Annotated in this window: 53 protein-coding genes, 5 tRNA genes and 1 pseudogene (2 of these 59 only partly in view); 30 read left to right on the forward strand and 29 right to left on the reverse strand. The window is 73.4% G+C overall.

Annotated elements, in window-relative coordinates:
* Positions 1-210, reverse strand: the 5' portion of a protein-coding gene (locus ACIQI7_RS08490) for an SseB family protein (protein WP_387758990.1). Its footprint begins 294 nt before the window's first position; only the first 210 of its 504 coding nucleotides appear in the window; the start codon lies at positions 208-210; the stop codon falls past the left edge of the window.
* Positions 211-423: 213 nt separating this feature from the next.
* Between ACIQI7_RS08490 and ACIQI7_RS08495 the strand changes: the two genes are divergently transcribed.
* Complete coding sequence (locus ACIQI7_RS08495) at positions 424-2,253, forward strand: acyl-CoA dehydrogenase (protein WP_387758992.1); 1,830 nt, start codon at positions 424-426, stop codon at positions 2,251-2,253.
* A 248-nt stretch (positions 2,254-2,501) separates the two neighbouring features.
* Positions 2,502-3,809, forward strand: a complete 1,308-nt coding sequence (locus tag ACIQI7_RS08500; RefSeq protein WP_401106392.1) for a M18 family aminopeptidase — start codon at positions 2,502-2,504, stop codon at positions 3,807-3,809.
* A gap of 66 nt (positions 3,810-3,875) precedes the next feature.
* Here ACIQI7_RS08500 and ACIQI7_RS08505 read toward each other — a convergent pair whose 3' ends face one another.
* Positions 3,876-5,705 (reverse strand): NHL domain-containing thioredoxin family protein, encoded by a 1,830-nt coding sequence (locus tag ACIQI7_RS08505; protein WP_401106395.1) that lies wholly within the window; start codon positions 5,703-5,705, stop codon positions 3,876-3,878.
* A gap of 48 nt (positions 5,706-5,753) precedes the next feature.
* Positions 5,754-6,512 (reverse strand): GNAT family N-acetyltransferase, encoded by a 759-nt coding sequence (locus ACIQI7_RS08510; RefSeq protein WP_401106398.1) that lies wholly within the window; start codon positions 6,510-6,512, stop codon positions 5,754-5,756.
* A gap of 173 nt (positions 6,513-6,685) precedes the next feature.
* Between ACIQI7_RS08510 and ACIQI7_RS08515 the strand changes: the two genes are divergently transcribed.
* On the forward strand, positions 6,686-7,108 hold the full coding sequence (locus ACIQI7_RS08515; RefSeq protein WP_401106399.1) for a DUF350 domain-containing protein: 423 nt from the start codon (positions 6,686-6,688) through the stop codon (positions 7,106-7,108).
* Positions 7,109-7,160: 52 nt separating this feature from the next.
* Here the strand turns inward: ACIQI7_RS08515 and ACIQI7_RS08520 are convergent, their stop codons facing one another.
* Positions 7,161-7,508, reverse strand: coding sequence for a winged helix-turn-helix transcriptional regulator (locus tag ACIQI7_RS08520; RefSeq protein ID WP_387758999.1), 348 nt, complete (start codon positions 7,506-7,508; stop codon positions 7,161-7,163).
* A 105-nt stretch (positions 7,509-7,613) separates the two neighbouring features.
* Between ACIQI7_RS08520 and ACIQI7_RS08525 the strand changes: the two genes are divergently transcribed.
* The 5 genes from ACIQI7_RS08525 to ACIQI7_RS08545 all read left to right on the forward strand — a co-directional run bounded on the left by ACIQI7_RS08525 (position 7,614) and on the right by ACIQI7_RS08545 (position 12,266).
* The gene (locus tag ACIQI7_RS08525) at positions 7,614-8,504 is read left to right on the forward strand and encodes an NAD(P)-dependent oxidoreductase (RefSeq protein WP_401106401.1); all 891 of its coding nucleotides are present in this window, start codon (positions 7,614-7,616) and stop codon (positions 8,502-8,504) included.
* A gap of 23 nt (positions 8,505-8,527) precedes the next feature.
* On the forward strand, positions 8,528-9,097 hold the full coding sequence (locus tag ACIQI7_RS08530; RefSeq protein ID WP_401106404.1) for a GNAT family N-acetyltransferase: 570 nt from the start codon (positions 8,528-8,530) through the stop codon (positions 9,095-9,097).
* 127 nt (positions 9,098-9,224) lie between these two features.
* Positions 9,225-10,196 carry a hypothetical protein gene (locus tag ACIQI7_RS08535; protein ID WP_401106407.1) on the forward strand — a complete coding sequence of 324 codons (972 nt, stop codon included), beginning with the start codon at positions 9,225-9,227 and terminating at the stop codon, positions 10,194-10,196.
* Between the two features lie 101 nt (positions 10,197-10,297).
* Complete coding sequence (locus ACIQI7_RS08540; protein ID WP_401106410.1) at positions 10,298-11,311, forward strand: NAD(P)/FAD-dependent oxidoreductase; 1,014 nt, start codon at positions 10,298-10,300, stop codon at positions 11,309-11,311.
* A gap of 49 nt (positions 11,312-11,360) precedes the next feature.
* Positions 11,361-12,266, forward strand: coding sequence for a class I SAM-dependent methyltransferase (locus ACIQI7_RS08545; RefSeq protein ID WP_401106412.1), 906 nt, complete (start codon positions 11,361-11,363; stop codon positions 12,264-12,266).
* Between the two features lie 472 nt (positions 12,267-12,738).
* On the opposite strand, the pseudogene ACIQI7_RS08550 reads toward ACIQI7_RS08545, so the two are convergent.
* The 3 genes and pseudogenes from ACIQI7_RS08550 to ACIQI7_RS08560 all read right to left on the reverse strand — a co-directional run.
* Positions 12,739-13,154, reverse strand: a pseudogene (locus ACIQI7_RS08550) (alpha/beta fold hydrolase); the annotation flags it as partial.
* A 73-nt stretch (positions 13,155-13,227) separates the two neighbouring features.
* A complete protein-coding gene (locus tag ACIQI7_RS08555) occupies positions 13,228-13,539 on the reverse strand; it encodes an ArsR/SmtB family transcription factor (protein WP_387759012.1) in 312 nt (103 codons plus the stop codon).
* Positions 13,540-13,561: 22 nt separating this feature from the next.
* Positions 13,562-14,443: a TIGR03620 family F420-dependent LLM class oxidoreductase gene (locus tag ACIQI7_RS08560; RefSeq protein WP_401106415.1), complete on the reverse strand. Its 882-nt coding sequence runs from the start codon at positions 14,441-14,443 to the stop codon at positions 13,562-13,564.
* A gap of 197 nt (positions 14,444-14,640) precedes the next feature.
* Here ACIQI7_RS08560 and cutA point away from each other — a divergent pair, with 197 nt between their 5' ends.
* Entirely contained in the window at positions 14,641-14,988 is a 348-nt protein-coding gene (gene cutA, locus ACIQI7_RS08565; protein WP_401106418.1) for a divalent-cation tolerance protein CutA, read from the forward strand.
* Positions 14,989-15,109: 121 nt separating this feature from the next.
* Here the strand turns inward: cutA and metG are convergent, their stop codons facing one another.
* The 3 genes from metG to ACIQI7_RS08580 all read right to left on the reverse strand — a co-directional run bounded on the left by metG (position 15,110) and on the right by ACIQI7_RS08580 (position 18,004).
* Positions 15,110-16,843 (reverse strand): methionine--tRNA ligase, encoded by a 1,734-nt coding sequence (gene metG, locus ACIQI7_RS08570; RefSeq protein WP_401106420.1) that lies wholly within the window; start codon positions 16,841-16,843, stop codon positions 15,110-15,112.
* A 115-nt stretch (positions 16,844-16,958) separates the two neighbouring features.
* Positions 16,959-17,159, reverse strand: a complete 201-nt coding sequence (locus ACIQI7_RS08575; protein WP_387759019.1) for a DUF397 domain-containing protein — start codon at positions 17,157-17,159, stop codon at positions 16,959-16,961.
* Entirely contained in the window at positions 17,156-18,004 is an 849-nt protein-coding gene (locus tag ACIQI7_RS08580; protein ID WP_401106423.1) for a helix-turn-helix domain-containing protein, read from the reverse strand. Before ACIQI7_RS08580 ends, ACIQI7_RS08575 begins: the two co-directional genes overlap by 4 nt.
* 336 nt (positions 18,005-18,340) lie before the next feature.
* Between ACIQI7_RS08580 and ACIQI7_RS08585 the strand changes: the two genes are divergently transcribed.
* Positions 18,341-18,496, forward strand: a complete 156-nt coding sequence (locus tag ACIQI7_RS08585) for a hypothetical protein (protein WP_401106426.1) — start codon at positions 18,341-18,343, stop codon at positions 18,494-18,496.
* Positions 18,497-18,542: 46 nt separating this feature from the next.
* Here ACIQI7_RS08585 and ACIQI7_RS08590 read toward each other — a convergent pair whose 3' ends face one another.
* Together ACIQI7_RS08590 and ACIQI7_RS08595 are read right to left on the reverse strand one after the other, a co-directional pair.
* Positions 18,543-19,145: a GNAT family N-acetyltransferase gene (locus ACIQI7_RS08590; protein WP_401106428.1), complete on the reverse strand. Its 603-nt coding sequence runs from the start codon at positions 19,143-19,145 to the stop codon at positions 18,543-18,545.
* Positions 19,146-19,298: 153 nt separating this feature from the next.
* Positions 19,299-20,582 carry an adenylosuccinate synthase gene (locus tag ACIQI7_RS08595; protein ID WP_401106431.1) on the reverse strand — a complete coding sequence of 428 codons (1,284 nt, stop codon included), beginning with the start codon at positions 20,580-20,582 and terminating at the stop codon, positions 19,299-19,301.
* 126 nt (positions 20,583-20,708) lie between these two features.
* On the opposite strand from ACIQI7_RS08595, the gene ACIQI7_RS08600 reads away from it, so the two are divergent.
* From ACIQI7_RS08600 to purM, 3 genes are all read left to right on the forward strand, one after another.
* Entirely contained in the window at positions 20,709-21,554 is an 846-nt protein-coding gene (locus ACIQI7_RS08600) for a diacylglycerol kinase (protein WP_401106434.1), read from the forward strand.
* A gap of 361 nt (positions 21,555-21,915) precedes the next feature.
* Positions 21,916-23,499 (forward strand): amidophosphoribosyltransferase, encoded by a 1,584-nt coding sequence (gene purF, locus ACIQI7_RS08605; protein WP_401106437.1) that lies wholly within the window; start codon positions 21,916-21,918, stop codon positions 23,497-23,499.
* 79 nt (positions 23,500-23,578) lie between these two features.
* Positions 23,579-24,712 carry a phosphoribosylformylglycinamidine cyclo-ligase gene (gene purM, locus ACIQI7_RS08610; protein ID WP_387759030.1) on the forward strand — a complete coding sequence of 378 codons (1,134 nt, stop codon included), beginning with the start codon at positions 23,579-23,581 and terminating at the stop codon, positions 24,710-24,712.
* 204 nt (positions 24,713-24,916) lie between these two features.
* Here purM and ACIQI7_RS08615 read toward each other — a convergent pair whose 3' ends face one another.
* Both ACIQI7_RS08615 and ACIQI7_RS08620 read right to left on the reverse strand, forming a co-directional pair.
* Positions 24,917-25,177 carry a DUF3073 domain-containing protein gene (locus tag ACIQI7_RS08615; protein WP_387759032.1) on the reverse strand — a complete coding sequence of 87 codons (261 nt, stop codon included), beginning with the start codon at positions 25,175-25,177 and terminating at the stop codon, positions 24,917-24,919.
* A gap of 383 nt (positions 25,178-25,560) precedes the next feature.
* Positions 25,561-26,718 carry a Glu/Leu/Phe/Val dehydrogenase dimerization domain-containing protein gene (locus ACIQI7_RS08620; RefSeq protein ID WP_387759033.1) on the reverse strand — a complete coding sequence of 386 codons (1,158 nt, stop codon included), beginning with the start codon at positions 26,716-26,718 and terminating at the stop codon, positions 25,561-25,563.
* A 199-nt stretch (positions 26,719-26,917) separates the two neighbouring features.
* On the opposite strand from ACIQI7_RS08620, the gene ACIQI7_RS08625 reads away from it, so the two are divergent.
* Both ACIQI7_RS08625 and bldC read left to right on the forward strand, forming a co-directional pair.
* Positions 26,918-27,874, forward strand: a complete 957-nt coding sequence (locus ACIQI7_RS08625) for a hypothetical protein (protein ID WP_401106440.1) — start codon at positions 26,918-26,920, stop codon at positions 27,872-27,874.
* Between the two features lie 487 nt (positions 27,875-28,361).
* On the forward strand, positions 28,362-28,568 hold the full coding sequence (gene bldC, locus ACIQI7_RS08630; RefSeq protein WP_014137253.1) for a developmental transcriptional regulator BldC: 207 nt from the start codon (positions 28,362-28,364) through the stop codon (positions 28,566-28,568).
* 357 nt (positions 28,569-28,925) lie between these two features.
* Here the strand turns inward: bldC and ACIQI7_RS08635 are convergent.
* Together ACIQI7_RS08635 and hrpA are read right to left on the reverse strand one after the other, a co-directional pair.
* Positions 28,926-28,999: transfer RNA gene (locus ACIQI7_RS08635), tRNA-Asp, on the reverse strand.
* Between the two features lie 144 nt (positions 29,000-29,143).
* Positions 29,144-33,124, reverse strand: coding sequence for an ATP-dependent RNA helicase HrpA (gene hrpA / locus ACIQI7_RS08640; protein ID WP_401106443.1), 3,981 nt, complete (start codon positions 33,122-33,124; stop codon positions 29,144-29,146).
* Between the two features lie 141 nt (positions 33,125-33,265).
* Here hrpA and ACIQI7_RS08645 point away from each other — a divergent pair, with 141 nt between their 5' ends.
* Both ACIQI7_RS08645 and ACIQI7_RS08650 read left to right on the forward strand, forming a co-directional pair.
* Complete coding sequence (locus tag ACIQI7_RS08645) at positions 33,266-33,784, forward strand: SigE family RNA polymerase sigma factor (RefSeq protein ID WP_401106446.1); 519 nt, start codon at positions 33,266-33,268, stop codon at positions 33,782-33,784.
* The gene (locus ACIQI7_RS08650; protein ID WP_401106449.1) at positions 33,781-34,662 is read left to right on the forward strand and encodes a hypothetical protein; all 882 of its coding nucleotides are present in this window, start codon (positions 33,781-33,783) and stop codon (positions 34,660-34,662) included. Before ACIQI7_RS08645 ends, ACIQI7_RS08650 begins: the two co-directional genes overlap by 4 nt.
* A gap of 54 nt (positions 34,663-34,716) precedes the next feature.
* On the opposite strand, the gene ACIQI7_RS08655 is transcribed toward ACIQI7_RS08650, so the two are convergent.
* Positions 34,717-35,673, reverse strand: a complete 957-nt coding sequence (locus ACIQI7_RS08655) for a LysR family transcriptional regulator (protein ID WP_401106452.1) — start codon at positions 35,671-35,673, stop codon at positions 34,717-34,719.
* 494 nt (positions 35,674-36,167) lie between these two features.
* Here ACIQI7_RS08655 and ACIQI7_RS08660 point away from each other — a divergent pair, with 494 nt between their 5' ends.
* A complete protein-coding gene (locus ACIQI7_RS08660; RefSeq protein WP_401106455.1) occupies positions 36,168-37,088 on the forward strand; it encodes a zinc-binding dehydrogenase in 921 nt (306 codons plus the stop codon).
* A 51-nt stretch (positions 37,089-37,139) separates the two neighbouring features.
* Positions 37,140-38,198 (forward strand): alpha/beta hydrolase family protein, encoded by a 1,059-nt coding sequence (locus ACIQI7_RS08665; RefSeq protein WP_401106457.1) that lies wholly within the window; start codon positions 37,140-37,142, stop codon positions 38,196-38,198.
* Positions 38,199-38,243: 45 nt separating this feature from the next.
* Here the strand turns inward: ACIQI7_RS08665 and ACIQI7_RS08670 are convergent, their stop codons facing one another.
* From ACIQI7_RS08670 to ACIQI7_RS08695, 6 genes are all read right to left on the reverse strand, one after another.
* Complete coding sequence (locus ACIQI7_RS08670) at positions 38,244-38,729, reverse strand: DUF3995 domain-containing protein (protein WP_401106460.1); 486 nt, start codon at positions 38,727-38,729, stop codon at positions 38,244-38,246.
* A gap of 91 nt (positions 38,730-38,820) precedes the next feature.
* Positions 38,821-39,186 (reverse strand): Uma2 family endonuclease, encoded by a 366-nt coding sequence (locus tag ACIQI7_RS08675; protein ID WP_401106463.1) that lies wholly within the window; start codon positions 39,184-39,186, stop codon positions 38,821-38,823.
* A 125-nt stretch (positions 39,187-39,311) separates the two neighbouring features.
* Positions 39,312-39,385, reverse strand: a tRNA-Phe gene (locus ACIQI7_RS08680).
* A gap of 27 nt (positions 39,386-39,412) precedes the next feature.
* Positions 39,413-39,486, reverse strand: a tRNA-Asp gene (locus ACIQI7_RS08685).
* A gap of 63 nt (positions 39,487-39,549) precedes the next feature.
* A tRNA-Glu gene (locus ACIQI7_RS08690) sits at positions 39,550-39,622 on the reverse strand.
* A gap of 124 nt (positions 39,623-39,746) precedes the next feature.
* Positions 39,747-40,088 (reverse strand): metallopeptidase family protein, encoded by a 342-nt coding sequence (locus tag ACIQI7_RS08695; RefSeq protein ID WP_401106905.1) that lies wholly within the window; start codon positions 40,086-40,088, stop codon positions 39,747-39,749.
* Positions 40,089-40,158: 70 nt separating this feature from the next.
* On the opposite strand from ACIQI7_RS08695, the gene crcB (ACIQI7_RS08700) reads away from it, so the two are divergent.
* The 5 genes from crcB (ACIQI7_RS08700) to ACIQI7_RS08720 all read left to right on the forward strand — a co-directional run bounded on the left by crcB (ACIQI7_RS08700) (position 40,159) and on the right by ACIQI7_RS08720 (position 45,787).
* A complete protein-coding gene (crcB, locus tag ACIQI7_RS08700; RefSeq protein ID WP_401106464.1) occupies positions 40,159-40,674 on the forward strand; it encodes a fluoride efflux transporter CrcB in 516 nt (171 codons plus the stop codon).
* The gene (locus ACIQI7_RS08705; protein ID WP_401106466.1) at positions 40,671-41,063 is read left to right on the forward strand and encodes a DUF190 domain-containing protein; all 393 of its coding nucleotides are present in this window, start codon (positions 40,671-40,673) and stop codon (positions 41,061-41,063) included. Before crcB (ACIQI7_RS08700) ends, ACIQI7_RS08705 begins: the two co-directional genes overlap by 4 nt.
* Complete coding sequence (gene crcB, locus ACIQI7_RS08710; RefSeq protein WP_401106467.1) at positions 41,060-41,434, forward strand: fluoride efflux transporter CrcB; 375 nt, start codon at positions 41,060-41,062, stop codon at positions 41,432-41,434. The genes ACIQI7_RS08705 and crcB (ACIQI7_RS08710) overlap by 4 nt, the downstream gene beginning before the upstream one ends.
* Before the next feature lie 1,088 nt (positions 41,435-42,522).
* Positions 42,523-44,784 carry a DEAD/DEAH box helicase gene (locus ACIQI7_RS08715; RefSeq protein WP_401106470.1) on the forward strand — a complete coding sequence of 754 codons (2,262 nt, stop codon included), beginning with the start codon at positions 42,523-42,525 and terminating at the stop codon, positions 44,782-44,784.
* Between the two features lie 175 nt (positions 44,785-44,959).
* Entirely contained in the window at positions 44,960-45,787 is an 828-nt protein-coding gene (locus tag ACIQI7_RS08720; protein ID WP_401106473.1) for a TIGR02452 family protein, read from the forward strand.
* A 35-nt stretch (positions 45,788-45,822) separates the two neighbouring features.
* Here the strand turns inward: ACIQI7_RS08720 and ACIQI7_RS08725 are convergent, their stop codons facing one another.
* Positions 45,823-46,158: a hypothetical protein gene (locus ACIQI7_RS08725; protein ID WP_387759059.1), complete on the reverse strand. Its 336-nt coding sequence runs from the start codon at positions 46,156-46,158 to the stop codon at positions 45,823-45,825.
* 124 nt (positions 46,159-46,282) lie between these two features.
* Complete coding sequence (locus ACIQI7_RS08730) at positions 46,283-47,377, reverse strand: hypothetical protein (RefSeq protein WP_401106476.1); 1,095 nt, start codon at positions 47,375-47,377, stop codon at positions 46,283-46,285.
* Here ACIQI7_RS08730 and ACIQI7_RS08735 point away from each other — a divergent pair.
* The gene (locus ACIQI7_RS08735; RefSeq protein WP_401106908.1) at positions 47,351-47,935 is read left to right on the forward strand and encodes an RICIN domain-containing protein; all 585 of its coding nucleotides are present in this window, start codon (positions 47,351-47,353) and stop codon (positions 47,933-47,935) included. The genes ACIQI7_RS08730 and ACIQI7_RS08735 overlap by 27 nt on opposite strands.
* 34 nt (positions 47,936-47,969) lie before the next feature.
* Here ACIQI7_RS08735 and ACIQI7_RS08740 read toward each other — a convergent pair whose 3' ends face one another.
* From ACIQI7_RS08740 to ACIQI7_RS08750, 3 genes are all read right to left on the reverse strand, one after another.
* On the reverse strand, positions 47,970-48,665 hold the full coding sequence (locus ACIQI7_RS08740; protein WP_401106479.1) for a tyrosine-protein phosphatase: 696 nt from the start codon (positions 48,663-48,665) through the stop codon (positions 47,970-47,972).
* Between the two features lie 110 nt (positions 48,666-48,775).
* A complete protein-coding gene (locus ACIQI7_RS08745) occupies positions 48,776-49,537 on the reverse strand; it encodes an SDR family oxidoreductase (protein ID WP_401106480.1) in 762 nt (253 codons plus the stop codon).
* A 10-nt stretch (positions 49,538-49,547) separates the two neighbouring features.
* Positions 49,548-50,783, reverse strand: a complete 1,236-nt coding sequence (locus tag ACIQI7_RS08750; protein ID WP_401106482.1) for a DNA glycosylase AlkZ-like family protein — start codon at positions 50,781-50,783, stop codon at positions 49,548-49,550.
* Between the two features lie 125 nt (positions 50,784-50,908).
* On the opposite strand from ACIQI7_RS08750, the gene ACIQI7_RS08755 reads away from it, so the two are divergent.
* Both ACIQI7_RS08755 and ACIQI7_RS08760 read left to right on the forward strand, forming a co-directional pair.
* Positions 50,909-51,688, forward strand: a complete 780-nt coding sequence (locus ACIQI7_RS08755; RefSeq protein ID WP_401106485.1) for a DNA polymerase beta superfamily protein — start codon at positions 50,909-50,911, stop codon at positions 51,686-51,688.
* 47 nt (positions 51,689-51,735) lie between these two features.
* A tRNA-Lys gene (locus ACIQI7_RS08760) sits at positions 51,736-51,811 on the forward strand.
* A gap of 214 nt (positions 51,812-52,025) precedes the next feature.
* Here the strand turns inward: ACIQI7_RS08760 and ACIQI7_RS08765 are convergent.
* On the reverse strand, positions 52,026-52,619 hold the full coding sequence (locus ACIQI7_RS08765; RefSeq protein WP_401106486.1) for a hypothetical protein: 594 nt from the start codon (positions 52,617-52,619) through the stop codon (positions 52,026-52,028).
* A gap of 231 nt (positions 52,620-52,850) precedes the next feature.
* Here ACIQI7_RS08765 and ACIQI7_RS08770 point away from each other — a divergent pair, with 231 nt between their 5' ends.
* The 3 genes from ACIQI7_RS08770 to ACIQI7_RS08780 form a co-directional block, all read left to right on the forward strand.
* Positions 52,851-53,738 carry a restriction endonuclease gene (locus ACIQI7_RS08770; RefSeq protein WP_401106489.1) on the forward strand — a complete coding sequence of 296 codons (888 nt, stop codon included), beginning with the start codon at positions 52,851-52,853 and terminating at the stop codon, positions 53,736-53,738.
* Between the two features lie 121 nt (positions 53,739-53,859).
* A complete protein-coding gene (locus ACIQI7_RS08775; protein ID WP_401106491.1) occupies positions 53,860-54,060 on the forward strand; it encodes a hypothetical protein in 201 nt (66 codons plus the stop codon).
* A gap of 191 nt (positions 54,061-54,251) precedes the next feature.
* Positions 54,252-54,456, forward strand: the 5' portion of a protein-coding gene (locus ACIQI7_RS08780) for a hypothetical protein (protein WP_401106493.1). It continues 20 nt past the right edge of the window; the window shows 205 of its 225 coding nt (coding positions 1-205); the start codon lies at positions 54,252-54,254; the stop codon falls past the right edge of the window.

Below are 54,456 nucleotides of genomic sequence, written 5' to 3' on the forward strand. Positions count from 1 at the left end.
GAAGTCCTCGACCGCCATCGAGCCGGTGGTGAAGGCCCGCACCGCGTCCGCGAGTGAGGGCGGCGACGGTTCGGGGTACAGGGACTGCTGCGGGGGCTGCGCCTGCCCGCCGTAGGCGTCGGGTCCGGGCATGCCGTTCATGCCCTGCTGCGGTCCCGCCTGCTGCTGGTAGGGGTCGCCCGGGTATGTGTTCTGGTCATATCCGTACACACGGACAGGCTAGCGGCAGCGCACCCCGCTCCGCTGGCACCGATCCTGACAAGGAGTGGCCGCTCGGGCTGTGGGACGTGACCACGTTCATAGCCGATTCACGGGCGGGGGCTTGCCCAAGTTACCGCTGGGTAGCATCATGATGCCTACTGGTGGGTACGGGACGCCGGAACGCGGCGGTCTCCCGGAAGCGACGAACCGGAGATAACGGCCATGGGTCACTACAAGTCCAACCTGCGTGACGTGGAGTTCAACCTCTTCGAGGTGTTCGGCCGCGAGCAGGTGTACGGCACCGGACCGTTCGCGGACATGGACGTCGAGACCGCGAAGAACATCCTGAGCGAGATCTCGCGCCTCGCCGAGAACGACCTCGCGGCGTCCTTCACCGACACCGACCGCAACCCGCCGGTCTTCGACCCGGAGACCAACACCGCGCCGATCCCGGCCGCCTTCAAGAAGAGCTACCAGACCTTCATGGACGCCGAGTGGTGGCGCCTGGGCATCCCGGAGTCGATCGGCGGCCAGGTCACCCCGAACTCGCTGATCTGGGCCTTCGCCGAGCAGATCCTGGGCTCCAACCCGGCCATCTGGATGTACTCCTCCGGCCCGGCCTTCGCCGGCGTCATCGCCGAGGAGGGCACCGAGGAGCAGCTCGAGATCGCCAAGCGGATGACCGACCGCCTGTGGGGCTCCACCATGGTCCTCACCGAGCCCGACGCGGGCTCCGACGTGGGCGCCGGCCGCACCAAGGCGATCCAGCAGGAGGACGGCTCCTGGCACATCGAGGGCGTGAAGCGCTTCATCACCTCGGGCGAGCACGACATGTCCGAGAACATCATCCACATGGTGCTGGCCCGCCCCGAGGGCGGTAAGCCGGGCACCAAGGGCCTGGGCCTGTTCATCGTCCCCAAGTTCGACTTCGACTGGGAGACCGGCGAGCTGGGCGAGCGCAACGGCGTCTACGCCACCAACGTCGAGCACAAGATGGGCCTCAAGGCCTCGAACACCTGCGAGATGACCTTCGGCGCCAAGCACCCGGCCAAGGGCTGGCTGCTCGGCGAGAAGGTCGACGGCATCCGCCAGATGTTCAAGATCATCGAGTTCGCCCGCATGATGGTCGGCACGAAGGCCATCGCCACCCTCTCCACCGGCTACCTGAATGCCCTGGAGTACGCCAAGGAGCGCGTGCAGGGCGCCGACATCTCGCAGTTCATGGACAAGACCGCCCCGCGCGTCACCATCACCCACCACCCGGACGTGCGCCGCTCGCTGCTCACCCAGAAGGCCTACGCCGAGGGCATGCGCGCGCTGGTGCTGTTCACCGCGTCCACCCAGGACGACATGATGGCCGCCAAGCTGCGCGGCGAGCGCGACGAGGCCGCCGAGCGCCTGAACGACCTGCTGCTGCCGATCGTCAAGGGCTACGGCTCGGAGAAGTCCTACGAGCAGCTCGCCCAGTCGCTGCAGACCTTCGGCGGCTCCGGGTACCTCCAGGAGTACCCGATCGAGCAGTACATCCGTGACGCCAAGATCGACACCCTCTACGAGGGCACCACGGCGATCCAGGGCCAGGACTTCTTCTTCCGCAAGATCGTCAAGGACGGCGGCCAGGCGCTCACCGCGCTGTCCGAGCAGATCCAGAAGTTCCTCGGCTCCGCCGCCGGCGGCGACGCCCTGGCCGCCGAGCGCGAGCTGCTCGCCAAGGCCGCGGGCGACCTGGAGGCCATCGTCGGCAAGCTGCTGGCCGACCTCACCTCGGTCGAGCAGGACGTCAAGAACATGTACAAGGTGGGCCTGAACACCACCCGCCTGCTGATGGTCTCCGGCGACGTCGTGGTCGGCTGGCTGCTGCTGCGCCAGGCCGCGGTGGCTCTGGCCAAGCTGGAGGCCGGCGCCTCGGAGAAGGACGTCCCCTTCTACCAGGGCAAGGTCGCGGCGGCCCGCTTCTTCGCCAAGAACGTCCTGCCGACCGTCGCCCCGCAGCGCCTGATCGCCGAGGGCATCGACAACGAGATCATGGAGCTGGCGGAGGAGGCCTTCTAGGCCTCGGCACCTCCCGAACCGCCTGACACACCCTCACACCGAAGGGCCCGGCTGCCACCGGGCCCTTCGGTGTGTCCGGGACGTGGTCCGGGGAGGCGAAACCTCAGGTCGCACGGGGTGGTTCACTGTTGTGTCCGAGGTTGCGCACCGGACCGGTGTTCCGAATGCCCTGTCCGTGTACGGGCATATGCTCAGGTGCGAAGCCGCCTCCCCATCCGGCTTCGGCCCTCACTCGACCCAGGAGCAGCATGTCGACCGCCGCCCGCCAGGCATTCTTCGACCGGACGCACACCGACGACCTGATCGCGTTCCTCGGTACCTCCCCGTCCCCGTACCATGCGGTGGCGAGCGCCGCGGAGCGCTTGGAGAAGGCGGGTTTCCGGCAGGTCGCCGAGACGGACGCCTGGGACCACGCGGCCGGCGGGCGCTACCTGATCCGCGGCGGCGCGCTGATCGCCTGGTACCTGCCGGAAGGGGCGGGCCCCGAGACCCCGTTCCGCATCGTCGGCACCCACACCGACTCGCCCAACCTGCGGGTCAAGCCGGTGCCGGACACCGGCTCGGAGGGCTGGCGGCAGGTCGCCGTGGAGATCTACGGCGGCGTCCCGCTGAACACCTGGCTGGACCGCGACCTCGGCCTCTCCGGCCGGCTCGCGCTCAAGGACGGCACCGTCCGGCTGGTCCAGCTGGACGAGCCGCTGCTGCGGGTGCCCCAGCTCGCCATCCACCTGGACCGCCAGGTCAACGAGGGCATGAAGCTCGACAAGCAGCGCCACCTCACCCCGATCTGGGGCCTCGGCCCGGTCGACGAGGGCTCGCTGATCTCCTACGTCGCCCAGCGGGCCGGCCTGGCCGCCGCCGACGTGGTCGGCTGGGACCTCATGACCCACGACGTCCAGCCCGCCTCCTACCTGGGCCGTGACCGCGAGCTGCTGGCCGCCCCGCGCCTGGACAACCTGCTCTCGGTGCACGCGGCCACCGCCGCGCTCGCCGCGGTCGCCACCGCCGACGGCGCCGCCGACCTGCCGTACATCCCGGTGCTGGCCGCCTTCGACCACGAGGAGACCGGCAGCGAGTCCGACACCGGCGCGCAGAGCCCGCTGCTCGGCAACGTGCTGGACCGGACGATCCACGCGCGCGGCGGCACCACCGAGGACCGGGCCCGGGCGCTGGCCGGCACCGTCTGCCTCTCCTCGGACATGGGCCACGCCGTCCACCCGAACTACAGCGAGCGGCACGAGCCGGGCCACCACCCGATGCCGAACGGCGGGCCGATCCTCAAGGTCAACGTCAACAACCGCTACGCGACCGACGGCGTCGGCCGGGCGGTGTTCGCGGCCGCCTGCGAGAAGGCGGGCGTGCCGTGGCAGAGCTTCGTCTCCAACAACGCCATGCCCTGCGGTACGACGATCGGCCCGATCACGGCGGCGCGGCTGGGCATCAGGACGGTGGACTGCGGCATCGCGGCGCTCTCCATGCACTCGGCGCGCGAGCTGTGCGGCGCGGAGGACCCGTACCTGCTGGCGAGCGCGCTCAAGGCCTTCCTGGAGGGCTGACGGCGGTGGCGGAAGGGGCCCGGCGTCGGTTCGCCGGGCCCCTTCGCGCTGTTCCGCGTCCTTTGGCTATTCCATCCCGGCCAGCACCAGCGGCAGGCGGCGGGCGCCGTCGGCGACCAGCTTCACCGGCACGCCCCAGTCCTGCTGGTGCACGTGGCAGGCCGGGTACTCGATCTCCGGGTCGTCGTCGCAGGACGCGGCCATCGCCGAGACGTGCAGCACGCCCTCGGCGACCTCGGCGGAGAGGACCAGCTCGCGGGAGAGGTCGCTGTCCGCCCCCGCGCCGGAGACCAGCAGCTCGGGCGGGGTCGCGCTGACCAGCAGCCGGGTGGACGGGCCGTAGCGCTCGTCCAGCTTCTGGCCGCTCGGCGCCTCGAATACCACGTCCAGCCGGAACGCGCCCGGGGCGACCTCGGTGGCCGCCCGCTGGGTGCGGTGCGCCACCGACTCGACCCGCACCGCCTCCTCGGGCAGCCGCAGCCTGGTCAGCCGGTGCCGGGCGGACTCGACCACCACGATGTCGCCGTCCACCAGCACCGCCCCGGAGGGCTCGCGCAGATCGGTGGCCAGCGTGCTGACCTCGCCGCTCGCCGGGTCGTAGCGGCGCAGCGCGTGGTTGTAGGTGTCGGCGACGGCCACCGAGCCGTCCGGCAGCACGGTGACGCCCAGCGGGTGCTGGAACAGGGCCTGCCCGGCGGCGCCGTCGCGGTGGCCGAAGTCGAACAGGCCGGTGCCGACGGCGGTTTCGACCGTCTTGGTTTCACGTGAAACCGAGCGCAGCGCGGAGGTCTCGGAGTCGGCGACCCAGAGCCGCTCGCCGTCCGCCGAGACCGCGAGGCCGGAGGGCTGGGCGAACCAGGCCTCGGCGGCGGGCCCGTCCACCAGGCCCTCGTTGGTGGTGCCGGCCGCGACCGCGACGGTGTCGGCGGCCGGGTCGTACGACCACAGCTGGTGCACGCCGGCCATCGCGATCCACACCCGGCCGTCGAACCAGGCGACGTCCCACGGCGAGGAGAGGTCCACCTCGCGGGCCGGGCCGTCGGTGGCCGAGCCCTGCCACCACTGCCGGCCGGTGCCGGCCAGGGTGGTCACCCGGCCGTCGGCGAGGCGGACGCCGCGCAGCGCGTGGTTGACGGTGTCGGCGACGACCACGTCGTACTCCGAGCCCTCCGGCAGCAGCGCGAGGCCCTGCGGCTCGCTGAACCGCGGGCCGACGCCGTCCGCGCCGTCGCCGTCCACCAGGCCGCGCCGCCCGTCGCCGATCCGGCGCACCACCGTCTCGCCGTCCTCGGCCAGCTCGACCAGCGAGTGGTGGCCGGAGTCGGCGACCAGGAAGTGGCCGTTCGGCAGCCGGACCGCCTTGCCGGGGAACTTGAGGTCCCCGGCGGTCGGCTCCGGCGCCACGTACGGGCCGTCGCCGCGGCGCAGCGTGCCCTTCGCGGCGTGCTCGGCCTCCAGCTCCTCGACCAACCGGGCCAGCGCGTGGGCGTGGCCCTCGCCGGCGTGCTGGGCGACCACGTAGCCCTCCGGGTCGATCACCACCAGCGTCGGCCAGGCCCGTACGGCGTACTGCTTCCAGGTGGCCAGCGCCGGGTCGTCCAGCACCGGGTGGTGCACCTCGTAGCGGGCCACGGCGTCGACGACGGCTTGGTGGTCGGCCTCGTGCACGAACTTCGGCGAGTGCACCCCGACGATCACCACGGTGTCGCGGTGCTTCTCCTCCAACTCCCGCAGTTCGTCCAGGACGTGCAGGCAGTTGATGCAGCAGAAGGTCCAGAAGTCCAGGATGGTGATCTTGCCCCGGAAGTCGGCGAGGGTGAGCTCCTTGCCGCCGGTGTTCAGCCAACCGCCTGCCCCGACCAGCTCGGGGGCGCGTACACGTGCACGAGATGCCATGCCCCAATGAAACCGCACGCCGGGTGCCCGCATTCCGGCGGACCGGGCTCACCGGTCCGGCGTGCGGGCGGCGCTCAGCTCGACGATCTTCCGGGCGGTGTGGAGGGAGGTCCCGGTCCAGCCGAGCAGGGCCCTGGTGGCCGTGATCGCGGGGATCACGCCCACCCCGCGTTCGGCCAGCAGCGACTGGACGGCTTCCATGCCGTCGGCGGCGAGCACCGGGCGGCACTCCTCGACCAGCGCGGTCAGGCGGGCGGCGCGCTCCGCCGTCAGGCCGAGGAGGTCCGGGAAGAGGTCGGGCCGGGCGAGGTCGGCCTCCCAGCGGGTCTCGCCGTCCTGGGTGCGCATGGTGGGGTAGAGGCCGAGGGCGCGGGCGAGCCGGGCGGAGGCGCGGTGGTCGGGGTGGATGTGGGCGACGGCGGTGGTGATGCCGGCCGTGACGAGGTGGGTGAGCAGGGTGCGGGCCGCCTCGTGGGCCAGGCCGCGGCGCTGCCACGGGGTGCCGACCACCCAGGCGAGTTCGGCCCCGTCGGCGCGGACCGTGGTCTGCACGTAGCCGGTGAGGGCGCCGTCGGCGCGCAGCCGTAGCACCCAGTTGCCCCAGGCCTCGGCCGGGTCGGGCGAGCCGGCGGCGAGCCGGGCGCAGCGGACGCGCAGCTCCTCGACGGTGGCCGGGCGGCCGCCGGTGAAGGCGTGCAGCGCCGGGTCGGCGAGCGCGGCCGCCAGCTCCTCGGCGTGCCCGGGGGCGATCGGCAGCAGGTCGAGGCGCTCGCTGCGCAGCTCGGCGGTGGTGAGGTCGGGGTGCATGGCAGGTATTGAAGGGGATCGGGGGGTTGCCGTGCGACGGGGTTTCGGCCCGCCGACAGGCTCCGCCGCTCACTCGGGTGGGGTATCTTTTGCCAACCCTTGACCAGGTGGGTCGGGGGCCCTGGCCGGCCGGTCAGGGGGACGGCGTGAGCGGACCGGGGGCTGGAACCACGATGAATGACATCCTGCACGGGCTCGGTGCGGCGGCGGCCTACGGCGCCCTCGGCGTGGTGCTGCTGCTCCTCGGCATCGGCCTGGTCGACCTGCTGACGCCCGGCCGGCTCGGCCACCAGATCTGGGTCGAGCGCAACCGCAACGCCGCCCTGCTGCTCAGCTCGGCGCTGCTCGGCATCGGCGGCATCGTCTTCACCGCGATCATGTACACCTACGCCGACTTCGGCAAGGGCCTGGTCTCGACGGCCTGTTACGGCCTGCTCGGTCTGGTGCTGATGGCCGTCGCGTTCTGGCTGGTGGACCTGCTGACGCCGGGCAAGCTCGGCGCGATCCTGGTCGATCCGGAGCCGCACCCGGCGGTGTGGGTGTCCGCCGCCTGCAACATCGCGGTGGCGGCGGTGGTGTCGGCCGCGATCGCCTAGGCACGCGGGACGCGGGACGCGGGCCACCGGCCGCTGGGCACCGCCCGGCGCGCTACGCCGGGTACGGCGCCTTGCCCAGGACGTGCTCCCGCCCCCAGTCCCCCAGCGGCCCCAGCGCCGTGTTGAGGCGGTGCCCCGCCTCGGTCAGCGCGTACTCGACCCGCGGCGGCACCTCGTCGTACGCCTCCCGGTGCACGATGCCGTGCGCCTCCATCTCGCGCAGGTGCGCGGCCAGCACCTTCTCGGTGATCCCCGGCAGCAGCCGGCGCAGCTCGCCGAAGCGGCAGTGCGGGCGCTCACCCAGGGCCCAGAGGATCGACACCTTCCACTTGCCGCCGATCACGTCCATCGCGGCGTCCGTCCCACAGATGTACGCCCCCGGCCTCGGCACGATCGCCATGCCCACCCCTTCCGGCCCCTCCGAGCTCGATGCTCACCCCAGGGTAACCACCCACTTCGAAGTGCGTACTTGATCGTCTACGGAGCCGCGCCGAGGCTGGACGCCATGGCAACCAACCCCGTTGAGAACGTGACCAAGACTCCGCTCACCCTGCTCGGCCTCGGTGCGATGGGCACCGCGCTGGCCGAGGCCTGGCTCGCCGCCGGGCACCCGCTGACCGTCTGGAACCGCACCGCCGCCCGCGCCGACGGGCTCGCCGCCCGTGGAGCCGCCGTCGCCGCCACCGTCGCGGAGGCCGTCGCGGCGAACCGGCTGGTCGTCGTCTGCCTGCTCGACGACGACTCCGTCCTCGAAGCGCTGGACGGCGTCGACCTGACCGGCAAGGACCTGGTCAACCTGGTCACCAGCACCCCCGGGCAGGCCCGCGTCCGCGCCGCCTGGGCCGAGCGGCGCGGCGCCCGCTACCTGGACGGCGGGATCATGGCCGTCCCGCCGATGATCGGCGTCCCGGCGGCCGGGGCGTACGTGTTCTACAGCGGCTCCGCCGAGCTGTTCGCCGAGCACGGCGACACCCTCGCCGCCCCCGCCGGCACCCGGTACGTGGGCGCGGACGCCGGGTTCGCGGCGCTGCACGACGTGGCGCTGCTCAGCGGGATGTACGGGATGTTCGCCGGGATCGCGCACGCCTTCGCGCTGATCCGGGGCGAGGCCGTGGCGCCGAGCGAGCTGGCGCCGCTGCTGGGCGGGTGGCTCGGCGCGATGTCCGGCTCGGTGGCCAAGACCGCGGAGCAGCTGGAGGCCGGAGACTACAAGCTGGACGTGGTGTCGAACCTGGCCATGCAGGTGGCCGGCAAGGGGACGCTGCTGCGCACCGCGGAGGAGCAGCGGGTGAGCGCCGAACTGCTGGAACCGTACTTCCGGTTGATGGAGCGCCGCCTGGAGGTCGGCGACGGTGAGGAGGACCTGACCGGGGTCGTCGACCTGCTGCGACGGTGAGTCCCGGCCGGTAACGTACCGGCATGGCAGACCTCGAAGAACGCGCCACCGTCGTCGCGTCCGACCCACGACCGGCCGGGGCGGGGGTGGTGGTCCGACCGCGCCGCGCCGCCGACCTCGCCGACTGCGTCCGGGTGCTGGGCGACGTCCACGCCGCCGACGGCTACCCCGCCGACTGGCCCGACCGCCCCGCCGCCTGGCTGACCCCGGACGGCCTGCTCGCCGCCTGGATCGCCGAGTCGGACGGCCGGCTCGCCGGGCACGTCGGCCTCGCCCGCAGCACCCCGGGCGACCTCGCGCCGGTGCTGTGGAGCCACCGCACCGGCGGCCCCCCGGAGCTCGCCACGGTGATCGGCCGGCTGTACGTCGCCCCCACGGCGCGCGGCCACTTCATCGGCGCCCGGCTGCTGGACTGCGCCGTGGCGCACGCGCGGGCGCTCGGCCTGCACCCGGTGCTCGACGTCCTCGCCACCGACGCGGCCGCCCTGGCCCTCTACCGCCGCCTCGGCTGGACCCACCTCGGCAGCGGCGACCAGCGCTGGGCCTCCGGACGCACCGTCACCGTCCACTGCTTCGCCGCCCCGAGGGGCTGAACGACCGCACGCCCCGCCCGGGCGCCGCGTCCTGGCGCCGTGCCCGGACGGGGCTCCCTCGGGCGGGGGAGCCGGATCACCGCGGCGGGGGAGGAGCGGTGGGGGTGGGGCGGGCGAGCCTGGGGGCATGAGGAAGAACGGGTGGGCGGTGACCGGCTGGGGCCTCGGGTTCGCCGGGTTCGGACTGGGGTGCGCCCTGAGCGGGACGGAGCTGTTCGGCGCGGACCGGGCGGGATGGGCGGTCGCCGGCGCGGGGGCGGTCGCGGCCGCGGCCGGTGCGGCGGTGGTGCGCCGGAGGCCGGTGCGCCCGCTGCTGTGGCTGCTGTGCGGGGCGGCCGCGGTGGGGGCCTGGGGCCTGCTGATGGACCTGGTCATGCTGCTGTTCGGCCAGCGGGTGGACAGCGTCCCCGACACGGTGGAGCGCGTTCTGGCGGCGGTGGGGGCGGTGCTGCTCGCGAGGACCGCCCTGGGCCTGCGGCCCGCTGCCCGCGGCGGCACCGGCGGCCCGGGCGGCCGGACGGAGCGGCCCGCACCGGTTCCCGCGGCGGCGCCGCCGCTCGTCCAACTCGCCGCCTGCGCCGGCAGCCTGGCGTTCGTCCCGTACGTGCTGATGAAGCTGGTCTGGGCGGTGGGCGGCAGCTTCGCCGGGATCAGCGGCGACCGGATGTACGCGAGCTACGTGCACAACGGCTCCTCCGGGCTCTGGCTGGCCCTGGAGCGCTGGGGGCTCGACGGCACCATGCTGCTGGCGCTGCTCGGGGTGTTCCTGCTCTGGGGGCTGGTCCGCCCGTGGGGGCAGGTCTTCCCGCGCTGGACCGCGCCGCTGCGCGGCCGCCGGGTGCCGCGCTGGCTGCCGCTGACCCCGGCCCTGCTGGGCGCGGCCACGCTGGCGCCGTACGGGGTGGTCGGGATCGGCTACCTGACGCTGTGCACCGTCGGGGTGACGCGGATCCGGCTGGGCGAGTTCGCCAGTGAGCAGAGCGCGTTGGAGATCGCCTGGGTCGGGATGTGCGGGTTCGCCGGGTACGGGGTCGCGCTGGTGGTGGCCGCCTGGTCGTACTGGCGGCGGACGGGGGCGCGGACCGCGGGGGCCCGCTGAGGCCGGGACGGACGTCCGCCGGGTCGGCTGTTTGCTGAGGCGGCAACAAAGCTTGCCGATCCGGTGAGGCCGGCCGCAGCCTGGCGGTGGAGGTGAGCGCCATGGGCGAGACGACCGGAACTGCCGGGACAACTGGAACGACCGGGACGGCCGGGACGAGGCGGAGCGAGCGCTACGACGCGGTGGTGGTCGGCGCCGGAGCGGCGGGACTGAACGCCGCACTGGTGCTGGGCCGGGCCCGGCGCCGGGTCGCGGTGGTGGACGCCGGTGAGCCGCGCAACGCGCCCGCCGCCCACCTGCACGGCTACCTGAGCCGGGACGGGATGCCCCCGGCCGCGCTGCTGGCGGTCGGGCGGGAGGAGGTCGCCCGGTACGGGGTGGACCTGGTCGACGCCCGGGTAGAGCACATCGAGTCGGACGGCTCCGACCGGCCCGGCTTCGTGGTCCACCTGGCCGGCGGTCCGGTGCTGCACGCGCGCCGGGTGGTCGTCGCCACCGGTCTGCGGGACGGTCTGCCGGAGCTGCCGGGCCTGACCGAGCGGTGGGGCCGCGACGTGCTGCACTGCCCGTACTGCCACGGCTGGGAGGTCCGCGACCGCCCGCTCGGGGTGCTCGGCACCGGCCCGGGAGCGGTCGGCCAGGCGCTGCTGCTGCGGCAGTGGTCGGCGGACGTGGTGCTGCTCGCGCACACCGTGGTGCCGACCGACGCCGAGCGGGAACGGCTCGCCGCCCGGGGCGTCCGGGTGGTCGAGGGCCGGATCGTCCGCCTGGTGTCCGACGGCGGGCGGCTGCGCGGCGTCGAACTCGCGGACGGACAGGTGGTTCCGCGCGAGGCGGTGTTCGTCTTCCCGCGGCCGGTCCCCCGGGACGCGCTGCTCTTCGGCCTCGACTGCGCCCGGGACGACGACGGCTGGGTCACCACCGACCGGACCGGCCGCACCAGCCTGCCCGGCGTCTGGGCGGTCGGCAACGTCGCCGACCCGCGCGCCCAGGTGGTCACCGCCGCCGGGGCGGGCGCGGCGGCCGCCTTCGCGCTCGACCACGACCTCGCGGCGGAGGAGCTCGACCGGGCGGTCGAGCGGTACCGCGCGTCCGGCACCGCCCTGCCCGTCTGAGGCCGGCCCAGCGGGGAAGCTTTCGTCAATCCACGATCGGAGAATCCGGATGTCAGCGCACCAGCACCAGCACCACGCCCACGGGCATTCCCACGGCCACGGCCACTCCCACGGGCACGTCCCCGCCGCCGACTTCGACTGGGACGCGCTCGCCGCGCACCTGGAGGTGGAGGCCGACCTGCGGGCCGGCGCCGTCACCGAGGCCGGGCGGTGGCTGCTCGGCCTGCGCGGTGACGGCGCGGTCCGGCGGGTCCTCGACGTCGGCAGCGGACCCGGGGTGATCGCCGGGCTGCTGGCGGAGGTCTTCCCGGCGGCCGAGGTGGTGGCCGTCGACCAGTCGACCGCGCTGCTGGAGCGGGCCCGGACCCGCTCCGGCGGCCGGCTCGGCACCCAACAGGCCGACCTGCCCGCCGAGTTCGACAAGCTCGGCGAGGCCGACCTGATCTGGTCCGGCAACGCCGTCCACCACCTGGGCGACCAGCAGGCCGCGCTCACCTCGCTCGCCGGGGCGCTGCGGCCCGGCGGTCTGCTGGCCGTCGCCGAGAGCGGTCTGCCGGCGCGCTACCTGCCGCGCGACTTCGGCCTGGGCCGGCCCGGCTTCCAGGCCCGGATGGACGCCGCCCAGGAGGACGGCTTCAGCACCATGCGGGCCGAACTGCCCGGCAGCACCGCGGAGATCGAGGACTGGCCGGCCATGCTCGGGCGGGCCGGGCTGACCCCGACCGGCACCCGTACCTTCCTGGTCGACCACCCCGCCCCGCTCGCCGCCCCCGTCCGCGGCTACCTGCACGCCCAGCTGACCCGGCGGCGCGACCAGCTCGCCGAGCAGCTCGACGCCGAGGACCGGGCCACCCTGGACGCCCTGCTCGCCGAGGACGCCCCCACCGGCATCCTGCGCCGCCCGGACGCCTTCTACCTCTCCGCGATGACCGTCCACACGGCCCGCCGGGACTGACCGCCCGCCGGGCCCCCAGCGGCCGCGGGTCGGGGTCGTACTCCCCCGCCGGCAGGAGGACAGGGGAGGCGAGTTCGGCGACGGCCGCGCGGACCTCGGCGGGCCGGAAGCCGCCGCCGTGGTACGCCGCAGTGGCCTCCGGGTGGCTCTGGGCGGCGCAGTCGGCCTCGTGGGCGCGGGCGGTGGCGTCCCGGCGGCCGTGGAAGAGCGGCGCCACGGCATCGGGGTCGGCGGTGCCGCCGGCGAAGGTGGCGCGGACGGCGGCTAGGGCGTGTCTGACAATTCCCGCCGGGTTCGCGACGCCGGGGCACGCACCTCGCCGCGTTGTCGTCGGTCGCCAATGCTCCGCAGTGGCTCCCTCCTCCGCCTTGCGATGCACGCACCCCAACGCCGCGCCCTGATCCGACGCGAATTGTCAGACACGCCCTAGGGCGGCCGGGTGCCGTTCCGCACCGCCGAGGCCGTGGGCCTCGGCCGCTTCGCGGTAGTCGTCCTCGGTGGCCGTACTGCCGAAGATCCGGAGACTGGGCGTGACCAGCACCAGTCGCCCGGTGTGCCCGGGGTGCCGCAGCGCGTACAGGACGGCGAGCGAGCAGCCGGCGGAGTGGGCGAGGACGTCCACCCGGTCGAGCCCGAGGTGGGCCCGGAAGGCCTCGACGTCCGCGACCTGACGGCCGACCGGTAGCCCGCCGGGTCGGCCGGGCGCTCCGAGCGGCCGGTGCCGCGCAGGTCGAGGACGTGCAGGGCGCGGTGCGCGGAGAGCCCGCCGAGGTCGCCGAGGTACGCGGAGTCGCGCATCGGGCCGCCGGCCAGGACGAGCAGCGGCTCGCCCCCGCCGAGCACGCGGTAGCCGAGCCGGGCGCCGTCGGGGCTGGTGAAGGCCGTCATCGGGTGATCGTGGCAACCGCCGGCCGGCCGGGGCAACGGGAAATCGGCCGGAGCCCGAGTCCCGCTCCGGTCGTCAGAGCGCCTGCCCGAGGGCACCGAGCAGGGCGGCCACGGCCGACTCGTCGCGGCGGTAGTAGGTCCACCTGCCGATCCGGGTGGCGCGGACCAGGCCGGCGCGCTGCAGTTCGGCGAGGTACGCGGAGACGGTGGACTGGGCGAGGCCCGCCTTGGCCTGGAGGTGGCTGACGCAGACGCCGACCTCGTGCGGGTCGGCGATCGCGCCGTCGAGCGGGAAGTGGTGCTCGGGGTCGCGCAGCCAGGTCAGCAGTTGCAGACGCGTCGGGTTCGCGATCGCCCGCAGGGCGGTGACCAGGTCGGCATCCATGCCGGAAGCGTACCGGCGGTGGTCAGACCAGCGCCTCGGCCAGCCGGCGCCAGTGCGGGAGGGCGGAGCCGCCGGGCGGAGTGCCGATGACCTGCACGGCGACGTGGTCCGCGCCGGCCGCCAGCTGGCCGCGCAGCTTGGCGGCGACGGTGTCGAGGTCTCCCCAGTACACCAGGTCGTCCACCAGCCGGTCGCTGCCGCCGTCGGTGAAGTCCTCGTCGGTGTAGCCGAGGCGGCGGAACTTGGCGGCGTTGTACGGGGTGGCGAGGTACGGCGCCAGGTGTTCGCGGGCGAGGGCGCGGGCCCGCCCCGGGTCGGCGTCGAGCAGCACGGGGTGCTCGACCGCGAGCAGCGCGTCCGGGCCGAGGATCTCCCGGGCCTGCGCGGTGTGCGCGGTGGTCACGTGGTACGTGTGGGCACCGAGCGAGCGGTCGCGGGCGAGTTCGAGCATCTTCGGGCCGTACCCGGCGAGCACCCGGCGGACCGGGGTGGCCGGGGCCGGGTTGTCCGGGGCCGCGGCGAGGGCGTCGAGCTCGTCCAGGTAGCCGGCCATCGCGGCGAGCGGCTTGACGCCGGGGCGCGGGACGCCGCCGTAGCCGAGGCCGAGCAGGTGGCGGCCGGGGTGGGCGTCGGCCAGCAGCAGCGCGGCGCCGTGGGTGCGGCGGGCCTCGCGGGACCAGATCTGGGCGATGCCGTTGGCGACCCGGATCCGCCGGGTGGCGGCGAGCAGCAGCCCGGCGTGGGTGAAGGCCTCGCGCCCGACGGCCTCGGGGACCCAGATCGCGGGCCAGCCGAGGTCCTCCAACTCCTGGGCGTGGTCCCGGATCCGAGCGGCACCCAGCCCCTCGAAGTCGAAGGTGTAGATCCCGAACCGGCCCAGCCCCAGGCTGTCGATCGCGTTCACACGGCTCCCCTTCCGTCCACTGCCCGGCCACAACGCATCGAACTATCGCAGATTTACGATGCGACCCGCAATGACCGGCGCCGCATGGGAGTTCGCCGGACGGGACGCGCCGACCGGCCCGGGATCCGCCGAACGGAATCCGCCGGCCGGAATCCGCCGGCCGGGACGCGCCGACCGGCCCGGGATACCGTCGGGGCATGACAGCGAGCGAGCAGCGCTTCGTCGTGGTGACCACGACCCACGAGAGCGAGGAGCAGGCCCGGGCCCTGGCGTCCGCCGTGGTGCGGGAGCGGCTGGCGGCCTGCGCCCAGGTGTACCCCGTACGGTCGGTGTACTGGTGGGACGGCGAGGTGCAGGACGCCGGGGAGTGGCGGATCGACCTCAAGACCAGGGCCGAACTCGTGGACCGGCTGGGCGCGTTCGTGGACGGGCGGCACTCCTACGAGACGCCCGAGCTGATCGCCGTGCCCGTGGTGGGCGGCAGTCCGGGCTACCTCGACTGGGTGGCCGGGGAGACGGCGGGCCCGGCGGGGGAGGCCGAGTAGCGCGGGCAGGACGGCGACGGGGCCCGGAGACCGCTCCGGGCCCGCGCGTCACGCCGTTCGGTGGGACGGCCGGTCAGGCCGCCACCCGTTCCCGCCGCCGGTCGGACAGGTCACCGGCCGGTCAGGCCGCCGAGCCCCCGAAGCGCGCCGTCCAGGCCGCCAGGTCCTCGTCCGTGATCTTGGCGAACAGCACCGGCGGCACCGTGAACGCCGTCCCGGCCGGCACCAGGTCCAGCGCCCGCGCCTCCGCCGGGGAGATCCAGTCGCGGGTGGCGGCCGGCGAGTCCTCGGGCAGGGCGAAGGCCCCGCGCACGGCTGCCGCCGCGGCCGGGATGAACGGCTCGGAGACCACCGCGTACAGGTGGATCAGGTTCATCGCGGTGCGCAGGGTCAGCGCCGCCGCCTCCGGGTCGGCCTTCACCTGCAGCCAGGGCGCCTTCTCGTCCAGGTACGCGTTGCCCGCGCTCCACAGCGCGCGCAGGGCCTGCGCCGCCTTGCGGAAGTTGAGCGCCTCCAACTGGGCCTCGTACTCGGCGAGCAGGCCGGCGACCTGCTCGCCGAGGCGCTGCTCGGCCTCACCCGCCGCGTGACCGCCCGGGACGTCACCGCCGAAGCGCTTGCGGCTGAAGGAGAGCACCCGGTTGACGAAGTTGCCGAAGGTGTCGGCGAGGTCCTTGTTGACCACCGAGGCGAACAGGTCCCAGGTGAAGCTGGAGTCGTCCGACTCGGGCGCGTGCGCCATCAGGAAGTAGCGCCAGTAGTCGGCGGGCAGCAGCTCCAGCGCGACGTCGGTGAAGACGCCGCGCTTCTGGCTGGTGGAGAACTTCCCGCCGTAGTACGTCAGCCAGTTGAAGGCCTTGACGTAGTCGACCTTCTTCCATGGGCGGCGTGAACCGAGCAGGGTGGCCGGGAACATCACGGTGTGGAACGGGACGTTGTCCTTGGCCATGAACTCGGTGTAGCGGACGCTCTCGTCGGCCTCGTACCACCAGGACCTCCAGTCCCGCAGCTGCCCGGCCGGGGCCGCGTCCGCCCACTCCTTGGTGGCGCCGATGTACTCGATCGGGGCGTCGAACCAGACGTAGAACACCTTGCCCTCGGCGGCCAGTCCGGGCCACACGTCGGCCGGCACCGGGACGCCCCACTCCAGGTCGCGGGTGATCGAGCGGTCCTGGAGCCCCTCGGTCAGCCACTTGCGGGCGATCGAGGACGCCAGCACCGGCCAGTCGTCGGCGTGGGTGGCGATCCAGTCCTCGACCTCCTCGGTGAGCTTCGACTGGAGCAGGAACAGGTGCCGGGTCTCCCGGACCTCCAGGTCGGAACTGCCGCTGATGGCCGAGCGGGGCTCCAGCAGGTCGGTCGGGTCGAGCACCCGGGTGCAGTTCTCGCACTGGTCGCCGCGGGCCTTGTCGTAGCCGCAGTGCGGGCAGGTGCCGACGATGTAGCGGTCCGGCAGGAAGCGGCCGTCGGCGTTGGAGTACACCTGGCGGATCGCGCGCTCCTCGATGAAGCCGTTGCGCTGGAGCTCGCGGGCGATCTCCTGGGTGATCTCCCGGTTCTGCGGCGAGGAGCTGCGGCCGAAGTGGTCGAAGGAGAGCCCGAAGCCCTCGTACACCGCCCGCTGCGCCCCGTGCGCCCGGGCGCAGAACTCCGAGACCGGCAACCCGGCTTCCTGGGCGGCCAGTTCGGCGGGCGTGCCGTGCTCGTCGGTGGCGCAGACGAACAGCACCTCGTGTCCCCGTCGGCGCAGGTAGCGGGCGTAGACGTCCGCCGGGAGCATGGACCCGACCATGTTGCCCAGGTGCTTGATCCCGTTGATGTACGGAAGGGCGCTGGTGATCAGGTGCCGAGCCATCCTCGGATGCTCCGATTTCTCCCGCACGCGCACCCCACCCGGAGTGCCGTGCCAGGCGCAGGGGTCCACTGTGGGCTGTAAGCCTAGACCCCGGCGGCCGCGGCGGACCGCAGGCTCACGGCCGGGTGAAGTCGCCGTAGCGGTCGAACTCCCCGGACTTCACCCCGCGGACGAAGGCGGCCCACTTGCGCGGCGTGGTCCGCACGACGACCTCGGGCCGGTCCGACTCGCGGATCTCCACCAGCCCGCCGGTGGATCTGACCTCGACGCAGTCGGTGCTCTCTCCGCTCGCCGACGCCTTGCGCCAGGTGCTCATGCGAAGTCTTTCAGCAAGGCCCGGATGAAGTCCCGGGACTCGTCCGGCCCGAGCGCGATCGCCGCGGTCTCCTCCTTGATCCGTCGGTAGGAGGCCAATTCGGCCTGGGTGTGCACGAATTTCGGCCCGTGGGAGAGATCGATCTGGACGGTGTCGAGCTCCGGGACCGGCCCGCGGGCGAGGTACAGGCTCTCTCCGGAGCCGGTGTAGGTGGGCACGCTGAACGGGATCACCCGGATCTCCACCCCGGGCCGTTCGGAATTCTCCAGCAGGCTCCGCCACTGGTCGCGCAGCACTTCCGGACCGCCGAACTGCATGCGCAGCGCGGACTCGTGCAGGAATGCGCTGTACGGCTTGGGGTGGTCGACGAGGATCTGCTGGCGCCGGATCCGGAACGCCTTCCGGACGTCCGCCTCCTGCCGGTACTGCGGGGGCAGCCGCTCGAACACCGCGGCGGCGTACTCCGGGGTCTGCAGCAGACCGGGGATGAAGGTGCTGTTCAGGATGGAGAGGGAGGCCGCGTGGTGCTCCATCTCCGCGATGTCGATGATCGCGTTCGGCAGCCGGCCGCGGTAGGCGTCCCACCAGTACTTGCGCCGGTCCTGCGTCATCGTCAGCAGCGCGTCCAGGTAGGGCCCGTCCTCGCAGCCGCAGGTGCGCGCCCAGATCCGGAGCCGCTCGGCGCTGATGCCCGACTTCCCGTTCTCCATCTGGGAGATCTTGGGCAGGTCGGTGCCGATGGTGGCGGCCAGGCTCTTGGGCGTGACGCCCACGCGTTCGCGGATCCTGCGCAACTCGATTCCGAGGCGCTGCTGGCGCACGGTCGGCGACAAGCGGGGTGGCATGACTCTCTTCTCCGGGTCGCGGCTGGCGTCGATGCTTCCGGTGAAGTGTGCCGCGCACACCGGGCCCTAGCTACCGAATCGGGGGATACCCCACGATGGAGTGAACGTCCCCCCGCTCGGTAGCAACTCTGGCACCCTAACCCTATGGTCGTCCGTGTCACTCACTGACTTGTTGTCGCCTAAACAGTCAGCAAGCAGTCGTCTATCAGCCGTAATGACACACCAGACGCATGGTCGCGGCACCCGAAATCACTGACCGGAGACAGCCATGCCCCTTTTCCCGCCACTCGGCCTCCCCCACCGGCCCCACCCTCACCAGTGCTTTTCCGCTTCCCGGTGAACGCACTTCTCGTCGCCGGCCTGTCGGCGCTCCTGCTCGCCGTCCTGTTCGTCGGCTGGCTGGTCTGGCTGGTGAACATCCAGGCCTGTGAACCGCGCCCGGCGAAGCGCGAGTTCGCGGCCCGCCGGTCCGCCCCCGGCGAGCGGCAGTAGCCGTCGCGCCCCGTCGCGCCCCGTCGCGCCCCGCCGGTCCGGCGGCTCAGCCCCGCGAAAGCCGTTCCGTCAGACGGGACTTGGCCGTCGGCCACTCGTCGGCGAGCATCGAGAAGTAGACGCTGTCCCGCCAACTGCCGTCGGGGCGCAGCCGGTGGCGGCGCAGCGTCCCCTCGTAGCGGGCGCCGAGGCGCAGGACCGCCGCGCGGGAGCGCTCGTTGCGGGCGTCGGTCTTCCAGAAGACACGGCCCATGCCGAGGTCCTCGAAGGCGTGGGAGAGCAGCAGCAGCTTGGCCTCGGTGTTGACCGCGGTGCGCCAGACCGAGCGGGCGTACCAGGTGCCGCCGATCTCCACGGACTCGTCCCGCTCGCTGTAGTCGTGGTAGCCGGTGACGCCGACGGCCCGGCCGCCGGCGAGGTCGACGGCGGCGAAGTTCACCGACTCGCCCGCGGCCGCCTCCGCGACGCGCTCGTCGAGGATCGCGCCGAACTCCTCCTCCGAGGCCGGCGGCAGGGACATGGTCCAGCGCCAGACCTCGGGGTCGGAGCCGACGGCGGTCCAGAGGTCGGCGAGGTGGCGGCGCTCCAGCGGCTCCAGGCGGATGTGGCGGCCGGTGAGGACGACGGGTGTGGGCAGCTTCGCGGTCATGGTCCGAACGTAGCGGCGCGCTGCACTAGATGCAATAGGTTTCTGCACTAGTACAAAAGTGGGACGCCGGGCAGGGCGAAGGCCCCGCGGGACGGATCCCACGGGGCCTTCGAAGCGATCGGCCGGCGATCGGCCGACGCCGCCGGATCGGGCTCAGATGAACGAGTTGATCTCGATCGTCTCGTCGCGGCCCGGGCCGACGCCGATGGCCGAGATCGGAGCGCCGGACATCTCCTCCAGCGCCTTCACGTACGCCTGGGCGTTCTTCGGCAGCTCGGCGAAGGTCTTCGCCTTGCTGATGTCCTCGGTCCAGCCCGGCAGGGTCTCGTAGATCGGCTTGGCGTGGTGGAAGTCCGACTGGTTGTAGGGGAGTTCCTCGACGCGCTTGCCGTCGATCTCGTACGCGACGCAGACCGGGATCTGCTCCCAGCCGGTCAGCACGTCCAGCTTGGTGAGGAAGAAGTCGGTCAGGCCGTTCACCCGGGTCGCGTAGCGCGCGATGACGGCGTCGAACCAGCCGCAGCGGCGGTCACGGCCGGTGGTGACACCGCGCTCGCCGCCGATCCGGCGCAGCGCCTCGCCGTCCTCGTCGAACAGCTCGGTCGGGAACGGGCCGGAGCCGACGCGGGTGGTGTAGGCCTTGAGGATGCCGATGACCCGGTCGATCTTGGTCGGGCCGATGCCGGCGCCGGTGCAGGCGCCGCCCGCGGTCGGGTTCGACGAGGTCACGAAGGGGTACGTGCCGTGGTCGACGTCGAGCAGGGTGCCCTGGCCGCCCTCCAGCAGGACGACCTTGTCCGCCTTCAGCGCCTCGTCCAGGACGAGGGTGGTGTCGGCGAGGAAGGGCTTGATCTTCTCCGCGTAGCCCAGGTACTCCTCGACCACCAGGTCGGCCGGGATGGTGCGGCGGTTGTACAGCTTGACCAGGACCTGGTTCTTGTCGTGCAGCGCCGCCTCGACCTTCTGGCGGAGGATCGACTCGTCGAACAGGTCCTGGACCCGGATGCCGACGCGGTTGATCTTGTCCGCGTAGGTCGGGCCGATGCCGCGGCCGGTGGTGCCGATCCGGCGCTTGCCGAGGAAGCGCTCGGTGACCTTGTCCAGGGTGCGGTGGTACGGCGTGATCAGGTGGGCGTTGCCCGAGACCAGCAGCTTGGAGGTGTCGATGCCGCGCTCGTTCAGGCCGGCCAGCTCGGAGAGCAGCACGGCCGGGTCGATCACGACGCCGTTGCCGATCACCGGCGTCACGTTCGGGCTGAGGATTCCGGAAGGGAGCAGGTGCAGGGCGTACTTCTGGTCGCCGATGACCACCGTGTGACCGGCGTTGTTTCCGCCCTGGTAGCGGACCACGTAGTCGACGGAACCGCCGAGGAGGTCGGTGGCCTTCCCCTTGCCCTCGTCTCCCCACTGAGCGCCAACGAGCACGAGTGCCGGCACAGGCGTACACCCCTTCCGGTTGGGGCATCCTGCGTAGGCCGCAGTCTGCCCCGAGATAGACGAAGCCCCTGGCGCAATGGCGCAAGGGGCTCTTGCACCGAGAGATTACCTGAGGAAGGACCGGTCGTGTCGTCCCTGTCCACGCCTGCTACCGGCGGCCCGGAGCCGCTCCTGCTGCTCCTCGACCCGGTGGCCCGGCAGACCGACGGCGAGTCGGTGCGGATCGCGAAGGACGTGCTCTGCGGGGGCGCGGACGTCAAGGTGGTCTTTCCGGAGAGCCCTTCTGAGCTCGACCGGGTGCTTTCGCACCGGGGCCGGCGGCGACCGGTGGTGATCGGTTCCGACCTCGCGCTGCAGCGGGTGCTCCAGGCCCTGCATCGCCAGCGTGAGCTGGGCACCGAACCGGTGGGGATGGTTCCGGTCGGCCGCTCCGGGGAGCTCGCGGCGGCCCGCGCGCTCGGCGTGCCGGGCGAGCCGGTCCGGGCCGCGCGGGCGGTGCTGTCGGGCGCGCCGCGACGGCTGGACCTGCTGGTGGACGACGGCGGCGGGGTGGCCCTGGGCGGGGTGCGGATCACCGGCGGGGCCACCCGTCGCCCGGTGGGCCGTCCGGGTGGCTGGCGTTCGCTATGGGCGAAACTGGCTGCGGCCGAGCAGGCGAACGCACTCACCCCGGACGGCGTGGACCACGGCTCCCGGGTCCGGGTCGAGGCCGACGGCCGGCTGCTCGCGGACGTCCACCGGCCGGTCCGGCTGGTGCAGGTGACGCTCCCGTCCGGCGCCTCGGACGGCACGGGCGAGATGGACGTGGTGGTCGCCGCCTCCGGCGCCCTGGTGCGGGCCCGGGCGGCGAGCGTCTCGGTGGTCGGGCGCGGCTTCGGCTACGAGGCGGACGGCCACCCGGTCGGCCCGGTCCGGGCCCGGACCTGGACGGTGCACCGAGGGGCCTGGGGCCTGCTGCTGCCGGCCGCCTGACCGGAGGGCGGCCGACGGCCCGCCCCGGCTGCGCCCGGCGGCCCGGCCTCCGGGTGCGACCGGCTGCCCGAGCTCGTGCGACCGGCGGCCCGGCCGACCGGGGAGCGGCCGGCGGGTGGCCGGGGGAGGAACCCCGGGTGAGCAGGCTCACGTTCGCCCGCGCCGGGACACCGGCCGCTCCGCACCCGGAACTCCCCAACAGGCGCGAACCACAAGGCCAACCGCCACCCGCCGGAATTACCCCCACCCGAAATCCCGGGCCGGTAAGGGGTTTTGTCTACGCGCGTTAACTCCCGGCCGCCGGACAAACCCGCAGTCCCGGGGTCCGGAAGCCGGAGCCGACTGCCCTAGACTCGAAGACGTGCCACGTGGTGACGGAAGACTCAACCACGATCTTCTTCCCGGCGAGAAAGGCCCCCAGGACGCGTGTGGCGTCTTCGGTGTCTGGGCTCCCGGCGAGGAGGTCGCCAAGCTCACGTTCTTCGGCCTTTACGCCCTGCAGCACCGCGGTCAGGAATCCGCGGGCATCGCAGTGAGCAACGGCTCCCAGATTCTCGTCTTCAAGGACATGGGGCTCGTCTCCCAGGTCTTCGACGAGGCCTCGCTGGGGTCGTTGCACGGGCATATCGCCGTCGGACACGCCCGCTACTCGACCACCGGTTCCTCGGTCTGGGAGAACGCCCAGCCGACCTTCCGGGCGACCGTTCACGGTTCGCTGGCCCTCGGGCACAACGGAAACCTGGTGAACACCGCCGAACTGGCGGCCATGGTCGCCGAACTGCCCGGCGAGGAGCACGTCTCGCGCTCCGGCCGGACCGCCGCGACCAACGACACCGACCTGGTGACGGCCCTGCTCGCCGGCCACCCGGACCTCTCCATCGAGGAGACGGCCAAGGTCGTGCTGCCCGAGGTCAAGGGCGCCTTCTCGCTCGTCTTCATGGACGAGCACACCCTCTACGCCGCCCGCGACCCGCAGGGCATCCGCCCGCTGGTGCTCGGCCGGCTGGAGCGCGGCTGGGTGGTCGCCTCCGAGACGGCGGCGCTGGACATCTGCGGCGCCTCCTTCATCCGCGAGGTCGAGCCCGGCGAGCTCATCGCCATCGACGAGAACGGCATGCGCAGCTCCCGGTTCGCCGAGGCCAAGCCCAAGGGCTGCGTGTTCGAGTACGTCTACCTGGCCCGCCCCGACACCTCCATCGCCGGCCGCAACGTGCACCTCTCCCGCGTGGAGATGGGCCGCCGGCTGGCGAAGGAGGCCCCCGTCGAGGCCGACCTGGTGATAGCGACGCCCGAGTCCGGCACCCCCGCCGCGATCGGCTACGCCGAGGCCAGCGGCATCCCGTACGGCTCCGGCCTGGTGAAGAACGCCTACGTGGGCCGCACCTTCATCCAGCCCAGCCAGACCATCCGCCAGCTCGGCATCCGGCTCAAGCTGAACCCGCTGCGCGAGGTCATCCAGGGCAAGCGCCTGGTGGTCGTGGACGACTCGATCGTCCGCGGCAACACCCAGCGCGCGCTGGTCAAGATGCTGCGCGAGGCCGGGGCGGCCGAGGTCCACATCCGGATCTCCTCCCCGCCGGTGAAGTGGCCCTGCTTCTTCGGCATCGACTTCGCCACCCGCGCGGAGCTGATCGCCAACGGCATGACCATCGAGGAGATCGGCCGCACCCTCGGCGCGGACTCGCTCTCCTACATCTCGATCGACGGCATGATCGAGGCCACCAAGCAGCCCAAGGACCGGCTCTGCCGGGCCTGCTTCGACGGCGAGTACCCGATGGAGCTGCCCGACCCGGCGCTGCTCGGCAAGCTCCTGCTGGAGGCCGAGATCAAGGGCGGCCAGCAGCCTCCGGCCGTCCGCGGCAAGCCGACCAGCGGCAGCGACCTGGACGGCGTCCAGTCGCTGCTCGGCGGGGCGGGCGCGGCCGACGCGCTGCGCCGGCCGTGAGCGTCCGCACGGTGGGGTCCCGAAAACCGGGGCCCCACCGCTGTTCCAACCCCCACCTGACCCGAGAGGGCCGCACGCAGTGACCAGCTCCCACCCGTCGCCCACCACCACCCACAACGGTGACGCTGCGCGTCGCCCCTCCGACGGCGCCACCTACGCCGCCGCCGGTGTCGACATCGAGGCCGGCGACCGCGCCGTCGAGCTCATGAAGCAGTGGGTGAAGAAGGCCAACCGCCCCGAGGTGGTCGGCGGTCTCGGCGGTTTCGCCGGCCTCTTCGACGCGTCCGCCTTCAAGAACTACGAGCGGCCGCTGCTGGCCTCGGCCACCGACGGCGTGGGGACCAAGGTGGCCATCGCCGCCGCCATGGACAAGCACGACACCATCGGCCACGACCTGGTCGGCATGGTCGTCGACGACCTGGTGGTGTGCGGCGCCGAGCCGCTGTTCATGACCGACTACATCTGCGTCGGCAAGGTCGTCCCGGAGCGGGTCGCCGCGATCGTCAAGGGCATCGCCGAGGGCTGTGCGCTGGCCGGCTGCGCCCTGGTCGGCGGCGAGACCGCCGAGCACCCGGGCCTGCTGGGCCCGGACGAGTACGACGTCGCGGGCGCCGGCACCGGCGTGGTCGAGGCCGACGCGCTGCTCGGCGCGGACCGGGTCCGGGCCGGCGACGTGGTGATCGCGATGGCCGCCTCCGGCCTGCACTCCAACGGCTACTCGCTGGTCCGCCACGTGCTGCTGAACGAGGCCGGCTGGAAGCTGGACCGCAAGGTCGAGGAGTTCGGCCGCACCCTCGGCGAGGAGCTGCTGGAGCCGACCCGGATCTACTCGCTGGACTGCCTGGCGCTCGCCCGCGCCACCGAGGTGCACGCCTTCTCGCACGTCACCGGCGGCGGCCTGGCGGCCAACCTGGCCCGGGTCGTCCCGGACGGCCTGCACGCCCGCCTGGACCGGGGCACCTGGACCCCGCTGCCGGTCTTCCGGACCGTCGCCGAGGTCGGCAACGTGGCCACCCTGGAGATCGAGAAGACGCTGAACATGGGCGTCGGCATGGTCGCGGTCGTCCCGCCGCACTCGGTGGACGTCGTGCTGTCGATCCTGGAGGACCGCGGCGTGGAGTCCTGGCTGCTCGGCGACATCGTCGAGCGCACCGACGAGCACGAGGGCGGCGCGGCCCTCTACAACGCCTACGAGGGCTTCCGGGCGAGCTGACCCGGCCCTGACGACGGAAGGGCCCCTCCGGAGTTCCGGAGGGGCCCTTCCGCACGCGGGGAGGCCTTCGGCGGGACGGTTGGAGGCCGTCGGCGGCCGGGGGAGAGCGGCGCCGTACGGACCGGACCGCGGCCGCCCTACGAGGGGACGCCGAAGACCGGCCCGGCGCCCTGGGCGCCCGGACCGGTCGGCGGGACTGCTGTGCTACGAGCGGCGGCGGGAGGCCTGCGACGTCCCGGTGCCCGGCTCGTTGTCGTCCTCGTCGTCGAGGTCGGCGTACCGGGCTGCGTACTCCGCGTACGGGTCGTCGTCGTCCTCCTCCTCGATCGGCTCGGGGTCGATCGAAGCGGTGGACGGCGATACGCCCAGCTCGTTGGACAGACGGTTAGCGTCGAACCCGCCGCTGTTGTACTTCAGCTCGCGGGCGACCTTCGTCTGCTTGGCCTTGGCCCGGCCGCGCCCCATGGGTCGACCCCCTCAACGATGGGGCTCACGGCCCCGAGTCTGACACGTGTTCATGATCAGGAGCGGCCTGCCCGAATGGGAGGACCGTCCCTTGGAGCATTAACGGTACCTGTTTCCGCCGCTGGACGGTACGTCGTCAGTGTGACGTGGCGCGCACCGACTGCACCCGAGACCAGGTCTTCCCAGGTCAGGGGAGGTTTTGCGGCGGTTTGCACGCTGTCCGGAGGTGGTTCGGGTCCGTCGTTCCAGGACTGATTATCCCCCCAAGGGGGGCCTGGGATCACCCGATCGGGCGCAGAAGTGAGAATCCGGTTCCACATCGTGATGCGCGAGGGGCCGCGGTGACGGCCCCCCGCGCAGCACGGGGTCGGGTACCGGTCCGGTCAGGAGCGGCGGGCGCCGGGCAGCAGCACCGTGCGCAGGGCGCTGATCTCGCGCATCCGCTTCTCGGCCAGGCGGTCCGCGGCGACCGCCGGCGGGACGCCGTCGGCGGTCGCCCGGGTGAAGATCTCCAGGGTGGTGTCGAAGATCTTCGTGGCCTTGTTCTTGGCCCGCTCGAAGTTGAAGCCCTCGATCTCGTCGGCGACCTGGATGACACCGCCGGAGTTCACCAGGTAGTCCGGCGCGTAGAGGATGCCGCGGTCGGCCAGGTCCTTCTCGACGCCGGCGTGGGCCAGCTGGTTGTTGGCCGCGCCGCAGACGATCGAGGTGCCGGACTCGCCCAGCGCGGCGACCACGGAGTCGGTCAGCGCGCCGCCGAGGGCGCAGGGGGCGTAGACGTCCAGCTTGGCCTGGAGCAGGGCGGTGGTGTCGGCCACCACCTCCACCTCGGGGTGGGCCGCGCGGACGCGGTTGACCGCGGCCTCGAAGGGGTCGGTGACGACGACGGTGGCGCCGTCCGCGACCAGGTGGCCGACCAGGTAGTGGCCGACCTTGCCGACGCCGGCGACGCCGACCCGCTTGCCGCGCAGGGTCGGCTGGCCCCAGCGGGCCTGGGCGGTGGCGCGCATGCCCTGGAAGACGCCGAAGGCGGTCAGGATGGACGAGTCGCCGGCGCCGCCGTGCTCGGGCGAGCGGCCGGTCACGAACTCGGTCTCGCGGGCGATGACGTCCATGTCCTGGACGTAGGTGCCCACGTCGCAGGCGGTGATGTAGCGGCCGCGCAGGGACTCGACGAAGCGGCCGTAGGCCCGGAGCATCGCCTCGTTCTTGTCCTTGTTCGGGTCGCCGATGATGACGGCCTTGCCGCCGCCGAGGTCCAGTCCGGCCAGCGCGTTCTTGTAGGACATTCCGCGGGACAGGTTGAGCGCGTCCTCCAGCGCCGCCTCCTCGGAGGCGTACGGGAAGAAGCGGGTGCCGCCGAGGGCCGGGCCCAGGGCGGTCGAGTGGATGGCGATGATCGCCTTCAGACCCGAGCTGCGGTCGTGGCAGAGGACGACCTGCTCGTGACCGTCGCCGGGGGCGCCGTCCTGTTCGGTACGGAAGATCCTGCTGAGCACGCCGGGTGCGGGGTGCGTGGCGGGGGTCTGTACGTCGGTCACTGTGGTGACTCCAGTAATGAAGGCCCGCTGCTGTGGTGCGGGCGCCTAAGGCGAAGCGTAGCCGCGTGCGCGCCGCCGATCGGCCCTCTTGTTCCGACCTGGGGCCGGTCGTCCGCGGAGTGAGACGGAACCGGGCGCGGGGTACGGGCGCGAACCGTTCGTGGGCGCGCTCTCCCGGGGCCGCGCGACCCGTGCGACCATGCAGGACGTGACCGCCGTACGTACTTCCGTACAACCGCCCTACGCCGCCCACCTGCGGGTCTACGAGCCGCTGGCCGCCTATCCGGAGCCCGAGCGGGCGCACTGGCAGGCCTACGCGGCGGAGCACGGGCCGGACGCCGCGGAGCCGGCCCGGGCGGTGGCGGCGGCGGTGCTGGAGGAGCAGCGGGAGGCGCTCGCCGGGCTGGCCGCCCGCACCCCCCGGGCGCTGCCCGAGCGGGAGAGCGGGCGGGCGTACCTGCGGGTGGTGGACGGCGTACTGTACGTCTGCCCGTGGGCGACCAGGCTGCGCAGCTGGCAGGCGCTGGAGGAGCTGCGGGCCGGGCTGCCGGTGGCGCTGCTGGACTCCGCGCTGCCGCCGGTGACCCGGGCGGCCGCCGAGGCGGACCGGGAGCGCTGGCGGGCCGAGCACCCGGACGCCCGGCCGTGGATCCTGACCAGCCGGTGGGAGGTGCCGGTGCGCTGGTTCCTGCCGTTCGGGGACGAGGACCGGTGCTTCGTGCCGGGCGCCGGAGGGCCGCCGGACGGGCCCGCCGAGGGGCTCGCGGACGGGCGTGGGGGAGCGGGGACGGGGGAGGACCAGCGGGGCCGGCCGGCGGCGCTGTTCTACCTGGTGCCGATGGCGCAGGCGCGCCGACGGGTGGCGCGGGCCTTCCGGGCGCTGCGCGAGGCGGTGCCGGACGGGGAGCTGGTGCGGGGTGCGGAGCGGGTCGGGCGCTGGCTGGAGGAGTTCCATCCGCGCTCGCTGGTGGAACTGGACTACGGGGGCCTGGTGCATCTGCTGGGCCCGGAGCGGCTGTTGGCGGACCGTTCGGCGGGGGAGCTGGAGGAGGGGTTGCGCGCGCTGGGGGCGGGGGACACCGCCGAGGCGCTGCGGGTGTACGGGGAGCTGACGCTGCGGTGGCGCCGGGTGCTGGCGCTGCGGCACGCGAACTGACGTCCGACCGCGCGTGTATGACTGTAAGAGTCCTAAGGACCGCGGGCGCGATGACCAAGGTCCTGGTTCGGGTCAATAGCTGTCGAACGTGACACTACTCACCGTTGACGCGAACTTACCCCTATGTGCAAAAATGGGACAACCAGCCCAACTTCACGTGAGCGTGCCCACTTTTGGGTGGTTCTGGAGTCGATGCGTGCTTTGCGGGGAAACGGAGGGTCTGGTCCCCTCGTAACCGGATGTCATGGCTTTGTGACTGTCCGTTATGGGGTGGTCCATCGCCATCCGTCGGCCTTGAACCCGTGAGGGGTCAATTTTGGCGGTTTGGTCGATAGGGCTGGACGGATGGTGTAGTTGTAGACACCAGGACAAGCCGTTCGTCCTATAACCGACTCGGCCCGTCTATGCCATTTCGGGCATCGCGGGCCAAGGTGCAGAATTTGAAGGATAGAACCGCCCTGGTTCGGTTCTCCCGAGGAGGCCGCTCATGACCGCTCGTACCCCTGATGCTGAGCCGCTGCTGACGCCGGCAGAGGTTGCCACCATGTTCCGCGTGGACCCGAAGACGGTCACCCGCTGGGCCAAGGCGGGCAAGCTGACGTCGATCCGCACGCTCGGAGGTCACCGCCGTTACCGTGAGGCGGAGGTGCGCGCTCTGCTGGCCGGGATTCCCGCCCAGCGCACTGAGGCCTGATAGGCCAAAGGCTCTTTAAAGGGGCCGCTTACCGGACTCCGCCGGGTCCGGTAAGCGGCCCCTTTGTCGTGCCCGCCGGAGGGCGTTCCGGGTCGGCCGAGTGGTCGGAATGTTGAACTCCGGATAACGATTTGATGCGCGTGGGGTGGGGGGGATTTACAGTGAATAGCTGTACAATTTTACATATTAAATTAGCGGGGTTCCGGAGAGGGTTTCACGGCGCCGGTTCCGGAGGGGGGTGCGTGACGACTGTCACACGATCTGTCACTTGTGGTCTAGACCTAGTCGGGGTAAGGGGTCGGACGGACAAAAGCGAGAGGCCCGGAACCTGACGGTTCCGGGCCTCTCGCACTGCGGCGATCCCGACGGGACTTGAACCCGCGACCTCCACCTTGACAGGGTGGCGAGCTAACCAACTGCTCCACGGGACCAGAGTTTCCTGATCTCGTTCACTCGCTTGCCGCGCTGCGAACAAGACAGACTGTAGCCCATGGTGGGCCTCCAGGTCGAACTGACTCCTGAAGGCCCACCCGCAGCTCACGGCGCCGCCCGGGGCGGCCACGGCCGCACCCGGGTCAGAGCGTCGCCCGCGCCGCCTCCATCGCCTTCACGATCCGCTTCTCCGAGACCGGGCTCGGCGTGCCCAGCGACTGGGCGAAGAAGCTGACCCGCAGCTCCTCGATCATCCAGCGGATCGCCCGCACCTCCGCGGACGGCTGCCGCCCGGCCGGCACCGCCGCCAGCAGCTCCCCGTACGCCTGCTGCACCTGCTGCACCTTCAGCAGCTGCTGGGCGTCCCGCTGAGGGTGGTTGGGCAGCGCCTCCAGGCGGCGGTCCACCGCCAGCAGGTAGCGCTTGAGGTCCGGCAGCCGCTGCCAGCCGGTGGCGGTCACGAAGCCCGGGTGCACCAGCGAGGCCAGGTGCAGCCGGACGTCGTTCACCGCGTTCAGCAGCACCGGGCTGCTCACCGACTTCAGCCGGGTCGACGCCTTGTGGAAGGCGATCAGCGCGGTGGCCGTCTTCAGCGTGGTGTCCGCGGACAGGTCGTACAGGTCCGCGCGCACCTTGTCGTGCAGCTTGCCGAAGGCGGCCTCGTCCCAGGCCGGGCCGCCGTTCAGGGCCATCAGCCGGTCCGTCGCGGCCGCCACGACGTCCTCGAACAGGGCGCCGATCGAGCCGTGCGGGCTGTGCGAGAGCGCGAGCTTCGCCTGGTTGCCCAGCCGGCCCTGGATCGATTTGGCCGGGGACGTGGTGGTCAGCATCAGCAGCCGCCGGGTGCCCTCCCACATCGCCTGGGCCTGCGCCTCCGGGGTGTCGAACAGCCGGACGCCGACCGACTGGCCCTCGTCCACCAGTGCCGGGTAGGCGCGCATCGAGTGGCCGCGCGAGCGCTGCTCGAAGGTGCGCTGGAGCACCGGCAGCGAGGCCGGCCAGGCGGTCAGCCCGCTCTGCTCGATGCCCTGGCCGGAGGCGGCCGAGGAGAGCGTCTCCTTGAGCTTGGGCTTGAGCTTCAGCCGCAGCTCCTCCAGGTCCTTTGACTCGGCGAGCCGGCGCCGCCCGTCCACCACCCGGAAGGTCACCTTGAGGTGCTCCGGGACCCGCTCGTCGTCCCAGGCCTCCGGGGGCACGGTGATCGCCGTCAGGCGCTTCAGGGCGTGCTCCAGGGCCGGGAGGAGGGGCTCCTGGCGGTCCTTCACCGCGCGCAGCGCCGCCTTGGCGAAGTCCGGCGCCGGGACGAAGTTGCGCCGGATCGCCTTCGGCAGCGACTTGATGTACGCGGTGACCAGCTCCTCCCGCAGACCGGGGATCTGCCAGTCGAAGCCCTCCGAGGTGACCTGGTTGAGCACCGGCAGCGGGATGTGCACGGTCACGCCGTCCGCGTCGCTGCCCGGCTCGAACTGGTAGGTCAGCTTGAAACGGAGCTTGCCCTGCTGCCAGTGGTCCGGGTAGTCGGCCTCGGTGACGCCGTCCGCGGCGTCGTTGATCAGCATCGACTTCTCGAAGTTCAGCAGGTCCGGCTGGTCGTGCCGGGCCTTCTTCCACCAGGAGTCGAAGTGCCGGGTGGACACCACGTCGTCGGGGAGCCGGGCGTCGTAGAACTCGAACAGGGTCTGGTCGTCCACCAGGATGTCCCGGCGGCGGGCCCGGTTCTCCAGCTCCTCGACCTCGCCGAGCAGCCTGCGGTTCTCCGCGAAGAACCGGTGGTGGGTCTCCCAGTCGCCCTCGACCAGCGCGTTGCGGATGAACAGCTCGCGGCAGAGCTCCGGGTCGATCCGCCCGTAGTTGACCTTGCGCTGGGCGACGACCGGCATCCCGTAGAGGGTCACCTTCTCGTACGCCATGACGGCGCCGGCCTTCTTCTCCCAGTGCGGCTCGCTGTAGCTGCGCTTGATCAGGTGGCCGGCCAGCGGCTCGACCCACTCCGGCTCGATCCTGGCGTTGATCCGGGCCCACAGCCGGGAGGTCTCCACCAGCTCGGCGGACATCACCCAGCGCGGCGGCTTCTTGAAGAGGCCGGAGCCCGGGAAGACCGCGAAGCGGGCGCCGCGCGCGCCGCCGTACTCGCGCTTCTCCACGTCGAACAGGCCGATGTGGGAGAGCAGGCCGGCCAGCAGGGACTGGTGGATCCGGTCCGCGTCCGGCTCGGCGTCCGGGTGGGGCTCCTCGATCGTCACGCCCAACTGCTTGGCCACGGTGCGCAGCTGGGTGTAGATGTCCTGCCACTCCCGTATCCGCAGGTAGTTGAGGAACTCCGCCTTGCACATCCGGCGGAAGGCCGAGGAGGAGAGCTCCTTCTGCTGCTCGCGGACGTAGCGCCACATCGCCAGGTAGGAGAGGAAGTCGGAGGTCTCCGAGTTGAACCGGCGGTGCCGGTCGTCGGCTGCCTGGCGCTTCTCGGCCGGGCGCTCGCGCGGGTCCTGGATGGAGAGCGCGGCGGCGATCACCATGACGTCGCGGACGCAGCCGTTGCGGTCCGCCTCCAGCACCATGCGGGCCATCCGCGGGTCCACCGGGAGCTGGGCGAGCTTGCGGCCCAGCTGGGTGAGGCGCTTGCGCGGGTCCTTCTCGTCCGGGTCGAGCGCGCCCAGCTCGTGCAGCAGGTGGACGCCGTCCTTGATGTTGCGGGAGTCCGGCGGGTCCAGGAACGGGAAGGCGGCGATGTCGCCGAGGCCGGCCGCGGTCATCTGGAGGATCACCGAGGCCAGGTTGGTGCGCAGGATCTCGGCGTCGGTGAACTCGGGGCGGGAGAGGAAGTCCTCCTCCGAGTAGAGCCGGATGCAGATGCCGTCCGAGGTGCGGCCGCAGCGGCCCTTGCGCTGGTTGGCGCTGGCCTGGCTGATCGCCTCGATCGGCAGCCGCTGCACCTTGGTGCGGTGGCTGTAGCGGGAGATCCGGGCGGTGCCCGGATCGATCACGTACTTGATGCCGGGGACGGTCAGCGAGGTCTCGGCGACGTTGGTGGCCAGCACGATCCGGCGGCTGCGGGAGCGCTGGAAGACCCTGTGCTGCTCGGCCGAGCTGAGCCGGGCGTACAGCGGCAGGATCTCGGTGTTCTTCAACTTCAGCCGGCCGAGGGCGTCCGCGGTGTCGCGGATCTCGCGCTCGCCGGAGAGGAAGACCAGGATGTCGCCCGGGCCCTCGGCCTGGAGCTCCTCGGCGGCGTCGCAGATCGCCTGGACCTGGTCCCGGTCGCGGTCGACGTCGTCCGCCTCGTCGGCGCCGTCCTCGACGATCGGCCGGTACCGGACCTCCACGGGGTAGGTGCGGCCGGAGACCTCGACGATCGGGGCGTCGCCGAAGTGCCGGGCGAAGCGCTCCGGGTCGATGGTCGCGGAGGTGATCACGACCTTGAGGTCCGGGCGGCGGGGGAGCAGCTGTTTGACGTAGCCGAGGATGAAGTCGATGTTGAGGCTGCGCTCGTGCGCCTCGTCGATGATCAGGGTGTCGTACTGGTGCAGGTCGCGGTCGGTCTGGATCTCCGCGAGCAGGATGCCGTCCGTCATCAGCTTGACCAGGGTGTCCTGGCCGACCTGGTCGGTGAACCGGACCTTCCAGCCGACCGCCTCGCCGAGCGGGCTGTCCAGCTCCTCGGCGACCCGCTCCGCCACCGTGCGGGCGGCGATCCGGCGCGGCTGGGTGTGGCCGACCAGGCCGCGCACGCCGCGGCCGAGCTCCAGGCAGATCTTGGGGATCTGGGTGGTCTTGCCGGAGCCGGTCTCACCCGCGACGATCACCACCTGGTGGTCCCGGATCGCCTCCAGGATCTCGTCCTTCTTCTGGCTGACCGGCAGCTCGGCGGGATAGGTGATCGGCGGGACCGCGCCGCGGCGCCGCTCGACCAGCAGCTCGGCGCGGTCGATGTCGGCGGCGATCTCGGCGGCGATCTTCTGCCGGGCCTCCGGCTTGCGGACCCGGCGGGCCCCCTCCAGCCGGCGGCCGATCCGCACCTGGTCGCGCAGGGTCAGCTCGGGCAGACGGGCGGCCAGCTCCCCGATCCCGGGCCCCTCGGCGGGTACGGTGGCGGACTGGACTGCGGGAGAACTCACTGCGGGCATCCCTCTAGGTTCGCAAGGAGGCACGGCGGAGCGCACCTCGGTTTTCGAGCCCCTCCAGTGTCACAGCCGTCGGCGGCGAATCGCGAACGACGGGCAACGGTCCACGGCCGTCCCGGGCTCCGGGGGTGTGAGGAGGTGCTCATGGGAGCCCACAAGACCGCACGGGACGAGGAGTTCCGGACGTTCGTCGGCAGCGCGTGGTCACGGCTGTTCAGGACGGCGTACCTGCTCGCGGGGGACCGGCACGGCGCGGAGGACCTGGTCCAGCAGGCGCTGGAACGGGCGTACGCGGCCTGGAACCGGGTGCGCGCGGCGGACGACCCGTACGCCTACGTGCGCCGGATCGTGATCAACGAGCACGCCAGGAAGTTCCGGCGGCGGCTGGTCGAGTACCCGGTCACCGCGTTCCCGGACCGCCCCGCGCCGGCCGGCGCCGACCCGGACGACCGGGCCGTGCTGCTCGCCGCGCTCGGCAACCTGCCGCCGCGCCAGCGCCAGGCCGTGGTGCTGCGGTACTGGGAGGACCTCAGCGAGACCCAGACCGCGGCGGCGATGGGCTGCTCGGTCGGCACGGTGAAGAGCCAGGCGGCCAGAGGCCTGGCCAAGCTCCGGGGCGCCGCCTCACTCATCGGACTGACGAGCGTCGGAGGGACAGGATGAGCAACGATTTCCGGTTCGGGGACGCGGTGGACGGCGACGAGCCGGCCACCGTACGGGCCCTGGGCGAACTGGCCGGGAGCGTCGACGTCGGAGCGGCCCCGTACGACCGGCTGGTCGCCGGGGGCCGGCGGCGGCTGCGGCGCCGGCGGCTGCTGACCGCCGCGGTGGCGGCCGCGCTGGTCGCGGGCGTCGCCGGCGGGACGGCGGCGCTCGGCGAACACGGGCGCACCGCCGGCTCGACCGTGGTGGTGGCGGCCTCCGGCGCCGTGGCCGCCGCGTCCGCCGCACCGAGCGCGACCGCTGCCGCCCGGGACCCGTTCAACCCCGTGCGGGTCAAGGTCGCCGAGGGCACGGCCAACGGCCACGCCTGGCAGGGCTGGGCCGCGCTGTGGCCGACCACTCCCGACAAGGGGGACTACGCCAGGCAGGCCCGGCTGATCCAGGCGGAGCGCCAGCAGGCCAACCCGAAGGTGAAGCCGGTGTCCCAGAAGGACATCGACGACAACTGGGACACCCGCCTCGACTGGGTGAACTACTACTACACCGTGGACGGGAAGCGGCAGGTGGACGACTCCCTGCACGCGGTCTCCGCCCCGGGCGGGTTCCCGGCCGCCGTCGGCGGGGCGTCGCTCGGGGTCGACGACGGGTCGGGCGTCCCGCCGGTGGTGATCCAGGGCGTCCAGGCGGAGGTCGCGAAGGTCGTGATCGCCTGGAAGACCGGTGGCACCACCGAGGCGGTGCCGGTCGCGGTCGGGGACTCCCCGTTCCGCTACTTCTCCGTCCTCGCGAAGCCGGGCACGGACCCCGCGACCGTCACCTACTACGCGGCGGACGGCTCGGTGGTGCGCACCTTCGACCAGTGGCTCCGGACCTCCTGAGCCGACGGCCGGCGGGGGCGGCGGGACCGTCGGGGCCGGCTGCCGGGGCGGCCGTCACGGGTTGAGCGCGGCCTGGTCGGCGTCCGGGAGCCAGTCGCGGGCCGGGTCGTACTCCAGCCAGCGGCTGCGGGCCGCCTCGGTGGTGAACGCCCTCAGCAGGTCGTCGAGCCGGGGCTGCGGGTCGGTGTCCGGGCCGGTGCGCCAGAGGAGCGACCAGGCGTAGAGCGGGGTCGGGTCCACCAGCGGGACGGTGCGGACGCCCGGGCGGGCGGGGAGCGGGCCGTCGGCGGGGACGAGGGAGAAGCAGTCCGGGTCGGCGCGGACCTGGTCCACGAAGTGCTCCAGGCCCAGGTTGGTCGAGCCGACCCGGCGGGAGATCCCGAACCGGGCGGCGAAGCGGGTGAGGAAGTCCAGCCGGTCCACCGCCGCCGGGTAGCGCAGCACACCGCCCCGCAGCTCGTCCGGGCGCAGGACGTCCCGGCCGGCCAGCGGATGGTCGGTGCTCAGCAGCGCGTCCACCGGCTCCAGCCGGACCAGCCGGTGCGTCAACTCGCCGTCGTAGGCGGGAAGTCGGTGCACCCGCCCGAACCCGGCGTCCGACTCCCCGCGCAGCACGGCCGCCGCGACGGACGGCAGGTCCCGGCCGGGCGCCGGCTCCACCTGCAGCCCCGGCGCGGCGTCCACCGCCTGCGCGAGCGTACGCATCGGGGCGTACAGGTGCCCCCACACGTCGATCCGCAGCGGCCGCGCGGCGCACCCCACGGCGGCCACCGCCCGCTCCCCCTGGGTCAGCGCCCGCCGGGCCGGCTCCAGGAACCGCCGCCCGGCCCCGGTCAGCGCCACCCCGCGCGCGTCCCGCTCCAGTAGCCGCACCCCCAGCACCGCCTCCAGCCGTGCCACCCGCTTCGACAGCCCCTGCTGGCTGATCCCCAACCGCCCGGCCGCCCGCCCGAAGTGCGACTCCTCGGCGGCGACGACGAACGCCCGCACCTGCGCCAGATCCAGATCCACCCGGGCACCCTAGCCGCGCCCTCCGATCGGGCGCCGCGCCACGCGCCCTGCCGGGCCGGGGCGCGGTGCCCGCTCCGGCGTGGCCCTTCCCGTGCACGGGCACGGACCTGGCCGTTGCCGCCACCGGGCCCTCCCGTTGGGTCGTGCTGTCGTCCTGTCGTCCTGTCGTGCTGTCCTGCCGCGGTGCCGCCTTGCAGTCTTACCGCCTTGCCGCCGACGCCCACCTGCTCCGGCGCCTGCCCTGTCGCGGTGGTCGGTCCAGCGGCCCCGGCCCGTTCCCCTTCGGCGGAGGCGCTGGCCCCGCCCCGTTCCCCTTCGCCGGGCCGCCCGCCCTGGCGCATCCCTCCTCGACGGGCCGACCCACCGGCTCCCCGCGTCTCCCTCACGCCCCCTCCCCGCAGCACAACCGCTGGTTGTCGTCGGCCTCCTCCGGTTGTTGGACCGGCCGGTGCGGGGCGGGGTGAGGTGTGGGGGTGGCCGACGGAGGAGTGGGGATGAAGGCGCTGGTGGCGACGGGGCGGGCGGCGGAGCCGGTGCGGTTCGCGGAGGTGGAGCAGCCGCGGCCGGGGCCGGGGGAGGCGCTGGTGAAGGTGGAGGCGTTCTCGGTGAACCGGGGCGAGACCTTCCAGCTGGAGGCGCCCCGGGCCGGGTGGCGGCCGGGCAAGGACGTGGCCGGGCTGGTGGTGCAGGCCGCCGCCGACGGGTCGGGGCCGGCGGCGTGCCGCCGGGTGGTGGGGCATCCGCCGGCCGGTGGGTGGGCCGAGTACGTGTGCGTCCCGACGTCCTCCCTCGCCGAGCTGCCCGACGGCCTGGACGCCGTCCGGGCGGCCGCGCTGCCGCTGGCCGGCCTCACCGCGCTGCGGCTGCTCCGGACCGCGGGCCCGCTGGCCGGGCGGCGGGTGCTGCTGACCGGGGCCTCGGGGGGCGTCGGGCACTACGTCACCGAGCTGGCCGCCGCGGCCGGGGCCGAGCTGACCGCCGTCACCGCCTCCCCGGAGCGCGGGCGGCGGCTGGTCGAGCTGGGGGCGGCCGAGGTGGTGCACGAGCCGGCCGCGGCGCGCGGGCCGTACGACCTGGTGCTGGAGTCCACCGGCGGCGCCGCACTGCCGGTCGCGCTGGCCCGGCTGGCCCGGCGCGGCACCCTGATCTGGTTCGGCCAGGCCTCCCGGACGCCCGTCACGCTCGACTTCTTCGACTTCTTCAAGGGCCCGGAGTCGGCGATCGTCCGGCACTTCCACTACGCGGACTCGGACGTCTCCGACGGCGCCGACCTGGCCACCCTGGTGCGCCTCACCCGGGAGGGGCGGCTCACCCCGGAGCTCGGCCGGGTTGCGCCCTGGGCGGAGACCGCCGCCGTGCTCACCGACCTGCGCGAGCGCCGGGTCCGCGGCAAGGCCGTCCTGACCCTCGCCTGACGCCCGCTGCGCACCATCCGACGACCCGACGACCCGAAGGGAACCCCCGCCGTGCCCGACCTCTCCTTCCTCGACACCCCCGGCCTGCTGCCCGCCTTCGTCGAGGAGAACCGCCCGCGCGCCCACGGCGCCGGCCTGGACCCGTACGAGTACGACCGGGTGACCGCCCCGCTGGCCTCGCCGCGCGACTGGCCGGCCGCCTGCCGGGCCGCCGGCCACCGGTACGTCGCGACGGCGGCACGGGCCGCCGCCGAGGGCCGTGCCGTCACCGCCGGTGAGGCGTACCGGAGCGCCGCCCGCTGGTACCACTTCGCCGGGCTGCTCCCGCACCCCGACCGGGCCGCCGCGGCCGAGGCCGCCGGCGAGGCCGACGAGGCGATGCGGCGGGCGCTGGCGCTGCTCGACCCGGACGCGGAGCGGGTCGAGGGCGAGGGCTTCGCGGGCTGGCTGCGCCGCCCGGCGGCCGGCCGGGGAGCGGCCCCGGTGGTCGTGGTGGTGCCGGGGATGGACTCGGGCAAGGAGGAGTTCCACGCGGTGGCCGAGGCCCTGCTCGCCCGGGGCGTCGCGGTGCTCGCCGTCGACGGGCCCGGGCAGGGCGTGCTGGCCGCCGCCGGCGCGCCGGAGCCGAGGTACCACCGGGTGGTCGGCCGCGCCCTCGACGCGCTGGCCGGTCGGCCGGGGCTGGACCTCGCCCGGGCCGCCGTGATCGGCCTCAGCCTGGGCGGCTACTACGCGGCCGAGTCCGCCGCCCGCGAGCCGCGGCTGCGCGCCGCCGCCGTGGTCAGCGGCCCGTACCGGCTGGACTGGGACGGCCTGGTGCCGTTCGTCACCGCGACCCTGGCCCAGCGCTGCGGCGGGTACGAGGCGGCCCGCGCCTTCGCCGACCGGGTCGACCTGACCGCCCTCGCGCCGGGGATCACCGTCCCCCTGCTGGTGGTCGAGGGCGGCGAGGACCGCATCCCGGGCGTCACCCCCGCCACCGCCCTGGCCGAGCGCGCCCCGGCCGCCGAACTGCTGCTCGTGCCGCACGGCAACCACCTGCTCGGCACCGCCCTGCCGGACTGGCTCCCGGCCACCGCCGACTGGCTCACGGAGAAGCTGACCGGCTGACCGGCTGACCGGCTCACCGGCTCACCGGCCGACCCGCCGACCGGCTCACCGCGCGACTGACCGGCCGGGCGCCCGGCGGCCGAGCGAGGCGACGGCGAACAGCAGGCCGCCGGCCAGGAAGAACGGCTCGTAGCCGAAGGTCGCGAACCGGGCCATCGCGTCCAACCCGGCCGCCGAGCGACTGCCGACGGCCAGCGCGATCCAGTCCGGCACGGACGGCGCGGCGTGCAGCACCAGCAGCGCGGTGGTGCCCCACAGCGCGACGTCCAACAGCCGGGCCGGCACCCGCGCACCCCACCGCCGCAGCGGCGCCAGCGCCACCGCCGCGGCCACCGCGCACAGCGGGATCGCGAGCACGTCGATCACCAGCAGCGGCGTGCTGCTCCACACCGACCACCCCTCCGGCAGCCCCAGCCGCCCGTCCGCCAGCCAGTACACGTGTACCAGCGCGAAGGCCACCGACCACCCCGCCGCCGCGTACCCGGCGCCCCGCGCCACCCGGTTCCAGCCCGTGTCCCGTGTCGTCCCCATGCCGCCCACCGTCCCGCGCCGGCCCACGCCGCCGGATCGTCCCGGGGGCGGTACCCCCTCCCCCTCCGGGGGGAACCGGGGGCGGCCGGCGTCAGTACGGCAGCAGCCCGTCGGTGACCAGGTCGAAGTCGAAGGGCTCCGGGATGTGCAGCGTCTCGCCGTAGGCGACGTCCTCACGCCGGTGGTACCGGGTGCCGTCCGGCCTGCTGAAGAGGGTGACGGTCTTCTCCCGGGCGTCGATCAGGAGGTACAGCGGGATGGCCATCAGCGGATAGTCACGCAGCTTCCCCACCCAGTCGTTCTCGGGGTTGGAGGGCGAGACCAGCTCGACCGCGATCGCCGCCAGCTCGGCGGGCACCTGGTTGTCGGTGATGGTGTCCCCGGAGAGCTCGACCTTGAAGCCGTCGGGCAGGCTCCTGCGGGCTTCCTCGAGGAGTTCGAAGTGTTCCGGGGCCATGAGCGCGAAGCCTCCTGAGCCGAATGAACCGAATCCACCGGTGCCGGACACCCAGCGTAGTCGGCCGCCGGGCCGGTGGAACGACGAAGCCCCCGTAGCGAATTCGCTACGGGGGCTTCCGGTTGTGGCCAGGGCCGGGGTCGAACCGGCGACCTTCCGCTTTTCAGGCGGACGCTCGTACCAACTGAGCTACCTGGCCGTACTGCACCGTCTCTTGCGAGACGAGCGATCCCGACGGGACTTGAACCCGCGACCTCCACCTTGACAGGGTGGCGAGCTAACCAACTGCTCCACGGGACCTAGAAGTGGCGAACCACTCAGGGTCTTGCGGTCTTGCGCACTGCACTTTACTACGGTACTGCGTGCCCCCAACGGGATTCGAACCCGTGCTACCGCCTTGAAAGGGCGGCGTCCTGGGCCACTAGACGATGAGGGCTTGTGGCCTGTCCCGCTGTTTCCCAGCGTTCGGGGACGTCGAGAAGCATATGGGATGCGGGGCGGATCGCCAAAACGGGTTTCGGCCGGGTGGGGGTGGGGCGGGTCGGAGCGGGGGCCGGAGGTCAGGACCAGCCGAGCTCGTCGAGCTCGTGGTCGTCGAAGCCGAAGTGGTGGGCTACCTCGTGGATGACCGTGGTGCGGACCTCCTCGACCACCTGCTCGCGGGTGTCGCAGTGGCGCAGGGTGGGGCCGCGGTAGATCAGGATGCGGTCGGGCAGGACGCCCGCGTACCACTCGCCGCGCTCGGTGAGCGGGGTGCCCTCGTAGAGGCCGAGGAGTTCGGGGTCGCTCGGGTCGGGTTCGTCCTCGACGAAGACCGCGACGTTGTCCATCATGGCCGCGAGCTGCGGGGGGATCTGGTCGAGGGCGTCGGCGACCAGTGTCTCGAACTCTTCCCGGGTCATCTCCACCGGATCATTGTCCGGTGTCGGATGACGGTGTGCCAGGTGGCGGAGACCGGTGTTTGATGGGGTTATGACGACCTCGGAGGACGCGGTGGACGGCGCCGCGGACGGCCCCGCGGCGGGGGGTCCGGTCCGGACGCCGCCGGCCGCGGCGCCGGCCCGGGGCCGGCCGCCGGTGCTGCGCGGGCAGGGGCCCGCGGTGGCGGTGGTCGCGGCGGGCGGGGCGATCGGGGCGACCGCGCGGTACGCGGCCGGGCTCGGCTGGCAGACCGGGCCGACGGCCTTCCCGTGGACGACGCTGCTGGTCAACGTGGCCGGCTGTGCGGTGATCGGGGTGTTCCTGGTGGTGCTCACCGAGGGGCGCCAGGCGCATCCGCTGGTGCGGCCGTTCTTCGGCACCGGCGTGCTGGGCGGTTTCACCACCTTCTCGACGTACGCGGTGGACGTTCGCCGTCTGCTGGAGAGCGGACGGCCCGGCCCGGCCGTGGCGTACCTCGGGCTGACGCTGCTGGGCGCGCTGCTCGCGGTGTGGGCGGCGGCCGGATTGACCCGGCGTCTGATCCACCGGGCGGGGGGCGCGCGGTGAGCCGGCTGGGCGGGCCGGCGCTGCGGCTGACCGTGCTGATCGGGGAGAGCGACCGGTGGCACCACCGGCCGCTGTACAGCGAGATCGTGCACCGGGCCCGGGCGGCCGGGCTGGCCGGGGCGAGCGTGTTCCGGGGGATCGAGGGGTTCGGGGCCTCGTCGCTGGTGCACACCACGCGGCTGCTGTCGCTGAGCGAGGACCTGCCGGTGGCGGTGGTGATCGTGGACCGGGAGGAGCGGGTGCGGGCGTTCCTGCCGCAGCTGGACGGGATGGTGGCGGAGGGCCTGGTGCTGCTGGACCGCTGCGAGGTCGTGACCTACGCGGGCCGGGAGCAGGAGCAGGAGCAGACGCCGGGCCGGGAGCCGGGCCGGGGGGAGACGGCGGAGTGAACTGGCTGCTGGTGGTGGCGGGCGCGGTGGTCGGCGCGCCGCTGCGGTACCTGGCCGACCGGGCGGTGCAGTCCCGGCACGACTCGGTGTTCCCGTGGGGCACGTTCACGGTGAACGTGGTCGGCTGCCTGGTCCTCGGACTGGTGACCGGTGCGGTGGCGGCGGGCGCGGCCTCCTCGAAGGTCCAGTTGCTGCTGGGGACGGGGCTCTGCGGGGCGCTGACCACCTACTCGACCTTCTCGTACGAGACCCTGCGGCTGGCCGAGACCGGCGCCGGGCGGTACGCGCTGGCCAACGCGGCCGGCAGCGTGCTGGCCGGGCTGGCCGCGGTGTACGCGGGTGCGGAGCTGGCCGCGGCGCTCTGGGGCTGACCGGGCCCGGAGCCCCCGCCGCTCCCGCCACGCCCACGCCCCCGCCGGGCGAGCTTGGGCGCTGCCCGTGTCCCGCCGGGCCGGGCGCGCGTTGGGCACCGAAAGCGGCCGCGCGCGAGTGGGCGGCCCGGGTGGGGCGGTAGAGAGGGACCTCAGTGGCTTCGGTACGGGCGGCACGGACGGTGCGGGCGGTACGGGCGGTGCGGATGCGGCTGGCCGCGGCGCGTACGGCCCCGGGGCGGGCGGCGGCGGTCCCGCCCTCGCGCGCGGTACGGGCGGCGGCGCTGCTGACGGTGGCCGGGCTCGGGCTGACCGGGTGCATGTCGGTCGGTCCGGCGGCGGAGGAGAAGCACGGCGTGGCGCCGGTCGGGCAGGCCGGTCCGGCGGTGCGGCCGGGGGCGACCGGCGGGCCCTCGGCCTCGCCGGGCGCCGGGCACCCGGGCGGGGCCTCGGGGCGCCCGGAGCGGGCGGGGGGCCTCCAGGGCGAAGGCGGGTCGGGCGGGGCCGCCGCGCAGTCCGGCGGGGCGGCCCCGGGGGCGAACGGCGCGGTGGCCGGGCTGGTGCCGGTGCCCGGGTCGGGCGCGCCCGACGGCGGCCCGGGCGGCGGTTCGGCGGGCGGTGCGAACACGAGTCCGGTGCCGCATCCGGGCGCGGGCACGGGCGGGTCCGGTGGCACGACGGCCTCCGGGGGCGCAGGCGGGGCGGGCGGCACCGGGGAGGGCCGCTCCGGCGGCGGTTCGGCCGGGACGCCCTCGGCGACCGCGAGCAGCCGCCCGTCGAGCACCCCCGCGCCCGAGCACAGCTCGCCGGCCGCGACCGTCCCGCCGGCCCCGGACCCGACCGCCGGCAGCTCCGGTTCCTCGGCCCCGACTCCTCGTGCGGCCGGGCAATAACGGATTGAGCAGGGCATTTGCCTCCGATCCTCAGGTTCGTCTATGGTGGTAGATCGTTCGTTTGATCCATTTGACTGGCGCCCTAATCCCAACTGGCGCCCTTGGCGCGTTCCGGCGATCCGTGGCTGACCGCATAGAGGCGGTTGTGAAACAGAACCCCGGACTTTGGCGCGTGCCACTTCCGGAAGGTTTTGCATGTCTCTCGTTGACGACGCCCGCTTCGCCATGCCCGCGAACGAGGCCGCCGCCGATGTCACCGACTCCGACGACACCAACGACACCGCCGTGGACGAGGTGATCGCCGAGGCCGTGGAGGCCACCGAGGAGGCGGCCGCCGAGCCCACCATCACGTTCGGCGACCTGGGCCTGCACGACGACGTCGTGCGCGCCCTCGCCAAGCGCGGCGTCACCACCCCGTTCCCGATCCAGGCCGCGACCATCCCGGACGCCCTGGCCGGCAAGGACGTGCTGGGCCGTGGCCGCACCGGCTCCGGCAAGACCCTCAGCTTCGGCCTGCCGCTGCTGACCCGCCTCGCCGACGGCGAGCGCACCAAGCCCAAGCACCCGCGCGGCCTGATCCTGGTCCCGACCCGTGAGCTGGCCATGCAGGTGGCCGACGCCCTGGAGCCGTTCGGCTCGGTGCTCGGCCTGCGCCTCAAGGTGGTCTGCGGCGGCACCTCGATGTCGAACCAGATCTACGCGCTGGAGCGCGGCGTCGACATCCTGGTCGCCACCCCCGGCCGTCTGCGCGACCTGCTCAACCGCGGCTCCGCCAAGCTGGCCGACGTCCAGACCGTCGTGCTCGACGAGGCCGACCAGATGGCCGACATGGGCTTCCTGCCCGAGGTCACCGAGATCCTCGACCAGGTGCCGGCCGGCGGCCAGCGACTGCTGTTCTCCGCCACCCTGGAGAACGAGATCGACACGCTGGTCAAGCGCTACCTGAAGAACCCGGTCACCCACGAGGTCGACCCGTCGGCCGGCGCGGTCACCACCATGACCCACCACATCCTCGTGGTGAAGCCCAAGGACAAGGCGCCGATCACCAACGCGATCGCCGCCCGCAAGGGCCGCACGATCATCTTCGTCCGCACCCAGATGGGCGCCGACCGCGTCGCCGAGCAGCTGATCGAGGCCGGCGTGAAGGCCGACGCGCTGCACGGCGGAATGACCCAGGGCGCCCGTACCCGCGTCCTCGGCGACTTCAAGGACGGCTACACCAACGTCGTCGTCGCCACCGACGTCGCCGCCCGCGGCATCCACGTCGACGGCATCGACCTGGTCCTGAACGTGGACCCGGCCGGCGACCACAAGGACTACCTGCACCGCTCCGGCCGCACCGCGCGGGCCGGCCGCTCCGGCGCCGTCGTCACCCTGGTGCTGCCGCACCAGCGCCGTGGCGTCTTCCGCCTGATGGAGGACGCGGGCGTCGACGCCTCGCGCCACATCCTGGACCACGCCTTCGACGCCGAGGTCGCCAAGATCACCGGCGCCCGTTCGCTGACCGAGGTCCAGGCGGAGAGCGCCGCCAACATCGCCGGTGCCGCCGAGCGCGAGCTCGCCGACATGACCCGCCAGCTGGAGCGCGCGCAGCGCCGCGCCGCCGAGCTGCGCGAGGAGGCCGACCGCCTGGCCGCCCGTGCGGCGCGCGAGCGGGCCGAGCTGGGCATCGAGGACGAGGAGCCGGCCGCCGAGGCCGGGTCCGACGAGTCGGCCGCGACCGAGGCCGCTCCGGCCGTCGCCGAGGCCGCCGCGCCGCAGACCGAGGAGCGCGCCCCGTCCTACCGCGAGGCCCGCAGCGAGCGTCCGGCCTTCGGCCGTGACCGTGACCGCGACCGTGGCGGCGACCGGGACGACCGCCGTTCGGGCGGCTTCAACCGCGACCGCGACGACCGTCGTTCGGGTGGCTTCGGTGGCGGCCGTGACCGGGACGACCGTCGCTCGGGCGGCTTCGACCGTGACCGCGGCGGCGACCGCGGTGGCTTCAACCGTGACCGCGACGACCGTCGTTCGGGTGGCTTCGGTGGCGGCCGTGACCGCGACGACCGTCGCTCGGGCGGCTTCGGCGGCGACCGCGGCGGCTTCAACCGCGACCGTGCCGGCTTCGGTGGCGGCCGTGACCGCGACGACCGTCGCTCGGGCGGCTTCGACCGTGACCGCGGCGGCGACCGCGGTGGCTTCAACCGCGACCGCGACGACCGCGGCGGCCGCTCCTTCGGCGACCGTCCGGCCCGCTCCTTCGGTGACCGCCCGTCCTTCGGCCGGGACCGCGACGAGCGCGGCGGCAGCAGCCGTCCGTTCTCGCGCCGCGACGACCACCGCTCCGGCGGCCGTCCGCAGTCCGACCGCGGTGGCTTCAACCGTGACCGCGGCGGCTTCGGTGGCGGCCGTGACCGCGACGACCGCGGCGGCCGCTCCTTCGGCGGCGACGACCGCAAGCCGCGCTGGAAGAACTGACGCCGCACCGGCGGTAGTCGACCGCCGGCCGCGCTGAACGCACGAAGGGCCCGCTCCGTCCCCGGAGCGGGCCCTTCGCGTTCCCCCGAACACCTCGCGTGCCCCCCGAGGCGTTGTTCTGGGAGTGAGAATAACCTGTGGCGCCCGTGTGCGGTAGTCCCGTAGCGTCGCCGTCATGAGCAGCAGACTGCACGACGTGGCACGGGTGAACGAGGAGATCGCCGCGCGGGGGAGCTACCGGACGGCCGGGGGCGAACTCGTGCGGGTGGGCGAGGAGTTGGCGGCGGCGAAGGCCGGCACGGTGTCGTACGCGCCGGACGGCCTGGCCGCGCTGCTGGCCGCCGGCGACCGCGGGCCGGGCCCGGCGGAGGGGCGGGTCGAGGTGACGGCCGAGGGCAGCGTCCAGGCCGCCCGCCGACTGGTCGAGGCCGGGGCCGGGCCGGTCGGGGTGCTGAACTTCGCCTCCGCGCGCAACCCCGGCGGCGGCTACCTGCGCGGCGCCCGCGCCCAGGAGGAGGACCTCTGCCGCAGCGCGCTGCTGTACAGCTGCCTGCTGGAGGCGCCGGACTACTACGAGGCGCACCGGGCCTGCGCCGACCTCCGGTACAGCCACCGGGTGATCGTCTCGCCCGCGGTGCCGGTGATCCGGGACGGGCGCGGCGAGCTGCTGGCCCAGCCGTACCCGGTCACCTTCCTGACCTCGCCCGCGCCCAACGCCGGTCAGCTGGAGCGGCGTTCGGCCGGGACGGACGTCCGGGGCGTGCTCGCCGAGCGGGCCGTACGGGTGCTCGCGGCGGCGGCCCGGCACGAGGTGCGCACGCTGGTGCTCGGCGCCTGGGGCTGCGGGGTGTTCCGCAACGACCCCGCGCAGGTCGCCGAGGCCTTCGAGGGGGCGCTGGCCCGGTACGGGGCGGCCTTCGACGCGGTGGTCTTCGCGGTCTGGGACCGCTCGCCGGTCTCGGCGAACCGGGCCGCCTTCGAGGCCCGGTTCGGCGCGAGGTGACCGTCCGGTAGCGGGCCGCCCCCCGCAGCGGCGGGCTACCTCCGGCGGGCGGAGAGCGCCGTCGCGGCCGTGGAGGCCGCCGCGACCACGGCGGTCACGGCGAAGACGGACGGCCAGGCGCCGATCCGCTTCGCCAGCGGGTGCGAGCCGCCGAAGGCCGCCACGTACAGGCCGGTCAGCGCGGCCGCGGTGCCCGTGCCCGAGCTGCGGCGCCACTGCGCGGCCGCCCCGGCGCCGGCCACCGCCAGCACCGCGCCGCCCAGTTCGCGCCGGCCGCTCCAGCGGGCGGCGCCGTAACCGCCGACCAGACCGCTCGCCGCGGTCAGCGCGGCGGGCGCGGCGGCCGCGAGCACGTTGGGGACCTTCGCCATCGTCGACTCCACTCGTAGGCGCGTTGGGCCGTGTCGTTCTCCGACCCTAACCCGCTGAACGGGCGGAGCCCCCGGGGCCTCCCGGCGGACGCCTCCGGGCAGTGCGCGACTGCCGCCGGGCCTCCTACCGGAACGCCTCGGCGGGCGTCTGCCCCGGCACCGTGGAGGCCAGCAGCCGCGCCGCCTCCGCCGGGTCGAGCACCCGCTCCAGCCGCAGGTCGCCCGGGACCTCCTGGATGAACCGCCCGGCCGACCAGCTCCGCTCGTACGGCAGCGGCTCCAGGACCAGGGTGCGCACGCCGTCCACCACCGGGATGTCGCTGGGCGTCCCCTCGTTCCAGATCCAGGAGCCGTCCGGCGCGACGAGGTTGAAGGCGCCGGTGGCGATCACCCGGCGGCCGTCCAGGTAGGCCGTCCGGGCCAGCGCCACCACCTCGCGGTCCTGCGGGGTGCCGGGCAGGTGGCCGCCGCCGATCAGCACGTCGGCGAGCAGGGTGTGCAGCTGGAAGGTGTCGCTCAGGCCGCTCATCCGCAGCAGGTAGCCGGTGCCGGTGGGGCGGTCGAGCACCAGCAGCGGCTCGTCGTCCAGCATCAGCGCCAGGTGGACCAGGCCCTTGAAGTCGTGCTGCTCGCCCTGGTAGCGGTCGAACAGCTCCAGGACCACCTCGGTCACGCCCGAGGCGCGGGCCTCGGTCCGGACCTCCGCGTGGGTGTACACCGCCCAGGCGGCCTGCTGCCACAGGTGCAGCGTCCACCAGGCGACCACGGCCAGGTGGGCGTGCCAGTCGTCCAGGTGCGCCGGGTCGGCGATCCGCTCGTGCGCCTCGGCCGGATCGTCCTCCTCCGCGCTGGGCAGCGGCCCGCCGCCGGTGGCGACCCAGCGCCGCACCAGCAGCTGGGCTCCGGTCAGCGCCCCGCGCAGGCCGGCCAGCACCGGGCCGGAGCAGGCGACCGGGTCGGCGCCGTGCTCCACGCAGGCACCCACCACCATGGCCAGGTGGGCGCGGGGGAACGGCGGGGCGTCCGGCAGCAGCGCCGCCAGCCGGGGGCCGGCGGCCGCCCGCTCGGCCGGGTCGGCCGCGCCGAACAGCCCGCCGACCAGCCCGAGGGCGGGCCCGAACCGCTCCTCGTCCCCGGCCGCGACCACGGCCTCCAGGGCGGTCACGGCTTCGGTGAAGGCGGGCTGTTGACGGTGCGGCGGTATCTGCTCGGTGGACATTCGCCGCAGCATAGGGGGCCGGGCCGGTCCGGCGGAAACTCCTCAGCGCCCGGCCCGCCCCGGTCGGGTCCGGGGCCTGTCGGTGCCCGGTGGCAGACTTCGGCCGTGACTGACTCCGCGATCACCGACGGCAGCTACCTCGTCCGCAACGTCGGGAGCGGCCTGCTGCTGCGGGTCGCCGACGCCTCCCGGCGCCTCGGCGCCCGGATCGTCCTCGGCGCGGACGACGGCGGTGACGCCCAGCTCTGGCGCCTCACCGCCGTCCACCCGGGCGGCGCGCTGTTCCACATCGAGAACGTCGGCAGCGGCAGGCGCCTGGACGTCACCGGCGCCTCGACGGAGGACGGCGCCCGGATCCAGCAGTGGTCCGCCAACGCCTTCGGCGCCCAGGAGTGGCTGCTGGAGGCCCACACCGACGCCCCGGGCACCTACACGGTCACCAGCTTCGTCAGCGGCAAGCCCCTGACGGCGGGCGACACCCCGGAGGCCGACGTCCACCAGCGCGAGGACGCCGACGTCCCGGCCCAGTGGTGGCGCTTCGAGCGCCGGGAGGGCTGAGGCCCGGTCGGGCGCCGGACGGGCTGAGGCCCGGTCAGGCCGAGAGGTTGGCGTGCAGGGCGTCGAGTTCGGCGTCCGTCACGCCGTGGTGGCGGAGGTAGCCGGAGACGGTGCCGTGGCGGTCGTGGATCCAGGCCAGGGAGGAGGCGAGGAGTTCGGCGCCGACCGGGCGGGAGACGCGTTCGGCGCCGGTCTCGTCGGTGTACGGGACGGGGCCCCTGTCGAGGCCGAGCCCGATGTTGGAGAGCAGGAAGTCCGCGGTGATCTCGGCCTCCGAGGCGCCCAGCAGGGACTGGACGACGGCGATGGTGAGCCCGGTGCGGTCCTTGCCGACGGCGCAGTGGACGACGGCGGCCAGCGAGTCCGGGGCGGCGAGCCGGCGCACCACGGCGGCGAGCGAGGGGCCCGCCGTCTCCGCCATGAAGGGGTAGAGGGCGGCCTGGTCCTCGGGCCAGGGCCGCCCGGCGTCCTGGCGGTCGGCGGGCAGGGTCGGCAGGCTGAACGCCTCGTGGTCGAGGCCGTGCCGCCGGTCCGGCCAGACCTCCAGCTCGACCGCGCTGCGCAGGTCGAAGACCGTCCGCAGGCCGAGCGCCCTGAGCCGCCGGGCGCCGTCCTCGGTGAGGGCGTGGAAGGACCCGGAGCGGTACAGCACGCCCCGGCGGAGGGCGCCGATCCCGCCCGCGTCGCGGAAGTTGCGCACACCGGGGATGTCGATGAAGACGTCGGTCATGGCACCACCGTACGGGCGGGCGCGGGCGGGCGGAAGGAAACCGCAGGGGGCCGCCCGGTGGCGGGACGACGTCGGCCGGAACCGGCCGCCGCCGGTGTCCGACCGGCCGCTCATCGCCCGCCGGAGACCTCCAGGAACGCCCCCGTGGTGTACGAGGCGGCCGGGGAGAGCAGGAAGAGGATCGCCTCGGCGACCTCCTCCGGACGCCCGCCGCGCCGCATCGGCAGACCGGGCGCGACCCGGTCGACCCGGCCGGGCTCGCCGCCGAGCGCGTGGATCCCGGTGTGGATCAGCCCCGGCCGCACCGCGTTGACCCGGACGCCCTCGGCGGCGACCTCCAGGGCGAGGCCGCGGGTCATCGAGTCCACCGCGCCCTTGGCGGCCGCGTAGTCGACGTACTCGTTCGGCGAGCCGATCCGGGAGGCGGCCGAGCCGACGTTGACGATGGCGCCGCCGCGCCCGCCGTACCGGGTGGACATCCGGCGGACGGCCTGGGCCGCGCACAGGAACGGGCCGGTGATGTTGGCGGCCCAGATCCGGTTCAGCCGGTCCTCGTCGATCTCCTCCAGCCGGCACTGCTTCTCCAGCGTGCCGGCGTTGTTCACCAGCCCGGTGAGCGGGCCGAGTTCGTCGTCCACGGTGGTGAACAGCCGCTCCACCTCGGCGCTGCGGGAGACGTCGGCGCGGACCGCCAGGGCGGTGCCGCCCTCGGCCCGGATCGCGTCCACCACGGCGGCCGCCGCGGCCTCGTCCGTACGGTAGTTGACGCAGACCCGGTGGCCGCGGCGGGCGGCCAGCAGGGCCGTGGCGGCACCGATTCCGCGGCTCGCGCCGGTGACGATCAGGACCTCGTCGGTCGGGGTGGTCGGCATGGCCCGTACGCTACCCGGCGGCCCGGCCGGGGGCACCCGCGGCGGCCTCCCGCAGGGCCGCGATCTTCGGGGCCCGGCTCCTCGGCGAGTCCAGGCCGAAGCCGCGGGCGTCGCCCAGTTCGTCCCGGACGAAGGCCTCGGTGCGGGCCGCCGCCCGCCGCAGGGCGTCGTCGGGCGGGACGAAGGGCAGCAGGACGAGCTCGGCGCGCTGGGTGTCGTACTCCCAGAGGCCGACGATCCGGCCGCGGTCGAGCACCACGTGGGTCTGCGGGTCCGCCTCGGTGCCGAAGGCGCGCCCGGCCCGGCCGGCCGGCAGCGGTCGGGCCGCGTCGGCGGGGTCGAGCAGCCGGGGCAGGTCGCGGTGCAGCAGGTGGATGCCGTCGATGCCGGCCAGCAGGGTGTAGTGCGGCTCGTCCGGCACCTCGAACCCGGCGTACTCCTCGGCGAGTGCGGGCGGCACCAGCAGCTCCGAGCCGGGCCGGAGCGGCACCAGGCCGGCCTCGGCGACGGCCCGGCGGGCGGTGGCGGCGGTGAAACCGGAGAACCAGCGGAAGTGCCGGAGGGTGGCCGGGCCGGCCCAGGAGAAGTAGCGGCGGGCGAGGTCGACGGCGTCCCCGGCGACCGGCTGGTCCCAGCCGACGTAGCCGTAACGCTGCTGGTCCAGACGGCCGTTGACGGGCACCCGGCGGATCCGGCCGCGGGACTGCAGCAGCCCGAGGGCGAGCGGCAGGGTGGTGGTGAGGCCGCGCCTGCGCCCCGGTTCGCCGAGCGGCCGGACGGCGTCGCCGACCGCCTCCCGGATCGCGGCCGGGTCCAGCGGGCGGTCCTCGGACAGCACCCGCTCGACGGCCAGGCAGAGCTGCTCCACCTCGTCCCGGCCGACCCCCAGGTGCTTCTGCGCGGCGGCCAGCTCACCGGCCGGCGCGGCCGCCCCGGCGGCCAGGCCGAGCGCGAAGTCGGCGGCCGGCAGCACGTACGTGCAGCCGCGCGCCGAGGGCAGCTCGTGCACCTCCAGCCGGGCCGCCGCCGCGTCCACCGCCGCCCGGCCGAGGCCGGCCCGGGCGAACAGGCCCAGGTACGGCGCCGCGCCGCCCACCGAGCGGGCCCAGCCGGTGGCGGCCAGCACCTCGGCGGCGGAGGCGCCGGTGCGCGGGCGGTCCAGCCACTGGCGGTGCGACCACCAAGCGCGCAGCTTCGCGGCCTCGGCGGCCTCCGGGGGGTCGTCGGGGTGAGGGTGCTGCTCCATGGGGCCCAGTATCGGCGGCCGGGCGGGCCCCGGACCGGAATTCGCTCGCCCGGCGCGGCCCGCTCCGGCGAGGATGCCCGGACGAGGACGCGGTGTCCGCCCGTCCGTCCGAGAGGAGACCGCCGATGTCCGCCGTCCCCGCTGTTCCCGGTCTGCCCGGCGCGCCCGGTACGGTCCTGCTCTCGGGCATCGTCGGCTCCACCGCGTACGGCTTCGCCCACGCCGGCTCCGACGTCGACCGGCTGGGCCTGTTCGCCACCCCCACCGAGGAGTTGCACGGCCTGCGCCGCCCCGCCGAGTCCCACGTCGGCACCGCGCCCGACGTCACCCTGCACGAGGCCGCCAAGTGGTGCCGGCTGGCGCTGAGCTGCAACCCGACCGCCTCCGAGCTGGTCTGGCTGCCGGACGGGCTGTACGAGGTCCGCACCCCGCTCGGCGACGAACTGGTCGGCCTGCGTTCGGCGTTCCTCAGCGCGCCGGCCGTGCGCAACGCCTACCTCGGCTACGCCGACCAGCAGTTCCGCAAGCTGCTGACCCGGGACACCACCGACCCGGCCACCCGCCGTCGGGCCGCCAAGCACGCCCGGCACCTGGTCCGGCTGGTCGAGCAGGCCGTCCGCCTGCACGGGACCGGCCACAACCTGATCCGGCTGCCCGACCCCGAACGCATCCGCGAACTCGGCGAACGCATCGCCGACCGCCCCACCCTCGCGGAGGGCCTGCTCGCCGACGCCGCCGAGCGCCTCGCCGGCCCCGGCGTGCTGCCCGCCGCCCCCGACCCGCGCCCCGTCGAGGCCTGGCTCCGCCGGGTCCGCGCCGCCCACTACACCCCGCCCCAAGTCCCGCTCCACCACCCCGGCACGCCCGTGCAATCCACTGGCGGAGCCCTGGGCCCCACCGGGTAGGATCGCCGTGGTCCTTCCACCCGGCATCCCGGGCGCGCGGGGGCCGCGGGCCACTAGCTCAATTGGCAGAGCTGCGGACTTTTAATCCGTAGGTTCAGGGTTCGAGCCCCTGGTGGCCCACCAACGAGAGAGCCGGGTCAGACACCAACTGACCTGGCTGTTTTTACATTTGATGCTTCCTCGCGCCCCGCGTCGGCGCCCCATTCGGCCTTCAATTTGCCCGCTTTGTCCTCGTGCGGGGATGGAGCGGGGATAGCGCCCCCAGAGCGCCCCCGACTGGCCCCTCTCCACCCACGTCCGGGGCAATCCAGCAAGATCCACGTCCGGGCCGACTCCTCTACCCCTCGTGTGTATCTGCGGTGGGGACGGCCGGACGCACTCCCTGCCCGTCGTGAACCAGCCAGGCGACCTGCTTGTCCTCTCCCCATCGGCAGTAGGCGATCCAGGGCATCGTCGGCGCCGGCCTACGGACGGCCGTCACCAGCCCGGACCGCCACGCACCGGCGACCCTGATCCACGCCAACTGCCAACGCTCCTGGTCGCTCTGGTCCGCACCTGGGGGCGGTGCGAGTTCGCGCGGCACGGCTACGGCATCGCGCCACTGGCCGAAAGACGGTGCGCCCGGCGGCGCCGCTTCGCCGGGATCGGGCAGCGGCCGGATGGTCGCGTCGGAGAAAACGAACCACCCCCACCCGTCGTCGGGATTGGAGCTCCACATCACGTGGACGACCCACAGCGGACTGCCTGGCGGTCGCCGCCAGACGGTCAGCATGGCCGGCTGCCAGCGTCCCTGCCGACGGATCTCGACCAGCCGCCACTGCCTGCGGTCGCGGCTGAACCCCGGCAAAGTCATCAGAGCCTCGGGCGCGACCTCGGCGTCGGTCTGCTGCGCCTCCGGATCGGTTGGGGCTGAGGGGTTGGGGGACGTCATGGCTCCATTATTCGATTGCACGTTCGAGTGGCCAAGCGTCAAGGGCTAGGGTTGCGGTAGATCCATAACGATTCGATCGCGGTGGTGGAGGGCTTGCGGAGCGTGATTCGACATATACGCAGGTCAAAGTGCTTTCGCTGACGCTCGATTCCCTGGCGGTTGGGTGAAAGCATGATGGATTAGCGTCATGCTCCTATGGCACAGTGGTCACGTTGTCGAGAGGGGGAGTGGATGAACAAGCGCCCAGAGCCTGGCGTCACGGTGGACTCGCGCCGAGACCTGCACGATGCCTTCGGGGGTAACCGCCAAGCCGCCATCTCCATCGCGGGGCAGGCAGGCATGATCCACCTGTTCGCCGACCCCAGCGCGGTCGACAAGTACGGCCTGTCTGAGGGGTGGGGCAACGACGGCTGCTTCCACCTCACTGGCGCTGGGCTTCGCGGCGACCAGAAGATGACCCAGAGTAACCGTGCACTGCTGACGCACAAGGAGGCCGGCCGCGACCTCTACCTGTGGGCGAAGGACCGCGGGGCCTGGACCTGTCTGGGCCAGTTCGAGCTGGACGAGGCCACGCCGTCGTATCTCGCGGATGCCCCCGACGTAGACGGCGCGATGCGCCAAGTGATCGTCTTCCGTCTTCGCCCGGTTGCTGCACTCACCACCCAGGGGCCCAAGCTAGCGGTAACGCCGTCCTCCGAGGTGGTGGTTCGCGCGGTCGACCTTGAGGCGGTGAACTACCGGCACATCGTCGGCGATTCGTTGCTGAGGTCGGAAGTTGAGCTGGTCTCTCTCTATGCCCATCACCTGGCCGCACTTGGCCACAAAGTGGAGCAGCTCAGGATCGTTCCTCCAGGGGAGCGGCAGCTTATGGTCGTCGATCTCTATGACGAGACCGCCAACGTGATCATCGAGTGCAAGATCAACACCACGAGGGGCGCGCTCCGCAACGCGATCGGAGCGCTCACCGACTACCGTCGATTCATCTCCCCGACTCCCCGGCTTGCCGTCCTTGTTCCCGAGAAGCCTCGCCCGGACCTGATCGAGCTTTGCAGCTCGCTCATGATCGAAGTGATCTGGCTCAACGGCGATCAGCGCACCTTCACATCAAGCTTCGACTGAGGTCGGGGCACTGGCCACGCCCGGCCAAGCCCCGACCCCGTCGAGAACGTCGCACGCAGAGTTCTTCAGGCGCTGCGGGTGACGGAACACCTGCCCACTCACGAACAGGAGCCCTTCCAGTATGTCTGAACCCTTGGAGGAGCGGGACACGCCCGTTCGCATCGAGCCGCCCGAGCCGCCCGACAACGTGGTCCGTGCTTGTGTCTACGGCGCCGCCCTGGCGGCCGGCGTACTCCTGGTGATCGCGGGCCACACTACGCCCGTCGAGGCCAGCGGGTACGTGACGCCGCTTCTCGTCGTCTTCGAACGCCGGCGCATGTGAATCGAAGGCCGGGGCACCCGCAGCAGGGTGCCCCGGCTCCCGCGGTCATAGGACACGGCGGCTGCGGGGACGGACCGGCCAGCCGGGTCTCAACGATCAAGTAGTTCCCCAGGGCAGACGTCACGCAATTCCCCAACCTCTCGGTGCGCCAGCTTCGTATCCTGGTGTCATCGTCCGTCGAGGAGGCAGCCGTGATCGCAACACCGGAACGTGTCCGTGGCCGTGAGCTTGCGCCCGACCGGTTGATCTGGCACAAGCCGGCCGGGCCTGTGGTTGAGGACTTCCAAGCAATCGCCTGTAGCGACGAGGAGGGCCTGGTAATGCCCTGGGGTCAGCGTGATGTGCCGCTCGACCTGGACGTGCCGGGCGAGACGTGGTGCGCGGCCTGCCTCGGGA

This window comes from Kitasatospora sp. NPDC092039 (assembly GCF_044756065.1).
GTDB lineage: Bacteria > Actinomycetota > Actinomycetes > Streptomycetales > Streptomycetaceae > Kitasatospora.

Bases quoted from the DNA above. Each gene is read 5' to 3' on its own strand.
- ACIQI7_RS08495 (WP_387758992.1), top strand. From the start codon at position 424: ATGGGTCACTACAAGTCCAACCTGCGTGACGTGGAGTTCAACCTCTTC.
- ACIQI7_RS08500 (WP_401106392.1), top strand. From the start codon at position 2,502: ATGTCGACCGCCGCCCGCCAGGCATTCTTCGACCGGACGCACACCGAC.
- ACIQI7_RS08505 (WP_401106395.1), bottom strand. From the start codon at position 5,705: ATGGCATCTCGTGCACGTGTACGCGCCCCCGAGCTGGTCGGGGCAGGC.
- ACIQI7_RS08510 (WP_401106398.1), bottom strand. From the start codon at position 6,512: ATGCACCCCGACCTCACCACCGCCGAGCTGCGCAGCGAGCGCCTCGAC.
- ACIQI7_RS08515 (WP_401106399.1), top strand. From the start codon at position 6,686: ATGAATGACATCCTGCACGGGCTCGGTGCGGCGGCGGCCTACGGCGCC.
- ACIQI7_RS08520 (WP_387758999.1), bottom strand. From the start codon at position 7,508: ATGGCGATCGTGCCGAGGCCGGGGGCGTACATCTGTGGGACGGACGCC.
- ACIQI7_RS08525 (WP_401106401.1), top strand. From the start codon at position 7,614: ATGGCAACCAACCCCGTTGAGAACGTGACCAAGACTCCGCTCACCCTG.
- ACIQI7_RS08530 (WP_401106404.1), top strand. From the start codon at position 8,528: ATGGCAGACCTCGAAGAACGCGCCACCGTCGTCGCGTCCGACCCACGA.
- ACIQI7_RS08535 (WP_401106407.1), top strand. From the start codon at position 9,225: ATGAGGAAGAACGGGTGGGCGGTGACCGGCTGGGGCCTCGGGTTCGCC.
- ACIQI7_RS08540 (WP_401106410.1), top strand. From the start codon at position 10,298: ATGGGCGAGACGACCGGAACTGCCGGGACAACTGGAACGACCGGGACG.
- ACIQI7_RS08545 (WP_401106412.1), top strand. From the start codon at position 11,361: ATGTCAGCGCACCAGCACCAGCACCACGCCCACGGGCATTCCCACGGC.
- ACIQI7_RS08555 (WP_387759012.1), bottom strand. From the start codon at position 13,539: ATGGATGCCGACCTGGTCACCGCCCTGCGGGCGATCGCGAACCCGACG.
- cutA (WP_401106418.1), top strand. From the start codon at position 14,641: ATGACAGCGAGCGAGCAGCGCTTCGTCGTGGTGACCACGACCCACGAG.
- metG (WP_401106420.1), bottom strand. From the start codon at position 16,843: ATGGCTCGGCACCTGATCACCAGCGCCCTTCCGTACATCAACGGGATC.
- ACIQI7_RS08575 (WP_387759019.1), bottom strand. From the start codon at position 17,159: ATGAGCACCTGGCGCAAGGCGTCGGCGAGCGGAGAGAGCACCGACTGC.
- ACIQI7_RS08580 (WP_401106423.1), bottom strand. From the start codon at position 18,004: ATGCCACCCCGCTTGTCGCCGACCGTGCGCCAGCAGCGCCTCGGAATC.
- ACIQI7_RS08590 (WP_401106428.1), bottom strand. From the start codon at position 19,145: ATGACCGCGAAGCTGCCCACACCCGTCGTCCTCACCGGCCGCCACATC.
- ACIQI7_RS08615 (WP_387759032.1), bottom strand. From the start codon at position 25,177: ATGGGGCGCGGCCGGGCCAAGGCCAAGCAGACGAAGGTCGCCCGCGAG.
- ACIQI7_RS08625 (WP_401106440.1), top strand. From the start codon at position 26,918: ATGCAGGACGTGACCGCCGTACGTACTTCCGTACAACCGCCCTACGCC.
- bldC (WP_014137253.1), top strand. From the start codon at position 28,362: ATGACCGCTCGTACCCCTGATGCTGAGCCGCTGCTGACGCCGGCAGAG.
- hrpA (WP_401106443.1), bottom strand. From the start codon at position 33,124: ATGCCCGCAGTGAGTTCTCCCGCAGTCCAGTCCGCCACCGTACCCGCC.
- ACIQI7_RS08645 (WP_401106446.1), top strand. From the start codon at position 33,266: ATGGGAGCCCACAAGACCGCACGGGACGAGGAGTTCCGGACGTTCGTC.
- ACIQI7_RS08650 (WP_401106449.1), top strand. From the start codon at position 33,781: ATGAGCAACGATTTCCGGTTCGGGGACGCGGTGGACGGCGACGAGCCG.
- ACIQI7_RS08660 (WP_401106455.1), top strand. From the start codon at position 36,168: ATGAAGGCGCTGGTGGCGACGGGGCGGGCGGCGGAGCCGGTGCGGTTC.
- ACIQI7_RS08670 (WP_401106460.1), bottom strand. From the start codon at position 38,729: ATGGGGACGACACGGGACACGGGCTGGAACCGGGTGGCGCGGGGCGCC.
- ACIQI7_RS08675 (WP_401106463.1), bottom strand. From the start codon at position 39,186: ATGGCCCCGGAACACTTCGAACTCCTCGAGGAAGCCCGCAGGAGCCTG.
- ACIQI7_RS08695 (WP_401106905.1), bottom strand. From the start codon at position 40,088: ATGACCCGGGAAGAGTTCGAGACACTGGTCGCCGACGCCCTCGACCAG.
- crcB (WP_401106464.1), top strand. From the start codon at position 40,159: ATGACGACCTCGGAGGACGCGGTGGACGGCGCCGCGGACGGCCCCGCG.
- ACIQI7_RS08715 (WP_401106470.1), top strand. From the start codon at position 42,523: ATGTCTCTCGTTGACGACGCCCGCTTCGCCATGCCCGCGAACGAGGCC.
- ACIQI7_RS08720 (WP_401106473.1), top strand. From the start codon at position 44,960: ATGAGCAGCAGACTGCACGACGTGGCACGGGTGAACGAGGAGATCGCC.
- ACIQI7_RS08725 (WP_387759059.1), bottom strand. From the start codon at position 46,158: ATGGCGAAGGTCCCCAACGTGCTCGCGGCCGCCGCGCCCGCCGCGCTG.
- ACIQI7_RS08730 (WP_401106476.1), bottom strand. From the start codon at position 47,377: ATGTCCACCGAGCAGATACCGCCGCACCGTCAACAGCCCGCCTTCACC.
- ACIQI7_RS08740 (WP_401106479.1), bottom strand. From the start codon at position 48,665: ATGACCGACGTCTTCATCGACATCCCCGGTGTGCGCAACTTCCGCGAC.
- ACIQI7_RS08745 (WP_401106480.1), bottom strand. From the start codon at position 49,537: ATGCCGACCACCCCGACCGACGAGGTCCTGATCGTCACCGGCGCGAGC.
- ACIQI7_RS08750 (WP_401106482.1), bottom strand. From the start codon at position 50,783: ATGGAGCAGCACCCTCACCCCGACGACCCCCCGGAGGCCGCCGAGGCC.
- ACIQI7_RS08755 (WP_401106485.1), top strand. From the start codon at position 50,909: ATGTCCGCCGTCCCCGCTGTTCCCGGTCTGCCCGGCGCGCCCGGTACG.
- ACIQI7_RS08765 (WP_401106486.1), bottom strand. From the start codon at position 52,619: ATGACGTCCCCCAACCCCTCAGCCCCAACCGATCCGGAGGCGCAGCAG.
- ACIQI7_RS08770 (WP_401106489.1), top strand. From the start codon at position 52,851: ATGAACAAGCGCCCAGAGCCTGGCGTCACGGTGGACTCGCGCCGAGAC.
- ACIQI7_RS08775 (WP_401106491.1), top strand. From the start codon at position 53,860: ATGTCTGAACCCTTGGAGGAGCGGGACACGCCCGTTCGCATCGAGCCG.